Genomic DNA, 57671 nt, shown 5'->3' with positions numbered 1-57671 from the left:
CAGAACAAGGGAGTGAGAGTGGTATTAAAGATGAATGGAGAAGAGCAGAGTCTTTTTTAGAAGCTGATGGTACTTATAATTGGGATAGGCAAAAAGGACAAATATGGTTTGCCAAAGCAGCTAAAGAAAGAAAAGTATCTAAATTATTGATGTTTCTTAACAGTCCTCCTGTAAACATTACTAAAAACAAGAAAGCTTATGCCTCAAATAAACAGCCTAATTTAGATAAAGATCAGTTTGTTTTTTATGCAGATTATTTAACGACTGTTGTTGAAGGGTTAAATAAGATGGGATTAACAGTAGACTATATTAGCCCAGTAAACGAACCTCAATGGGATTGGTCAGATGGAGGTCAAGAAGGAACTCCTTTTACCAATAGTGATATTGCTGGAATTACCAAAGCACTAAATAAAAGTTTAGTGGATAAAAAATTAAAAACTAAAATAGATATTGCTGAGGCTGCTAAAATTGATTATCTGTATCAAAAAGATGACAAACCGTTTAGGTCTACACAGATTGATGCTTTTTTTAACTCAAACTCCTCAAATTATATAGGAGATTTATCAAATGTAAGTAAAACTATTTCTGGTCATAGTTATTTTACAACGTCACCCAACGATGTTGCAGTCAATAAAAGAAAAGAACTATATAAAGCTATTGATAACATATCAGGTTTAAAATATTGGATGTCGGAATATTGTATTTTAGGAGGAAATAGTGGAGAAATAGATGGAAATAAAAGAGATTTAGGAATGACATCTGCTTTGTATTTGGCAAAAGTAATTCATAATGACTTGGTATTTGCTCAAGCTTCTTCTTGGCAATGGTGGGTAGCAATATCACCTTACGACTATAAAGACGGGTTGATTTATATTGATAAGAATAAACAAGATGGAAATTTTTACGAGAGTAAAATGTTATGGACATTAGGAAATTATAGTCGTTTTATAAGACCCAACGATGTTAGAATAGCAACGGAAAGCACAGATTCTAAATTGTTGATATCCTCTTATCAAAACAAAAAGGAAAAAATAATTACAACGGTGATTGTTAATAATTGTAATGAAAAGCGAATTGTGAAATTAAATTTTAAAAATCATCATTATAAAGCAATCAGTAGTTACACTACAAATTATAAGTTGAATTTGAGATATCAAAATATAAAAACAGAAGAACTTGTGATTCCTGAAAAATCAGTAGTAACGATCCTTTCAACACAAAATTGATAGGGTCTATTAAAATATTTAGTTTGTTAGTTTAGAATGCAAAGTCCGTGTAAAGTTGTTTGGTTATGCGGGCTTTGTTGTATATAATAATATCCCCACAAGTTTGTTCTTTGTGGGGATATGTGTTTTATTTTTCAGGGTTTAAGATTCCTATAATTCTGTTGTTGTTTAAATACTTTTTTGCAGTTTTTTGTAAATCTTTTACCGATAATTTTTTGATTTTATCTTCAGCTTCTAAAATTTTATTTCTATCAGTTTGGTTGTAATCACTGTTTTGTAGTTGACCAAGCCAGTAATTATTTGTTTTTTGTGCTTCTTTTAATTCCAATAACTGCGTTTCTTTAATTTTATTTAAATCTTTTTCAGAAACACCATTGTTTTTAATTTTTTCAATCTCCTCAAAGGTTTTAGCTTTTAGTTTGTCTACATTTTCTGGACCACATGGGAAAGAAATACTAAAGTTATAGGTGGCAAACGGAAGTTTGTTCATGCTACCTCTAGCTCCAACTCCGTACACGCCACTTTCAGATTCTCTTAATTCTTCAATTAATTTAATGGTTAATAATTCTCCTAAACTTTTTAAGTAATAAGCATCTTTTGTATTGTTGTCTGTAGTTCCTTGATAAATAATTCTGACCAAACTCTTTGGTTCAGAACCTTTGGTGATAATTTTTTCCAAATTTCCAGACAGAGGTTTGCTATCAATATTTTTATAACTGTCTTTTGTGTTTTTTGATGGTAAGCTTGCTAAATAAAGTTCTGCATATTCTTTTAATTTGTCTTCGTCAAAACTTCCTACAAAGTAGAAGTGGAATCCATTGGCATTAGAAAACAACTCTTTATATTTTTGATATGCCAATTTAAAATCGGTGTTTTCCCAATCTTTATCAGTTGGAATACCGGTATATCTTTTATTGTTCTGATTAAGAAATTTTGAGAACTCTACAGAAAAATAAGTAGAAGGATTGGAAAGGATGTTTTTTAAATAAGCTTGCATCTTGTTTTTGTTAGAATTATAAGCTTTTTCATCATAATCTAACTTGGTTATACAAAGGTTGGTTAGCTGGAATAAAACTTCAAAATCTTCAGGTGTAGTAGAACCATTAAATCCTTCACTAAGATTACTAATGTATGGATTTACAGTTACCAACTTTCCAGTTAATAGTTTTGCTAAGTCGGTTTTAGAATAACCATTTAAACCAGATTCAGTTAAAGCGTTTGTACCCAAATTGGTTTTTTTGTATTCCTCATCTGTGTATAAAGAAGTTCCTCCATATTTAAAACCTGAAAATAGAATTTGGTTGTTTTTAAAGTTTGTTTTTTTATAAGTAACCAATACACCATTACTTAACGTTAAGGTTTTTGTATTAAAAATAGTATCGTTGCTAATTGAAACAATACTTCCTTTTTTAGGCATTTCTTTCATCAATCCCTCTGCAAAAGTAATATCTTTATAAGGTTCTATATTGGCCGATTTTACAAGATTTAAGGTGTTTAAAACATCGGCTTCTGTTACTTTTTGTAATCCTTCTTTTTTTGGACCTGTGAAAACAATTACTCTGTTATTGTTATGAATGTATTTTTGAACTAGTTGGTTACAGTCGTTTATATCAATTGTAGGTAAAATATTTTGAACTGCTTGTAATTCCCATTTGATACCAGGAATAGGAGTTTGCTCTAAAAAGTTTTGAATGTATTCACTAGCATATCTCTTAGATTCTGTTTTGTCTTTTTCTTGATAAGCATGTTCCATAGATTTTAACAAAGCTTCTTTAGCTCTGTCTAATTCACTAGCATTAAATCCGTAGCGTAACACTCTTTCGTTTTCTGTAGCTAAAGTTTTTAAAGCTTCTAATTGACCTGTTTCTCCAGTTAAAGCTACCGATTGATATGCTTGTTTAGATTTTGCCCAAGTATCTCCATGCGCACTATATCCATATAAAAATGGTGGATTTTCATTGGTGGTTAATTCATCTAACCTTTGATTGATCATTTTACTGAAAAGATCTTCGATAAGATGTTTTTTATAATCCTCTAATGAAGTCATCGGTTTTGCTTCTTTTAAATCTTTGTAATAAAGTCTAACAATAGATCTTGATGCTTCTTTGTCTGCTTCTATAGCTACAAAAGTTTCTTCATGGTTAGGAACCTTATATTCTTTACGTTCTTTTGGGTTTTTAACAGCAGGATATTTTTCAAAGTGAGTTTTGATTTTTTGCTCTAAAATATTTACATCTACATCACCTACCGCAACAATGGCCATTAAATCAGGTCTGTACCAATCTTTGTAGAATTGCTTTAAATCATCGTATGAAAAGTTTTCTAAAACCTCTTTGGTACCAATTGGCAAACGTTCTGCATAACGAGAATTATACATTAATTTTGGGAGATATTCTTTCATCATTCTTTTATCAGCTCCCAAACCAAGTCGGTATTCTTCTAAAACAACGCCTCTTTCTTTGTCAATTTCTTCTTCTGTTAACGATGCATTAAAAGCCCAATCTTCTATAATCTGAATTCCTTTTTCTAGTTTTTCATCATCATCTGTTGGAATGGGTAAAATATAAACCGTTTCGTCAAAACTAGTGTAAGCATTTAGATGTGCCCCAAACTTTACTCCAATACTTTGCAAGTAACTAACCAACTCATTTTTATCAAAATTTTTAGAACCGTTAAAGTTCATATGTTCCATAAAATGAGCCAATCCTAATTGTTTCTCATTTTCTAAAATAGAACCCGCTTTTACAATCAATCTAAATTCTACTTTTTGTTCTGGTTTGTCATTTTGTCTAACATAATAAGTCATACCGTTACTTAAAACGCCTGTTTTTACCATAGAATCTATAGGAATATTAGCAATGGTTTTGTTGGTGTTTTCTTGTTGGATTTTATTAACTGTGTTACAAGCAGCAATCAATACAACCGATAATAGGAAGGTAATTTTTTTCATAAGAAATTTATTTAAATAGCATTTTAATCAAACTTATGTAATTATTTAAAATATAGCAGATAAAAACATCAAAAAAAGGAATGTTAATTTGTTTTTGATAGAAATTATAAATGATTAAAATTCAATAAAAAAGTTGAAGAATTAAAGGAAAACTCTTTTAGGAATATGCTAATTTAGCCAACAAATATATATTTGAATCATCAATATGAATGTTGCTTTACCCCGTTTTAAAAACATAAAAATAGACAAGTTTATTTTGTCACTTTTTTCTGCCATTATTATTGCTTTTTTATTCCCAACTGGAGCAGGTACTTTACACTTAAAACAAGTAACAGAAATTGGAATTGGGTTTATTTTCTTTTTCTATGGATTAAAATTATCATTTACAGAAGTTGCTCAAGGATTAAAAAACTACAAACTTCATGTATTAATTCAACTGAGTACTTTTGTGCTTTTTCCTTTAATTTTATTAGGATTAAAACCTTTGTTAATTAGTTTGGTAGGAGAAACTTTTTGGATTGGATTGTTCTTCTTAGCAGCTTTGCCTTCAACCGTTTCTTCATCAGTAGTTATGGTTTCTTTGGCCAAAGGGAATGTGCCGTCAGCTATTTTTAACGCTAGTATTTCTGGTTTAATCGGAGCTTTTGTTACACCGCTTTGGATAGGAATTATTGTAAGTCAATCTGGAGGAATGTCTTTAGGAGATGTTTTTCTAAAATTGATTATTCAAATATTATTGCCTCTGGTGATAGGATTGTTGCTCAACAAAAAATTAGGGCATATTGCAAAAAAGAATAGCGCTAAAATTGCTTTGTACGATAAAACCATTATTGTTTTAATAGTATATGCTAGTTTTTGTACTTCTATATTGGCTCATATGTTTGATGGTATTAGTTGGTTAAATTTTGTATTTCTTTTTAGCACTGTTTTTGTTTTGTTTTGGTTTGTTATTGGAGTGATTTATTATATTTCTTTAAAATTAAAACTTTCTATAGCCGATAGAATTACGGCCACTTTTTGCGGTACAAAAAAATCTTTGGTGCATGCATCAGCCATGGTCAATATTATTTTTGCCAACAATGTAAGTGCAAGTTTGTATTTACTACCGGTCATGGTTTATCACATCACTCAAATTGTTATTTTGGCTATTGCGGCCAATAGAATTGGAAAGAGAACCTTAAAAGAGGTTGAGTAATCATCAATAAAAAGAAAGATATTTACCATTTGTCGATAGTAATTGTTCAATCATCTAATCTGCTTAAAAAGAATGTTATAGGTGCCGTAGTTTTGTTTTAAAAAACAGACACATGAAACCTATATTATTTTTTATCATCACTTTTATTGCAGTTAATTTTGGGGTAAAAGCTCAGAATTATAATTTTTTAGGAAGCTATACTTCCGATGGAACTCCAGAATATTTAATGGACGTTCCAGATGAAATTGATGAAGCTACTTTAACAATGGTTCACAATGCTTTGCCAGAAGGATATCCTGTACCAGATTTTAACCCTCATTATATTAGTTCAGGATACGATACCGATATTCATTTAAGCGAACGTGCTGAGGTTTTTGTGACTTATGTAACCGAAGGAGCAGGGTATAAAAATGTACTAGGATTTTATACCTATAATACTAATGATGTGAATGTTCAAAAACCAAATCCAGAAGACATCACTATTGTTTTTCCTAATGTGTCTGAATTGTATAGTGGTGGTAGTTTGTTGCCCGGTGATAAAGTAAAAATTGGCGACTTTGAAGCGGGAACAAGTATTGGCTGGGTATTGTTGGCAGATGCTTGGAAAGGACGTGTGACTAATGGACTTTGGCAACTGTATTCTAACACGGATTACAATCCAGAAAGTGATGAAATCTTGAGAAGTCATAACGTATTGTTAGAGGATCCAGAAAATGAAAGAATTATTTTAGGTTTTGAAGATATTAGAAGAGATTATGCTTCTTGTGATAATGATTTTAACGATGCTGTTTTTTATGTAACAGCAACACCCTATAGAGCCATTGTTGCCAGTAATATTAACAAAGTAAGCTCTGCCACAGATGTTACTTCTGCAAACAACGGAGGTTTAGAAAGTAATGGAACTTTAGCTGAAAAAATTGCTAAACGTAATTTTAAGCGTAGCGTAAAACAAAATTTGCCAAACACTAAAGCGAGGCAAATGAGTGTTCTCACTTACAGAACAATGAAAACTAGCGCTGTTAACAAAAGTGTTTTAGAAGAATATATTCCAGAAAACGGTATGTTCGGTACTGAAAGTTCATATGTGTCTAGCCCAACAGATTTGGTAGATATTACCAATGCCGATGAAATTTATTCTATTGATTATTATCAAGGAGAGCATAGAATAGCTGCTGCTTTGGCATCTTATAGTTCAAATGGAGTGTACGATCATACAAAAGCGATTTGTGATAGATTAAATAGTTCAACTTTAGAAGATGTAAGATTGGTAAAAGTAAGAGGTCACCAAATGATACATGCTCGTTTGTTGAGAGATAGAGGAGAAGTTGAAAATACGTTGAGTTTTTCAATCAGAGAAGCAGAGGGGAATACTTACGAATTATGTAGCTATTGGAATATTGATCAATACAAAGAGGGGAGTTATTATAACTTTCAAGTTTGGGGAGCTAACAACGGGCAAGTTTTCGCTATTGCCAATAATATCATCGATAAGTTTAAGGAAAAAGGAAGTTTGGTAAGTGATTCACAAACTGAAAAAATTCCACAGGTATTTGTAAAGTCTGGATATTATAAAAACGGAAAAATACATTTACAAATTATCAACAATGCAAACACTAAAATTTTAGAATTTAATGCTAATATTAAAAAAACAGAACAATCAGAAACAGAACAGTTAACGCAAACTTTTCAGTTAACAGGAAGTAGATTAGATTCTATTGTAGTAGATTCAGGTTATTTATTCGATGTTGGTGTTTCTGTAAAAAGCAATACTTCTAAGCAAATGGATGCTTTGTATTTGGCTGATGGTCCTTGGGGATTAGATTATTTAGTAACCAGTGCTCAGTTAAATCAATATGATGTTTTTCAAACGTCTGAACAAGAAATTTCAGAAGGAATTCATCTTGTAGAAAGAAGTATTCATGCTTCAGGGAATATTAAAAATACTTTAAATGCTTTTAGACAAGTTTTGGCAGGAGATCAAAGTTTTAAGTTAAATCAATACAATGTCATCAAATTTGAAAGTAAAAGTACACACGATGTTGAATTGATTTTAATGCAAAGTGATTTACAAGATTGGGAAGATAGATTTAGTTATATAGTTCCTGCCAGTAAAGTAGCCATGGGTTATGATATTTCTATTCATGATTTTAAAGATCAAAAAGGGAAAAGTGCGACCATTGAAGATGTAAAAAGAATTGTTTTTTCCATCAACGGAAACGGAAAAAGTTTTGAACCGTTTGAATTAAGTATAGAAAAAGTGGCTTTTACAAATACTGCTTTTGAACAAAAAAAATTAGGAACTGATTTTATTGATCATCAACAAAATCAAGTATATCCTAATCCATTTAGTAATCAAACACAAATTTTGGTAGATGCAAATATGATCACACCTACAATTAGTGTATACAATATGGCAGGAAAATTAGTAGATCAACAAACCATAAAAGTAAGCAATAGCAATCATGTAATTGTATATCAAACTTCTCTACCAAGTGGTGTGTATCTTTATACCATTCAGGAAATTGGGAAAAACAAAACCAATGGAAAGTTTGTAATCAAAAATTAAGTGCATAAAACATAAAAAAAAGGCAGCATAGAAATATTCTATACTGCCTTTTTCTATAGAAGCCTGTAATGATGTTAGTTAAGTGTCGACAGAACTTTTAACTAACTAATAACTATAGACATGAAACTTTTAAAACTAGTGTTTCTTTTACTTTTTGTAGGATTAAATTCTTGTATTCAAGAAGATATTGTAGATGATGCCGTACCAGAAGAACTAAGAATTATTAGTAGCGTGAATACTTTAAAAGTAGGAGATGTTGTAAAATTACAAGCTTCTTATTTTAATAATGTTGGGGAGAAAGAAAATAAAAACATTGTTTGGGAAACTTCAAATTCTAATGTATTGTTTATTGATGCCCTTACGACCAATATTACTGCCTTAGCCGAAGGAACGGCAACCATTACTGTTAAAACAACGGGAAGTTCTGGGGAGTTAACGGATAGTGAAATTATTATGGTGGTGAAAGATGGAGTGGTTGTGATGCCATCAGAAAACACCAAAAAAGGAACTATAGCTCCTACAGCTTCTTATGTTGCTGCGGGTGATTTTGAAATCAGTAAAACAACAAACGGAATACAAATAATACTTGATGATAATTATGTAGCAGATGAAAGTTTGCCTGGATTTGCTTTGTTTTTAACGAACAATCCAAATTCTTTAGCAAACGCATTGCAAATTGATGCATATGATGATGTTGATGGAACTCATTACAAAGGAGCATTTACCTATATCTTAGATGGAGTAGGCATTAATGATTATCAATATTTGGTACAATGGTGTAGACCTTTTTCAATTCTTGTAGGTAAAGCAACCATCACAGATAAATAAAATTTCATAAAACATTTACAATTAGTTATCATCATATGTGTTTTGTTTTTCTTTCAACAAAGTGATGCGCAATGGAACAAAGGAAAAGGAAATGGATATTATAAAATATCTGCATGGTCTTTGGTGGCAAATCAACATTATACCAATACAGGAGAAATAGACCCCAATGCTACAAGAGGTAATTTTACATTAAGTTTTTATGGAGAATATGGCATTTCTAATAAACTAGATTTTATTACTTATGTTCCTTTTTTGACAAGGATTTATCAAAATGCTCAAATTTCGGGTACTAACGGAAATGTATTACAAGCAGGAGAAGCTGTAAATGCCATTGGAGATATTGATGTTGGATTAAGATATGGTTTGATAAAAAAGAACCATTTTGCCTTATCAACCACTTTAAAACTAGGTTTGCCAACAGGAAAAAACAAAGCAGGAAGTGATGGTAGTTTTCAAACAGGTGATGGAGAATTTAATCAGTTGATTACTGTAGATGCCGGAACTTCTTATCAATTGTTCTCTAAACCTGCTTATGCCAAAACCTATATAGGAATTAACAATAGAACTCAAGGTTTTTCTGATGAGTTTCATTACGGAATAGAATCTGGGATAAAATTAGGGAATAAGTTATGGGTGTTGGCTAGGCTAAATAGTGTCAATTCATTTAAAAACGGAACCCTTTCTGCTCAAAACTCTCAAGGAAGTATTTTTGCGAACAATATAGAGTATGTAAGCGTTGGGGCAGAAGTAGCTTATTATATTACTTCAAAACTAGGAGTGTCTCTAAATTACACAAGTGCAGTTTCGGGTAGAATTATTTATGCAAAACCATCTTATAGTGGGGGACTGTTTTTAGATATTCAGTAATAAATAATAAGCTTATTCTTTTCCGATTTTTCCTAAATGAGTGTATTTAAAATCATCTTTATATTTTAATCCATAACCAAAAATTCTGTCCATAGCCGAATGTCCAAAAAGAATAATTCCTATTAGCATTATTGTTTCGTTTTGAATAAAAACACCAATGACATAAAAAATAATTCCTAACAATTTATGGTGAAAAAGATTTTAACTCCAAGCTCCTATTTTGTTGTTAACTACATAACCTAGCATAGAAAAATCTGGTAGTAACAAACAGGCAGGAAATACCCACCAAGAAATGTCTAGTTGACTAAACAAAACAATGGACAATAAAAATTGAGCAAGTTCTTCGATTTTTATGAGCTGCTTCATTTTTTTGAGCTTAAAATTATTGGTCTTTTAATTTTATTTTCTCTTGTTCTGGAGTAAAGATAGAAACAAAAAATCCTATAATAAACAGCCACAGTTGTGGTTTTAGTCTAAACATTTTTATGAAATATGTTGATCAATTAAAATGGCATTTCCATCAGGATCTATAAGTGTAATGTTGGCAGGCCCTTTCTGTTCTGGATTTGTTTCTTGGGTTAACGCTACATTGTTATCTTTTAAATGCTGTTGTATTTCCCTAATATCATTAAAGTTTTCTAGGGTATTGGCATTGCTATCCCAGCCTGGATTAAAGGTTAAAATATTTTTATCAAACATTCCTTGAAACAAACCAATAATAGTCGATTCGTTTTTCATAATTAAGTAATTTTGACCAGCATCACCTGCAAAAACTTGAAAACCTAGTTTTTCATAAAACTGTTTAGAAAGTTCAATATCTTTTACGTTTAGACTGATTGAGAATGCACCTAATTTCATTTACTTTAAAGAGTTATTGGTTTAATAAACTTATTTATAAAGTTAACTAAAAATTTAATATTCTTTTTTCTTTTTTGGTTGAATGTAATTGTTTTACTAATATATTAGGTATATGTTCTTTCGTTTTAACTAAAGAGTATCTTTTAATTCTTAATAGAAAGGGACACGAGTCCATTTTTCATTACCTCCTCTTTGGTCATTTAATTTCCAATTAATCATTAAGGTGTTTTTATCAACTAATTTAAAATTTATAAATGAATCTTGATTACTCATTGTTGGGACTAAAGAATTAGTTATAATATGTTCAATATAAGTGTTGTCAGATGTTATTTCGTATGAACCATATTGTATAATTTTTATACTTCCATTTTTTCCTGTATTAAAAGTATAGTATGTACCGTCAGTATTAATTGATTTGTAATGAGTAGTTAATAGATCTATTTTTTTACCATCCTTAATGAATGGTAATGTTTGTCTCCAAATACCAACAAGAGATTTAGATACTGGTAAATGTGTTTTTTGGGGTTGTATTTTTTTATATGAAGAACAACTTATTATAGTTAGTATTGAACATGTTGTGATAAATAAAATAAAGATTTTTTTCATAGATATGGTAGTTTAAGGATGTAATAATTAATTTTTTAAGGAATAAAAAACTCTACTTTTCGGCATTTTGGACAATGATATAAATCAAAAGATTCTCTGTTTTGAAAAATTTCAAACACACTTCCAAAAATTCCTGCACGACTTCCTTCGTGAAATTTAAATTCTCCAGAGTATTTCATGGGGATTTTACATCTTAAACAATCAATTTCTTTTTCAGTTTCTACTTTTGTTAGTTCGTGTAATTCTAATACCCTTTTATCAAAAAAGCTATAATTACAATTCCAACATAACTCAAAGTGATCATCAACTTCGGATTTACATTTTGGACAATTTTTCATTTTTAATTAAATACAATGTGTTACTATAAAATCATAAAATATTTAGTCTAATATTTCTGTTTTTTTTTGAGTTCCTCGCTTTACTAATACCATCCCTTCGTGTGTTTTAGTTATTGGTATACGAGTCCATTTTTCACATACCCATCTTTCGTTATCTAAACTCCAATCCATTATTAAAGTATCTTTATCAATTAGTTTAAACCTAGTATATTGATCTGTCCCATTTAATTCAGGATTCATATGAAGAACAATATGCTCCGTTAAAGTACTATCAGATGTTATTTCATATGAACCATAATGACCAATGCTTGTGTTTTTGGGCCATGTAATAAATGTAAAGTAACTACCATCATCATTAATCATTTTATAATTACTAGTTAATCTATCATAAGTTTTACCGTTAGAAGTAACTCCTGTTTGTCTCCAAAAACCAACCATAGATTTAGATTCTATAATATGAGTATTATCGGTTTCCGAGTTTTTTTTAGAAGAACAGCATATTAGAAAAATTAAAGAGCATGTTGTTATGAATAAAGTAAATATTTTTTTCATAGTAATTTAATTTTTTTTGAATAAATATAGTTAAATATTGATATAGAGCAATTTATATGGTGGTTAATATTTAATTACATAACAATTTTGTATGATTGTTTTATAAATATTTCCCTGTCTATTGTTATTTTTCTTTTCTTTAAACCGTTGTTCATTCCAAAGTGTTATTTTTGTCGCTATGAAATTTAAGATAGAAGCATTAGATCCGCAAAGTAAAGCGAGAGCAGGAGAACTAACAACCGATCACGGAGTTATAGAAACGCCTATATTTATGCCTGTAGGTACCATGGGTACAGTAAAAGGGGTACACCAACGTGAGTTAAAAGAAGACATCAATCCTGATATTATTTTAGGAAATACCTATCACTTGTATTTACGTCCTAAAACTGATGTGTTAGAGGCTGCAGGTGGTTTGCATAAATTTATGAATTGGGATCGTCCTATTTTAACAGATTCAGGAGGGTATCAAGTATATTCTTTGTCTGGACGTAGAAAAATTAAAGAAGAAGGCGTAAAGTTTAAGAGTCATATAGATGGTTCTTATCATTTCTTTTCACCAGAAAATGTCATGGAAATCCAACGTAAAATTGGAGCAGACATCATTATGGCTTTTGATGAATGTACACCTTATCCTTGTGATTATAATTATGCTAAACGTTCTATGCATATGACACATAGATGGTTGAATAGATGTATCAATCACCTAGAAAAAGTGCCTTACCGTTATGATTATGCTCAAACATTTTTCCCAATTGTGCAAGGGAGTACTTATACAGATTTAAGAAAACAATCGGCAGAATATATTGCCAATGCAGGTGCAGAAGGAAATGCGATTGGTGGATTGTCGGTAGGGGAGCCAGCAGAGGAAATGTATGCCATGACAGATGTGGTGTGTAGTATTTTACCAGAGGACAAACCAAGATATTTAATGGGGGTAGGAACCCCTATCAATATTTTAGAAAACATCGCTTTAGGAGTGGATATGTTTGATTGTGTAATGCCCACCCGTAATGCACGTAACGGAATGTTGTTTACGTCTGAAGGACACATCAACATCAAAAATAAAAAATGGGAAAATGATTTTTCTCCAGTAGATCCTGCGGGGATTACTTGGGTAGATACAGAGTACTCAAAAGCATATTTACGTCACTTATTTGTGTCTAACGAATTTTTAGGCAAGCAAATTGCTACCATACATAACTTAGGGTTTTATATGTGGTTGGTAAGAGAAGCCCGAAAACATATTATTGCAGGTGATTTTAGAGAATGGAAAGACAAAATGGTAAAGCAAATGGATAATAGATTATAGGCTTGAAAATATTAGACAAATACATATTATTTAGATATTTAAAATCAGTGTTTTTTACGCTGTTTATATTGATACCCATTGCGGTGGTAATTGATGTATCTGAAAAAGTAGATAAATTTTTAAGACATGATGATTTAACACTTATCCATATTCTTAAAGATTATTATCTAAACTTTATTATGTATTATGCCAATACATTTTTACCCTTAGCAACATTCATAGCTTGTATTATGTTTACCTCTAAACTGGCAAGTAATACGGAGGTTATTGCCATTAGTAGTGCTAACATTTCTTTTACCAGATTTTTAAGACCTTATTTTATTGGAGCTACTATTTTAGCATTGGTTGCTTTAGGAATGAATCATTTTGTAGTGCCTAAAGGAAATGAAATAAAGTATGCTTTTGAACAAGAATATATTTTTAGCCGAACAGAGAACAGATCGTTTGTTCAAAACTTTAATCTTCAATTAAATGATAGTGCTAAAATCTTTATCAAAAAATTTAGTTTATTAAACCGCAAAGGATATGATTTTTCTTATGCAGAGTTTGATGGGATTAAAATAAAACATAGAGTTGTAGCAGAAAACATAGCTTGGGATAAAGAAAAAGGTAATTTCTTGTTGACTAACTTTACGGAAAGGTTTATACATGATGATAAGGATTCTATTGCGAGTGGTAAGAAAAAAACAATGGTTTTAGATTTTACCCCAGATGATTTAATAGTTTCAGGATCAAAATCTATGGAGATGACTTCTGATAAATTATCAGAGTTTATTGATAAATCTGAAAGGAGAGGAGTAAAGAATTTAAATGCCTATTACGTAGAATTGTATCAACGTACAAGTTTACCCGTTTCAGCATATATCTTAACGTTAATTGCAGTTTCTTTATCTTCAAGAAAAAAACGTGGAGGGACAGGAATCAACTTAGCATTGGGAATTGGAATGATGTTTATGTACGTCTTTTTTATGAAAGTAGCGGTGGTGTTGGGGTCTGCTCCTAATTCAAATTCTTTGTTGATGGCTTGGTTGCCCAATATTATATTTTCAGCCATCGCAATATATCTATACTTAAGAGAAAAAAAACAAGGATAAAGAATTCTATTTAAAACTTAATTTAACATGTCGTTAATCAAATCAATATCAGGAATACGCGGAACCATTGGAGGAAATGTTGGCGATAATTTAACGCCTTTAGATGCTGTAAAATTTGCAGCTGCCTATGGAACTTGGATCAAAGCAAGAAATAAAGAAGCCAAAGAAATCAATGTTGTGGTGGGTAGAGATGCTCGTATTTCAGGAGCAATGATCAGTAGTTTGGTTACCAATACTTTAATTGGTTTGGGAATCAATGTAATTGATTTAGGTTTGTCTACCACGCCAACGGTAGAAGTATCCGTTCCTTTAGAAAAAGCACATGGAGGAATTATTTTAACCGCATCACACAATCCAAAACAGTGGAATGCATTAAAATTATTAAACGAAAAAGGGGAATTTTTAAACGGAGCAGATGGATTAGAAATTTTAGACTTTGCTGAAAAAGACGCTTATACATTTGCTGAGGTTGATGATTTAGGAACTTATAAGGAAGACAACTCTTATGTTGAAAAACACATCAATGAAGTATTAAATTTAGAATTAGTTGATGTTGATGCCATCAAAAAAGCAGGGTTTAAAGTGGTTTTAGATGCAGTGAATTCAACAGGAGGGATTTTTATCCCCGCTTTGTTAGAAAAGTTAGGGGTGGAGTGCGTAAAATTATATTGTGAACCTAACGGACAGTTTCCCCACAACCCAGAACCTTTAAAAGAACATTTAGGAGACATATCTAAATTGGTAGTAGAAGAAAAAGCAGATTTTGGAATTGTAGTAGATCCTGATGTAGACAGACTTGCGTTAATTAGCGAAGATGGTTCTATGTTTGGAGAAGAATATACTTTGGTTGCTTGTGCGGATTATGTACTAGGGCAATTAGGAGGAGGAAATACGGTTTCAAACTTGTCTTCCTCTAGAGCTTTGAGAGATGTTACCGTAAAACACGGAGGAACTTATACCGCAAGTGCTGTGGGAGAAGTGAATGTGGTAACTGCCATGAAAGAAACCAATACTGTTATTGGTGGAGAAGGAAATGGAGGGATTATTTACCCAGCTTCTCACTATGGTCGTGATTCATTGGTAGGAGTAGCTTTGTTTTTATCTCATTTAGCAAAATCAGGAAAATCTTGTAAAGAGTTAAGAGATTCTTACCCTGAATATTATATGAGTAAGAATAAAATTGAGTTGACTCCAACTTTAGATGTAGATGCTATTTTAGAACAAATGGCAGAGAAATACAAAAATGAGGAAGTGAATACCATAGACGGAGTAAAAGTTGATTTTGCTGATGAGTGGTTACATTTAAGAAAATCGAATACAGAACCGATTATTAGAATTTATACAGAAAGTGGTTCTCAAGAAACAGCAGATGCTTTGGCTTTAAGAGCTATTTATGAAATTAAAGTAATTGCTGGTTTGTAAATTAGATTTTGATGATGGATTTACAAGAACACTATAAAAAGTTATACGATGAATCCATCATCAAAATAATTGCCGATGATTATCAAATAGATACTTTAATAGAAAATCCAAATGATTTAAGGTTTGGAATTACCTTGGTCATCAGACCTTCTGAAGAAGTAAAGAGCAATATCCAGTTGTTTTTAAACGAATTAAAATCGGTTGAGCCTCATCAGTATTATTATCAAAATGGTGATATTCATATTACGGTAATGTCTATCATTTCTTGTTATCAAGGTTTTGAATTAAATACTATTAATGTTGAGGAGTATGTCAAAATCATCAAAAAAAGTTTAGAAGGGTTTAGTGCTACCAAAATTCAATTTAAAGGAATTACCGCTTCTCCATCTTGTATTTTGGTGCAAGGTTTTATGGAGAATGATGTCATCAATAATTTTAGAAATCGATTAAGAGAAAACTTTAAAGTATCATCCTTAGAACAAAGTATAGATAAAAGATATGCTATCCAAACAGCGCATAGCACAGTTGTAAGATTCAAAAAAAAGTTTACTTGTAAAAATGATTTTTTAAAAATAATTGAGAAGTACAGAAATGTTGATTTTGGATCTTTTGAAGTTAGCGCAATAGAATTGGTTTATAATGATTGGTACCAGAGAGAAAAAAAGGTTAAAAAATTGACTGTATTTAAAGTTTAATAAGCTTATAAAAGGACCTTTTAATATCTAATAACTCAAATCTCACATCCAAATTATAATAGTACCTTTGCAAAGAAATTAAATACTAAAATTTTGAAAAATTTTAAAGAATTAGGGGTTTCAGACGATTTTATACAATCGATGAAAGAAATGGGCGTAAAGACTCCTACGGAAATTCAGTACAGAACCATTCCTAAGTTGTTAGAAGGACAAATAGATTACATTGGGAAAGCACAAACAGGAACGGGTAAAACCATTGCTTTTGGATTGCCATTGTTGCAAAAAATAAATCCCAAAAAAGGTCAAATTCAAGCATTGGTGTTAGCACCTACACGTGAATTGGCTCAGCAAATAAAAAAGCAATTGTTTAAGTTGACCAAATATTCATCAGAAAGAATATTTTGTGAAGCGGTTTACGGAGGAGAAAAAATAGACATTCAAATGGAAAGGTTAGAAAGAACTACTCATGTGGTAGTGGCTACGCCTGGGCGTTTGTGTGATTTGTTAGACAGAGCTGCCATTGATATTAGCAATATTAAAATGTTGGTGTTAGACGAAGCTGATGAAATGTTAAGTATGGGATTTTTACCAGACTTAAATAGAATTTTAAAATATTCTACTGCCTCTAAAAATACTTGGTTGTTTTCTGCAACGTTTCCAAATGCTTTAAATAGTTTGGTAAAAACTTATATGCATACGCCTGTTCGTGTTGAGGTAGAAGCAGATCAATTAATCAATGGAGATATTTCTCATAAATTTATTACCACTACTATTGGTCAAAAATTAGATGTTTTGATCAGTTTTGTAGAGAGTAGAGGATTGGAGAAAGGAATTGTGTTTTGTAAAACAAAATTAGGAGCTCAAAAACTTAAAGAGGAATTGTCTGAAGAAGGATTTTCAGCTGTTGCTTTAGAAGGCGATATGGGACAACGAGATAGAGAAAAATCTTTACGTTCTTTTAAAAATGGTGCAAGTCAGTTGTTAATTTGTACTGATGTGGCTGCCAGAGGAATTGATGTGCCAAATGTAAATTATGTAATTCATTATCAGTTACCAGAAAATACTGAGTATTTTGTTCATAGAAGTGGTAGAACAGCTAGGGGAGGAAACAAAGGTTTGTCTTTAGCCATTGTGTTGTCTAAAGAATTAGAGCAATTACAAGCGTTACAAAAAGAGTTCAAAATTCATTTTGGAAAATATACGATAGCTTAAATAAAAAAATCCCAACTTATATAGTTGGGATTTTTTTAATTTATAATTAAGAGTTTACTCAAAGCATTTTTCTACAACTTCTTTCATTACTGAGTATGAGGTTGAAGCTCCAGGAGAAGCTCCTAATAAAGCAGCGATAGATTTGTCTTTGGCTACAATAATTTCGGTACCAAATTCTAATTTACCTCTTAATTTTTTATCTTTTTTAATAATTTGCACACGTTGACCTGCAACTACTACTTTCCAATCTTCATCTTTTGCTTCAGGATAGAATTCTCTTAGCATTTCCATTCTATCTTCAAACTTTAATTTTACTTGTTTTACCAAATATCCAACCAGTGGTAAGTTGTGATAACCAGCTCCTAAAAGACTCATGATGTTGTCAAATTCTACAGATTTAGGTAAATCAAAATGAGAACCGTGTTTTAAGAATTTAGTAGTAAAACCAGCATATGGACCAAATAGTAATTCTTTTCTTCCGTTAATCATTCTAGTATCCATGTGTGGTACAGACATAGGGGGGGAACCTTTTTTAGCTTTACCATATACTTTTGCGTGGTGTTGTTCTATAATTTCAGGATTGGTACAACGTAACCACAATCCACTAATAGGGAAACCACCATAACCTCTAGCTTCTCTAATTCCAGATTTTTCTAATAATGATAAGGCACCACCACCAGCACCAATAAATACATAGTTTGAAACAATTTTCCAGTGTTTACCTACATTTTGACCTTTAACACTTAACAACCAACGTTTGTTTTCTGTTTTTTGTAAGTTTAGAACGTTACTATCATTTACCAAATTAACATTAGGTTGTTTTCCTAGGTAACGGAAAATTTGTTCTGCAATTTCACCAAAGTTAACATCGTAACCTTCTTTCATATAGGTTGCAGCAACAGTAGATCTTTTGCTACGCTTTTCCATCATTAATGGAATCCATTCTTTAATTTGCTCTCTATCTTTAGAAAAAATCATGTCTTTAAAAGGTTCTGTTTCTTTTAAAACATTCCACCTTTTTTCTAAAAAATCAACATCTTTTTTTCCTTGAACAAAACTAATATGAGGAACAGGAGAAAGACATTTTTTTAAGTTTTGAATGTATCCTTTTTCAGCACAATCCTTCCAGAATTCTAAGGTGTTGTAAAATTGTTTAGCGGTTTTTAAGGCTTTAGAAGGATCTATTTCCCCATTTTTTTCAGGCGTGTAATTTAGTTCACAATTTCCTGCATGTCCAGTTCCTGCATTGTTCCAGGCTTCAGAACTTTCTTCAGCCATTTTAGGGAGTTTTTCAATTACAGTAATTGTTTTACCAGGAAACTTTTCGTAAAGTAATATAGCCAATGTGGCACTCATAATTCCTCCACCAATCAATACAAAATCAGAATGTTTTATGGTTGTAGTTTTAGCCATTATGGAAATTTATTAGTTGATTTTTTTTTGTTCATGCAAAGGTAATGGATTACAATAAAATATAAACTCTTAATAGGGCTTAAGATATCTGTATTTTAGCAAGAATATAAAAATTTAACAACTGCGTATTTTTATTAAAAAAATCCCTACTCAATTAGTTAAGATTTTTTTTGACCATTTCTTTTTTCAATCTTTATTTTAGTTTGTAAAAGCAGATACAACTAGTATATCATTTTAGGAGTAAAAAATAATTCTTTTAGTGTTAAATCATTATTTCTGTTTAGTCTTCCTAATATTTTAAAGAACACAATAGCGGTAATATAGGCATCTCCAGAAGCTGTGTGTCTGTCTTTCTTTTTTACCTTTAATTCATCACAAACATCATCCAAACTAAAAACTTTGGTAAAAGCTTCTGCATATAATTGATGTTTGGTTTTTTTAAAAAGAATACCAGTATCTAAAACTTTATTTTTCAATTTAGGAAGTCCCATTCTTTTTAGCGCATAATTTACACATGCTACATCAAAACTAATATGGTGTCCCACCAATATCGCTCCCTCAATATAAATAAGAAAATCTTTAATAGCTTGTTCTTCGCTTATTTTTTTTTGTTTTCCTTTTTTAAGTAGACCATGTATGGCAACACTTTCTCTGTTAAAAACATCTTGTTCCAAGTAAACTTCAAAATTATCTTTTACCTCAATGGTGTTTCCCCTAATGATCACGGCTCCCATAGATAAAATTCTATCCTCTTTAGGATTTAGGCCCGATGTTTCACAATCAAAAACAACAAATTTAGATTCTTCAATACTTTTGGTTGGAATGTTTTTTAAAGATTCAACATACGTTTTCCAATAGTCTGGTAGGTGTCTTTTTTTTAAGAAATATGCTATGTTTTTTTTGATGTAATTCCACATAGATTTATTTTATAAAGTAGGTTGGAAACGAATGGTGATGACTTCTTGAATACTTTTAATAGGCTTAAAACAACGTCTTAATTTTACTTTGTCTGACTTGGTTAAATTCTCTAGTTTGATAAATTTTCCATCGTCTTCACCTAGTGTTGTCAATCCGTTTTTGGTTTTATATTTTAACAAAGCTTTAAAAGCATAAGCACAAGCTTCATATATTTCAGCATTCTGAGGTTCTAATTCTCTTAGCTTATAATATCTTTCAGCAGTATTATTAATCCCTTGTAAATTGTGTTGCAAGGTTAAAATTCTGGCAGCATCAATCAATGGCATTAAAGCTCTTTGTTTAATATTAAAATGATCTTTATGAGCTCCATCTTGATCGACTAAAAATTGTCTAAAAAAACCAAGTGGACTTGGACTTTTTAAAGCATCCTTGGCCATAAACATAAAAAATCTATTGTTGTTTTCAGTGCTTTCATGTACAATGGCTGTCATGTCGTTTACCAATTCTTTATCACCATAAACAAAATTGAAATCAAAAAAGATGGCACTCAGTAAGATGTTTTTTTCAGTAGGATTAAAAATCCAATCTTTAAACTGGCTTTCCCATTCTTTTTTAGATAAGCACCATTTTGGATTACTCGCCATCATTTCTGCTGGACAATATTCATAACCAATTGAGTGTAGATTTTTATTGATTATAGTAGCAAGTTCTAAGAAAAAAGATCTGATGCTCTCTAATTTATCATCAGGCACATCTTCAAAAATAATTCCGTTATCTTGATCTGTTGGCACCAATTGTTCCTTTCTACCTTGACTACCTAAGGCAAATAAAGCAAATCGTACTGGAGGTGTTTTGTTTAGCTCTTTAATAGATATCTCAACTGCTTTCTGATTAATAGTTTCATTTAGTTCCGCTACAACAGTAAGAGTGTGGGTAAATGAAATATGTTGATTAATAAACCTTGTTAAAAGATCATTCAGTTGCTGTCTTAAATCTCTTAGTCTAGGAATGGTTCTGGCTCTACTAATTTGTTTTAATAAAATAGCAGGATTGTTACTTAAAGAGGCTACAATATCCTGCTGAGTTAACATTCCTAACAATTTACTGTCGGGCGTACCATCTTTGGTTACACATACGTTTCCTATTTTATTTTTAAGCATAATAATTTGTGCTTCAGCAATAGAAATATCTGGCGAAGCAGTAATTACGGGAGAAGACATAATTTTTTTTACATTCTGATCTATGGTAAATTTTCCAGTAGCAACTTTATGCAATAAATCTTTGTTGGTGATAACTCCTGCAGGTTTGTCTTTTTTCAACACAAAAATAGAGCTGATTTTATTTTCACTCATAATGGTGGCAGCCTCTTGGATGGTAGATTTATGATTGCAACAAACCGCTGTGGTCATTAAATTGCTGATTTTAGAACTAAAGTAATCTGTGTTGGTGGTTCTTTTATAATCGGCAAAAATTCGTTCGTTGTCTTCTTGAGAAAATCTTGTAGCAGAGTTACTAGCAAATCGAGTAATTAGATACTTACTAACCTCAGAATTGTTTTCAAATTGTTTATTAAAATTCTGAATAGGAATGGCATAAACAATAGATTCTTCATAAGCCTTTGCGTTTAAGGTATAGTTTTCGTTTACAATTAAAGGTCTTAATCCTAATACATCTCCTTCATCACACATTTCAACCTCAATGGTTTTTTCACCTTCTTGTCTGTAAATCCTTATCGCTCCTTGGTTTACGATAAAAAAATGCTCTTTGGGTGGTTTTCCTTGTGTATATAAAGTTTCATCTTTATCTAAGTAAATCACCCTAGTGTCTTCTGCAAGTTTATATAATTCGTTATAAGGTAAGTTGTCAAAAGGAGGGTACATTTTAATAAAATCAGTAATCCTTTCTGCAATGGTATTTTTCATTTTAAATTTCTTTCAGTTTTTTGATGATGTAATCATAGTACTCATGGCTATGGGGTACATAGATTTTATCATCTATATAATTTTTTTCTAGCTCTTGAATGTCAATTAGCTTTAGGTCAGATACTTCTTCTTTTTGAGGAGTGAGTTCTTTAATAGGACATTTTAATTTGGCAAGGTAGATATGATGAATTTCATAATCAATCATTCCGTTAGGATGTTGATGTTTTTCTTCAAAAATTCCGATAGAGATTAAATCATTCTGTTCAATTGTTAAATCAATCTCTTCTTTAACTTCTCTAACCGCTGCTGATTTTGGATCTTCTCCAGAAGCAATATGTCCTGCAACCGAAACATCCCATAAATTAGGAAAGGTATCCTTATCTTCTTTCCTTTTCTGAATCAGTATTTTTTGATTTTCTGCATAGAACCAAATATGCACACTGGCATGTAAAATTCCATTTTGATGAGCAAAGCTTTTTAAGCAAGCATTTCCGGTAGGTTCTCCTTGTAAATTTACAATATCAATTAGTTCATCCATGGCTAAAAAAGAAACAATATATACGTAAAGATACTATCTTTTTATTTGTAATTTTACACCCTTATTTAGATAAATATTTGAATGAAATATCCTGAAAATGAATTGGCTCAAATGGTCATTGCTTCCTGTGTCGCCAATCATGTAAACGAGGTCGTAATATCGCCGGGCTCTCGTAACGCCCCATTAACCATTGGTTTTAGTCAAGTTTCAACTATGAATACTTATAGTGTTGTAGATGAGCGTTGTGCTGCCTTTGTAGCCTTGGGTATGGCTCAAAAAACACAAAAAGCTACGGCAATTACCTGTACTTCTGGTTCTGCTTTGTTAAACTATTATCCGGCAGTGGCAGAAGCTTATTATGGAGATATTCCTTTGATTGTTATCTCTGCTGATAGACCCAAACACATGATTGATGTGGGAGATGGACAAACCATTCGTCAAGAAGGAGTTTTTAAAAATCATATTTTGTTTGAAGCCAATTTAACAGTCATTCAAAATGATATGGATAGGGCTTATAATAAACTCTTATTGTTTAAGGCAATTAAAATAGCCAATGAACAAAAAGGTCCCGTACATATTAATGTGCCTTTTGATGAACCTTTGTATAATTTAGTTGATAACCTATTAAGTTACCCTGTGGTTGAGAAACCAGAACCACAATTGGTAAACGAAAAAGTTCTGGAGCTAAAAGAATTAGAGTCTATTGTAGAAATTTGGAATAAGGCAACTAAAAAAATAGTTTTGATTGGGGTTCATCAGCCAAGTGAATTGTTACAAATACAAATAGATTATTTGTTAAAAGATCCATCGGTTTTAGTACTTACAGAAACCACATCAAACATCAATAACAAAAATGTAATCAATAGTATTGATCAATTTTTAGCAGGACTTACTGAAGATGATAAAAACTTTTATCAACCAGATATTTTGTTAAGTATAGGTGGTTTGGTGGTGTCTAAAAGAATTAAGCAATATTTTAGAACTTTTAAACCAAAGCATCATTTTGTAGTGCATCCAACGGTTGGTTATGATACATTTAATTGTTTAACTCAACATTTTAAACTTTCTACAGAATTATTTTTTAGTCAGTTTTTTTGGTTGACAAAATCTGTTCAAAGTAATTTTCAATCTACTGGTTTAGCGGTCAAAAAATTAAGAAAAAAAGCACATCAAAAATATATAGATACGGTTAAATATTCTGATTTTAAAGTGTTTGATTTGGTAAACAAGTCTTTACCTTTGCAATCAGTATTACAACTAAGTAATAGTGCTACGGTACGTTATGCTCAGTTGTTTGATATTGATGATAGCATTTCTGTTTTTTGTAATAGGGGAACTAGTGGAATTGATGGAAGTACTTCAACGGCTATTGGTTATGCAATGAAATCAGAAAAACAAGTCACCTTGGTCACGGGAGATTTAGGTTTTTTGTATGATAGTAATGCGTTGTGGAATAATTACATTCCAGCTAATTTTAGAATTGTAATTGTCAATAATAATGGAGGAGGTATTTTTAAAATTTTACCAGGCCCCAAACAAACACCAGCATTGTCATATTTTGAAACGCCACATCATTTAACAGCCGAGCATTTGGCAAAAATGTATGGTTTTGAATATTTAGCAACCACTAATGTTGAAAATACAGAAAAAGGGTTGGCTACTTTTTATGAAGAAAGTAAGCAACCAAAAATATTAGAAGTTTTTACCCCTAGCCATAGCAATGATGAGGTGTTAAAAACTTATTTTGAAAAGTTTAAAGCATAAAATTATGGAAGAGTTTGAAGTAGGACAAGAGGTAGGAATAGTGGTAGGAAGTTTTTCTAAGATAGGAATTACTGTTTTGGTTGATGAAGTTTGTGAAGGAATGTTATATAGCAATGAAGTGTACCAACGTTTAGAAGAAGGACAAAGGTTAAAAGGATATGTTAAAAAAGTAAGAGACGATGGTAAGTTGGATATTTCCTTACAGCCAATTGGTTTTAGAAACAGCATTACCAAGTTTCAAGTACAGATTTTAAATGCATTAAGAGCTCATAATGGGTTTTTACCTATTACAGATAAATCTGAACCAGATACCATTAAGTACGAATTGGGAATGAGTAAAAAAGCTTTTAAGAATGCTGTAGGTGGTTTGTATAAAAACAAAGTGGTGGTTTTAGAAGAAAACGGAATTCGTTTGCTTGAGCATACCAACTAGAATAAAACAAAAAAAATCAGCCAATTGGCTGATTTTTTTGTTTTATAAAGGAGCTTTTATAACCCGTTAGCATTTTTCCATTTAGTATAATCACTTTGTAGGTTTTTACCCCAGTTACCATACCATGAGTATCCATTTCTTCTTTCATAAGATATTTCTGCAATGGTTTTTCTTGGGCCACCTCCTTCACTGTCTTTTACTCTACTACAGAAAAAAGGTTGATTAGGTTCAAATTCATTAAATAGAGTTTCATATTGGTTTCCTGTATAGTCATCTAAAGTATAAAATCTTCCCCACATTACATTTCCAGGAGATTCTTTTAATACTTTATCTCCATTCTCTTCTACTAAAGCATATCCTACAATTTTCACTTGATCAAACCAAGCTACTGCTTTTTCAATGGCATCAATAACTTCTGGAGATGGGTTTTCTAGAGACATTAAAAGTTTAATTAGTCCAATTGATTCAGAACCGCTGTTAGATTCTAATTCATAATCTCTAGCCATTGCAGGTTTTAAAGTAACTTCATCATGTTGTGCACACCAAGCAGTTTTGGTTCCATTAACAATTACTTGTGTATCTAAAATCACTTGGATTCCTTTATCAAAAGCAGTTTTGGCTTTGGCTGCATATTCTGCTTTCACAACATCAAAATTATTTTGTTTGTTAAAGATGTCTCTCATAATATTCATCACATTTCCCATAGCATTATCGTTATAGGTAATACGACGACTGTAGTTATTTCTTATTGGGTAATATTGAGGCCATCCACCATTGTCATATTGTGCTTCAAATAAGTAATCAATTCCTCTTTCTGCAGCCTCTAAATAATTAATGTTATCGGTAGCAACATAAGCACTTAATAACGCTCTGATTTCTCCAATAGTGTGGTTGTTGTCAATAGTGGTATCCGTATTGTTTTTTTCGTTTAAAGCCTTTGTTTTTTCAGCTTCGGTTTGTTCTCTATCATAACCTTTAAAATCATTGTAAGGTTCTTTTGGCCATCCACCATTACTACGTTGCCAAAGTAACATGTTTTCTGCTCTTAAGTTGGTTAAAAATATACCAGAAATAGTAACACTCAACTCCCCTTTTATTCCGCTACCATCTGTAGCAGATGCAATTACTTTAACAGTACCATTCTTTTTAGGTATAAGAATTCCTTGGTTAGTAATAGTAGCAATAGAAGTATCAGAAACAGACCAAGAAATAATTTTATTACTGGCGTTGGCAGGTAATACTTCTGCCATATAGGTTTTGTTTTCACCATCACTAATATTGTCATTTCCGGTAATGTTAATTGTTTCTACAACAATTTGTGGTCCTGCTACTCCAGAAATTTTAATTGTTTTTTCTGCTACAATCTCTGATCCATCATCACTTGTTGCCGAAATAGTAACAGTTCCATTTTTTAAAGGGTTTACTATACCCGTTTCAGAAATAAGAGCAATACTACTGTCAGAAATAGACCAAGTTACAGCTCTATTAGTAGCATTACTAGGTAACACAACTACGTTTAGTTTTGTGATACTTCCATCAGTAATATCAGCAGCATTTATGATGATTTTAGTTACCAAAATATCTTTTTCTTCTTCAACAGAATCTGTACTACATGCGCTAAAAACGAATAAGCCCAGTAACAATAGTAATAATCCTTTTAATTTATTCATTGTATATAATTTTGTTTTGTAATCGATTACGAAAGTATTAAAATAAAATAATTATTGTTATTAAATTTTAGTCAAATGCTTTTAAATTTTAAATATAATTCTTTTTTTAATTGTTTTTGTTAAGGGGTGGTTTGATGAATGCTATTATTTTTAATAAAAATCAATTTTAAAAAACAAGATTTATTTTAATTGGAAAGGGTATAAAATTTGATATAAAATCTGTCGTATTATAAATTATAATTTAGATGAGGACAATCATTTTACTAATTTCAGTAGTTGTTTTAATATCTTGTAATTCTTCTCAAAAAAAGCAAGAAGAACAAGTAAAAAAAGAACCTGTTAAAGTCGAAAACAAGTTAGATTTAGAAGTTTATGATTTTAATGGTTTTGAGAAGTTTTTAAACAAAAAAGATGGAAAAATCTATGTGATTAATTTTTGGGCTACTTGGTGTGCTCCCTGTGTTAAAGAATTACCATATTTTGAAAAATTAAAAGAATTATATAAGGATAAAGGAGTTGAGATTCTTTTGGTCAGTTTAGATTTTCCTAATCAATATGATTCTAAATTAAAACCATTTATTATAGATAAAAAAATAACATCAAAAGTAATTGCTTTAGATGATGTTGATATGAATACATGGATTCCAAAAGTAAATGAAAATTGGTCTGGTGCATTACCAGCCACCATTATTTATAAAAATGATGAAAGTAAATTTTTTGAACAATCTTTTACATATGAAATATTAGAAAATGAAGTCAAACAATTTTTAAAATAAACCCTATGAAAACAATTAAAATTTTATCGTTATTAACACTTGTGGTAGTCATAAGTGCATTTACAATTAACAAATCAAATTTAACAACTGGTTATAGTGTAGGAGATGTTGCCGAAGATTTTTCTTTAATGAATGTTGATGGTAACATGGTTTCGTTGTCTGATTATAAAGATGCCAAAGGTTTTATTGTCACTTTTACCTGCAATACTTGTCCGTATGCAGTAGGTTACGAGGACAGAATTATAGCGTTGAACAATAAATATGCTTCTAAAGGATATCCTGTAATTGCAATTATGCCTAACAATACAGATGTAAAGCCAGGAGATGATTTAGCAGCGATGAAACAAAGAGCATTGGACAAAGGTTTTACCTTTCCTTATTTAATTGATAAGGAGCAAAAAGTATATCCTAAATATGGTGCAACAAAAACACCACATATATTTGTTATTCAAAAAACAAAAAAAGGAAATGTCGTAAAATATATTGGTGCCATTGATGACAATTACAAAGATGCCAATGCTGTAAAAGTAAAGTATACAGAAAATGCTGTAGATGCTTTATTAGCAGGAAAAGAAGTTCCTGTAAAAGAAACTAGGGCTATTGGCTGTAGTATTAAGAAGTAAAAAAATATAACATCCCTGAGCATATGCTTGGGGATTTTTATTGATTATTGTATCTGTCATAAATTTGAGAGATATTTATAGAAGTTTCATCTCCTTTATGAATTAATAAACGATAACGTAAGGTAATTGGCTTCTTTTGTGATAGTGGAATTGCTGTTGCTCCAGGCGATGGAAAAACAGCATTTTGCATGCTTTTTTTGGTGCGTAATATCCAAGGATTTGGATACCCAGGATTGTTTGGGTGACATAAAATAGCAATTCCATTCGATGTATTTTTATCGTCAAAACTTTCAGAAATATCAATCCACCCTTTAGAGTTTACAGGTAAATTTTTAGGGATTACTGTTCCTTGTGGCCCCGTAAATTTGGTGTTTTTAGAAAGTTTAATTCTAGGGGAAAAACCACCATAGCCCTTGGCATCTTCTGATCCACCAATGTGGATATTGGGTTCTAAAGCAATGATGGAAATTTCTATATCAATTTGTCGGTAATTATGTTCTTTAGGATAAACAGTAATTATAGTATTTTCTTTTACTACAGGTTTTTCTTTTCCGTGTTTATCTAGATAAAGATTGGATTTCCAAAGCACCGTAGTTTTAATACTTTTTGCCTTTCTTTTGTCTTTAAGTTTTTTAACATCAGTAATCTCTTGATGAAAATTTTCTAATTCCCAACCATCACCTAAACGTTTTTCTCCAACATATAATTGATGCCAAGCCCAAAATATTCCTCGGTGATGTAAGTGATCTTTTGGAAAATCTTCGGTAAGAACTTTCCCCTCTAAAGAATAGAGTGGATGGATGTAATTGTTTCTAGTATATTTTCCGTTAATTGATTTTTCAGCAATTTGATACACTAATATCGAATCATTTTCTTCGATAAAATAAGCTGCATTTTTTTCAATCTTAAGCTGAATTTTTTGTGCAAATGTATTATTCGTAACTAGCGATAAACAGATTAAAAAATATAAAAAACGCATGTCGTAAAATTCTTAATAATATTGGGTTTGGTAAATATAACCAAAACGATTAAGGATTTGACTTATGCTTAATATTCAAAAGTAGGATTTCCATCCACACAAACAACGGCTGATGGTTGTTGAGGAACAGAGCAGTCAGAACCAATTTCCCATTTTTGATTGTAAGCTTTTTCTGCTTTGGTGTATTGATCAACTAAATTCAGAAACTTACTTACCTCAATGTTTTTGGAATAAGCAATATATTCTTTAGGACCACCACAGGCTTTATTTCCCAACGCAATAAAATCCCACTGGCTACTCTCTTCACAGGATTCGTTTTTTGCCATAGCAGTTATTTTTGTTTTTAATTCCTGTAATTCAGCTAAATCATCTTCTTGATTAGATGCATTTTTTCCGCATGAAAAAATACTTAAGACTAGAAGAAAAACAATCAATTTTAAATTTTTCATAAGTAGTTTGTATATCATTAAGATTAGATTTTTATGCTTTGGTTGCGTAAATATTTTCTAAGTCATAAAAAAAGCCTTTCTAAAATCATAGAAAGGCTTTTTTTAATTATTTCAGAAGAAGTTTCGAAATTAGTTTTGTTTTTTCTGCCATTCCCAAGCAGATTTTAAAGCTGTTTCTAAGCTAAGCTCAGTTTTCCAGTTTAATTCTTTGTTGGCAATAGTAGTATCTGCATAAGCAGCAGTAATATCACCCGCTCTTCTATCTACAATTTTATAATTTAATTTTACTCCGTTAGCATTTTCAAAAGCATTAATCACTTCTAAAACAGAACTTCCTTTTCCTGTACCTACATTAAAAAATTCGTAAGCTTCTTTGTTGTTTTTTTCTATCAAACGGTTTAGCGCAGCAATATGTGCTTTTGCTAAATCTACTACGTGTATATAATCTCTAACAGCAGTTCCATCAGGAGTATCGTAATCATCTCCAAAAACAGATAATTCAGCTCTCATTCCAGCAGCAGTTTGTGTAATAAAAGGAATCAAGTTTTGAGGAACTCCTAAAGGTAATTCTCCAATTTTTACAGATTCATGTGCCCCAACAGGGTTAAAATATCTTAAAGCAATGGCGTTAATTCCATGAGCTTTGGAAGCATCTTGAATAATTTCTTCTCCAATTTGCTTGGTATTTCCATATACAGATTCAGCTTTTTTAACAGGAGCTTTTTCTGTAATAGGCAATTCATCAGCCTGACCATAAACGGTACAAGAAGAAGAAAAAATAAAGTTATCTAACTTTCTGTCTCTCATTTCTTGTAAAATATATACCAAAGCCCCTAAGTTGTTTTCATAATAATCTAAAGGTTTGTGCATACTTTCTCCAACAGCTTTAAAAGCAGCAAAGTGAATAATTCCATCAACTTTATATTTGTCAAAAAAAGCTTTTACATCTGCTTTAATACGTAAGTCAATTTGTTCAAATGCTGGTTTAATTCCTGTAATGTCTGTAATTTGATCTAAAACTTTAATAGTTGTGTTAGATAAATCATCAATTACAACAACGTCAAATCCTGCGTTTTGTAATTCTACTACCGTATGAGATCCAATAAATCCTAAACCTCCCGTAACTAATATTTGCTTAGCCATGTTAATAAGTATTATTTATAAAGTTAAGTACGTTTTTGACAATAAACTCTAGTTGTTCTGTATCTAGAGCAGTATGCATTGGTAAAGATATTACTTGTTGTACCAATGTGTTGGTGTTGTGGTAATTTTCTTCTATAACGTTTTCTTGCTTGTAAGCTTTTTGATTGTGTAGTGGAACAGGGTAATAAATGGCATTAGGAATATTTTGTTCTTTTAAATATTCGTGCAATTCATCTCTTTTTCCATTGGTAATTCTAAGGGTGTATTGATGAAATACATGATTAGAAAATGTAGAGGTAATAGGGGTGATGATATGTGGACAATTGGCAAAAGCATGGTTGTAAAACGCTGCTGCTTGTTGTCTTGCTTTGTTGTAATTATCTAAATGTGGTAATTTGATGTTTAAAATATTGGCCTGAATACTATCCAGTCTAGAATTAACACCAACTACTTCATAATAGTATTTTTGATACATTCCGTGATTGGTAATTCCTTTTAAAGTGTGAGCTAATGCATCATCATTGGTAAAAATAGCTCCGCCATCTCCATAGCATCCTAAGTTTTTTGATGGGAAAAAAGAAGTGGTTCCTATGGTTCCTATGGTTCCTGCTTTTTTTGTAGTTCCATCAGTAAAAATATAATCAGCTCCTAAAGCCTGTGCCGTGTCTTCAATCACATATAAATTGTGTTTTTTAGCTAACTTTAAAATCGCCTCCATGTTGGCACATTGTCCAAACAAATGTACTGGAACAATAGCTTTTGTTTTTGGAGTGATGGCTTTTTCTAAAGCAGTAATGCTGATGTTAAAAGTATCTAATTCAACATCTATTAAAACGGGAGTTAATCCTAATAATTTAATCACTTCTACGGTAGCTGCAAAAGTAAAATCAACAGTAATGACTTCATCACCGGGCTGTAAATTCAGAGCCATGAGAGATATTTGCAAAGCATCGGTTCCATTACCACAAGGAATAACATGTTTTACATTTAAATAATCTGCTAAATTTTGTTTGAAAGTCTGAACTTGAGGTCCATTTATAAAAGAAGTTTGATCTATTACTTGTTGAATAGAATTGTCAATTTGTTCTTTTATGTCTTGGTATTGACTATTTAAGTCAACCATTTGAAGTTTCTTCATCTAGGATAGATTACATTACAAATTAACGAAATTATCGCAAGGTTTCCTAAGTCAAGTGTAAAAGGATTCTTTATCTTTAGGCTACTTTTTAAAAAATAGAATATGAAGATTTTCAAGAAAGTTATCATTGTGGTTTTTTTCCTACTAGTCGGTTTGTCTGTTGGGGTTTATGGATATTTACAATATTTAAAACCTAGCTATAAAGGAACAGCACATATTGATGGAATTCAGAGTACAGAAGTCTATTTTGATAGTATTGGTGTCCCTCATATTTTTGCCAATTCAGAAAAAGATGCCATGACCGTTTTGGGTTATGTACATGCACAAGAACGAATGTGGCAAATGGAATTGTTAAGAAGAATTGCTGCGGGAAGATTATCTGAGATTTTTGGAAAAGATTTGGTAGATGTTGATGTGTTTTTCTCTAATCTCGGAGTTGATGAAACAGTAGAAAAGCAAGTGTTAGCTTTAGATAAAAATCCAAAAGTAAAGGAACTTGTAAATGCTTATTTAAAAGGAATCAATACTTATATGGATGAAGGAGTAACGCCTATTGAATTTTCTTTATTGGGAATTAAAAAAGAACATTACACTCCTAAAGATATTTATTACGTAACGGCATATATGGCTTTTAGTTTTGCCCATGCTTTTAAAACAGATCCGGTTTTAACTCACATAAAAAATAATTTAGGAACAGAATATTTAAAAGATTTGGCTATCGAGGCTGATGAAAACACCGTATATCAAGAAAATTATGATGTAAGAAAAAATAGTATTTCTAGCATCAATAACATTTTAGAAAAATTACCTTTTCCTCAGTTTATAGGAAGCAATGGGTGGGTTTTGGCTCCAGAAAAAACAACCACCGGGAAAGTATTGTTTGAGAATGATCCACATATCGGTTTTGCACAACCACAGGTTTGGTATCAAGCACACATTAAAACACCGACTTATGAAAATTATGGTTTTTACTTAGGCTTGTTTCCTTTTCCGTTGTTAGCACATAATAGAGATTATGCTTTTGGTTTAACCATGTTTGAAAATGATGACATGGATTTTTATCAAATACAACAACATCCTATGTATAAAGACAGATACTTTATGGGAATGGGGTATTATAACTATGATTATCAGAAAAAAACAATTAAAATTAAAGATGAGAAACCAAAAGTTATTACCATTAAAAAAACAGTATTAGGAAACGTTTTTAATGAAAGTGCTAAAAATTTAGATTCATTACCAACGGTAGTACAATGGGTGTACAATGAAAAACCAAATCAAGTATTACAAACAGCTTATGGAATGAACCATGCTAAAAATATTGATGCGTTTGAAAAATCCATCGCTACCTTATCCGCTCCAGGATTGAACTTTGTGTATGGTGATAAAAAAGACAACATAGGATTGTGGTCTGCAGGTCAGCTATACAAACACACATCTCCTAATGTAAATACTAAGTTTGTATTAAACGGAACAGATATTTTTCAATTAGGAAAAGAGTGGTTGCCGTTTAGTAAAAATCCCAAAGCGATTAATCCACCAAAGGGATATTTGTTTACTTCTAATGTACAACCAGAAGCTGTGGATGGAGATTTATATCCAGGATATTATTTGTCGCAAGACAGAGCAGTGGCTATTAAAAAAGGAATTGAGGCAAAAGAAAAATTATCAGTAAGCGATATGAAAAGTATTGCCAATAGTCATACCAATACAACAGCTATAGAAAATATAAAAGCTTTGGTTTATGGAATTGATATTGATGAATTAAATGATTTTGAATTACAGGTGTTAGATAGGTTGGTTAAATGGAAAGGAAATCATGGCTTGGATAATATTGAACCTACCATTTATTATAAATTGACTTTTAGACTTTGGAAAAATACTTTTGAAGATGAATTGGGAGTAGATGATTTTAAAGATTTTGTCAATTCAAATTTATCCAGACGTACTCAAAATAAATACTTAAAAAATCCGAATTCTGTTTGGTGGGACAATGTTACTACTTTGAGAAAAGAAACTTTTAAAGACATTGTAACTACCTCCTTTAAAACATCTGTAGCTGAGTTAAAAACTGGGTTAGGGGATGATATGAACGAATGGAAATGGTCTAAAGTTCACACAGTAACTTATGAACATGCTTTGGCTAAAATGGATTTGCTTAAAAAGATTTTTAACGTTGGTCCATTCCCAATGGTTGGAGGAAATGAAACTATTAATAATTTAATGTTTGATTATACAGAAGAAAATGAATTTAAGGTAAATGCAGGACCTTCTGCTCGTAGAATCATAGATTTTTCTGATATAGAAAATTCTTATGCAGTTACGCCAACAGGTCAGTCAGGATATTTTTTAAGTCCTTTTTATAGCAATCAAACCAACTATTTTAATTCAGGAAAATATTATAAAATGTTGATGAATGAAGAGGAAATTAAAACATCAAGTTTAAAACTAATTTTTAATTAAGTTATTATTAATGAAAGTTATCAATTTTACAGAAATTCAGATCAAACAATACATAGAAGAAATTAGACCGCCTAAAGAGATAAGAAAAGAAGTTGATGTGTCTTATTCCTATGGAAACAATGTTGTTGAAATTTTTGAAATACGTCCTAAATGGGATGATAATAAAGTTATTGAAAATTTTCCAGTAGCTAGAGCTAAGTATGTAAAAAGTAAAAATATTTGGAGAGTTTATTGGATGGATTCTAATGAAAAATGGATTCAATACAAACCAAATTTTGAAGAGCAACACTTTTCAAAAGTTATTGAGGTTATTAAGAAAGATGAGCATGGATGCTTTTGGGGGTAAAAAAAGCTAAGTGCATTTTACATAGAACATTCACCATTGGCAAATTCAGTTTCAACAGTAATATGGTCAAATGGATATTTTTGAAGTACTTTTTTTATCTCTTTTTTAACATTTAACATTTCATTAAAAGAAGTGTTTTCTTTTAGAACTATATGGGTGGTAAATACATGGTGTTCTCCATCTAAAGACCAAATATGTGTGTGGTGGGTACTGTTGATGTTAGCAATACCTAATATTTCTTTTTCAATGGTATCAAGATCAACATCAAAAGGTTGGGCTTGTAAAAACAGATACAAAGTTTCTTTTAATCGTTTGATAACATTCCAAAGAATATAGATGGTAATTAAAATAGAAAGTGCAGGATCTAAATAAGGAATGCCTTTAAAATTTAAGACAATGGCTACAATTAATACAGCTAGCCAACCCAAGACATCTTCCATTAAATGCCAAGACAAAACTCTTTCGTTTAGTGTTTTTCCATTGCTTATTTTCCATGCCGCATAACCATTTACTAACACGCCAAAAATGGCAAAAATTAACATTCCTTGCGCATCAGAATGTTGGGGAGTAATCAATCTGTCAACAGCAGCATAAATCACAAAAATAGATCCTGTAAGTAGTACAAGGCTATTCACCAAAGCCCCCAGTAAAGACAAACGTTTGTAGCCAAAAGTAAAAGTCTTGGTAGGTTTCTTGTTAGATTTTTCTTGCATGTACCATGAAAACCCAAGAGACAAACTATCTCCCAAATCGTGAACAGCATCAGAAATAATAGCCACACTGTTTACATAAAAACCTCCAATGATTTCTAAAATGGTAAAACTTAGGTTTAAAAAGAAAACCGTTCTTATGTTTTTACTTGCATCATGATGGTGGTGGTGATTGTGTGACATTTAATTATATTTTAGGTTAGTGAAAAGGCTAGTTTGATTCCGCTAACAAACATGCCAACTCCAATAATAGCTATAATTAACCCCATGATTTTACCAATGACAGTAATGATGTTGTTTCCTGTTTTTTCAACTATAAAATCTGCTAATTTAAACCCCCAATAAGTGATGTAACACATAAAGGCAAAAATAGTAATCACGATAAATACATGTATGTAATCTGTGTTTGAAACGTAATTCATAGCCGTTACAATGGTTCCAGGTCCGGCCAATACAGGAATGGCTAGTGGAGAAATGGCAATATTCTCATCCAAATCAACATCTTTCATATGTTTTGCACTTGGTTTTTTAGATTGCACCATTTCATATCCAATATGAAAAACCAATATTCCTCCCGTAATTTTAAAAGCAGGAATGGTAATTCCAAACATTTCAAAAATAAACTTTCCCAAAAGTGAAAAAGCCAGCACTATCAGAAAAGCTGTTAATGTGGCCTTTTTATTAATTCTTTTTTTTGTTTCTCGACTTGCATTTCCTACTAGTGATATAAAAATTGGAATGTTTGCAAAAGGGTTCATAATGGCAAAAAAACCAATAAAAACAGTTAAAGCGTATTTAAGTAGTTCTATCATTTCTTTTCAATGTAGTTGTCTGGAATATCAAAAGAAACGTCTTTACTTTTCATGAATTTAATGTTACTAATGGTTGCTTCTCCTAATTGATTAGAAATCCCCGTTATTTTATTCCATTCCCAATAAGTCCAATGTGTGGCAATTGGAATATCGTTAATTTCTTCATATTCATCATATTTAATGGCATGAGGATCACTTTCTGCTGTCTTTACATTTTTTCCAAAAGTTACAATATATGCCGCAGTATTAATTAAATGATCATCTTGATCAGTGTATACAAAATACCAATCATCTGGAGCATCACCTGTTCCTGCTTTAAAAGTTAGTTTTTGAGTATTAAATAAGTCTCCATTCAATTCACTTTCTCCAAATTCTGACCATTGGGTTCCAGGATCTGATAATTTATAAGGAAACAAAAAGAAATAAGCCCAAGTGTAAGCATCAAACCTTACAGCTCTTACTCTTTTAAAGTTTGGCGAATAATAGACACATTCGTTATGAGTGTATATTTTACTTCCATCTTTGTTTTCTATCAATCCTTTTGTGGAATTGGTTAATAAAGTGATGGTTGCATTTAATCTTTCTTTTCCTCTAAAGGTTAATAATATATCAAATTGAACAGCTTCGTTAGATAAAAAGGCTGTTTTATGATGTGCTTCTTCTATAGCTTTGATAGGATCTTTTTTTGGTTTTGATTTACAACCTATAAAAGTAAAAGCACTAATAAGAATGATAAATGATTGTATAAATTTCATATTGATACTTTAATTAATCAAATAAGTCAGATGATAAATATCTATCACCTCTGTCACATATGATAGCAACAATTACACCGCTTTCTAATTCTTCGGCAAGTTTAACAGCCGTTGCTACGGAACCACCAGAACTCATTCCGGCAAAAACACCTTCTTCTTTAGCCAAACGTTTGGTCATGGTTCTAGCATCTGCTTCTGACACTTCCATAACAAGATCTACTTTAGATTTATCAAAAATTTTAGGTAGATATTCTTCTGGCCACTTTCTAATTCCTGGGATTTGAGAACCATCACTTGGATGTGCTCCTACAATTTGGACGTTTGGGTTCTGTTCCTTTAAATAAGTAGAAGTACCCATAATGGTTCCTGTAGTTCCCATGGCAGATACAAAATGGGTAACTTCCCCATTAGTATCTCTCCAAATTTCAGGTCCGGTAGTACGATAGTGTGCTTTCCAGTTGTCATCATTGGCAAACTGATTTAGCATGATATAACCTCCTTGAGCTACTTTTTCATCGGCATAATCTCTAGAGCCAATAATTCCTGTACTCGCAGGAGTCAAAGTAACTTTAGCTCCATAGGCACGCATGGTTTGTACACGCTCAGCAGTAGAATTCTCGGGTAACACCAATTCAATATCGATATTTAATAATTGAGCAATCATGGCCAAAGCAATTCCAGTATTTCCACTAGTTGCTTCAATTAGTTTGTCACCATCTTTTATTTCTCCTCTGTCTAAAGCTCCTTTAATCATACTATAAGCAGCACGATCTTTAACACTTCCTCCTGGATTGTCTCCTTCTAATTTCAAAAGCAATTTTACATTTGGATTTTTTACCAAACGAGTAGTTTCTACCAATGGTGTATTACCAATGCAGTCTAATAATTTACGATACATAGTATTTATCTTGTTTTGATATTGGCTTCAATGGTATTGTACACGACTGAATTATCAGGAACAGATTTGGTTACCCAAACGTTTCCACCAATAATAGAATTTTCTCCTACCACGGTTTCCCCTCCTAATATGGTTGCATTTGCGTAAATGCATACATTAGATTTTACGGTAGGATGTCTTTTTTTGTCTTGTTTGTCTTTGCTTACACTTAAGGCTCCTAAAGTAACCCCTTGATAAATTTTTACATGAGGTTCAATAATACAAGTTTCCCCAATCACAATTCCGGTTGCGTGATCTATGAATACGGGAGCGTGAATAGTGGCTCCCGGATGAATATCAGTTCCGGTTTGTCTATGAGCAAATTCACTCATCAAACGAGCAAATAAGTATAAGTTTTGATTGTATATTTCGTGACTTAATCTGTGGATCGCCAATGCATAAAACCCAGGATAAGCAAAATAAATTTCCTCAATTCTTCTGGCAGCCGGATCAGACTCCATAAAGTACATCGCATCTTTATTTAAATCTTTTAAGATTGTCGGTAGTTTTTGAGCAAAAGTATTCCAAGTTTTATCGCAAACCTCTTGAGGACACATGCATGATATTTTAGCGGCTGCTTTAAATAAATTCTCTAATTCTTCAAAACTATGAGCCAAATCAATACTGTCATCAAATAATACACTAAATATTTTTTGAGTAAAATCTTCAACACTAGTTTTAACACTGTAGTTTAAATCAGTGTTTTGTTTAATGTTTTGTAATTCTTTAATTATTTCTTTCATGTTTTACTTGTCTAAGCATAAAAGTAAACATTACAAATCTTTAATTAAAAAAATGTTGAGCTATCTTTTTCGTAATTGTTTTTGCTAACTTAATTTTTGACTCAACAGTCCAACCAGCAATATGTGGAGAGAGTAAAACATTTTCAGCATTGATTAAATATTCAAAAGCTTTTGGAAGCTTATTGTTTTCAAAAAGATTCTCAAATGATAATTTTTCATACTCTAAAACATCTAAACAAGCTCCCAGTATTTTACCAGATTTTAATGCATCAACCAAATCATTGGTCACAATAGCAGTTCCTCTTGCTGTGTTAATAATGTAAAAAGGTTTCTTAAAATTGTTGATGAAATTAGCATCAATCATTTTAAAGGATTGTTCGTTGTGAGGGGTATGAATACTTAATACATCCGTTTTTTCTTGTAACTCTTTTAAGGAAACTTGTTGGCAATTTTCATCCCCTACATTTTCTTTAATATCATAACAAATGACTTCACAATCAAAACCTTTTAGTTTTTTAGCAAAAGCTTTTCCCATGTTTCCGTAACCAATCAATCCAACGGTTTTTCCTTCTAGTTCCAAACCTCTGTTGGCTTCACGCAACCATTGTCCTTGTCTAATTTGTGAATCAGCTCTTTTTAAGTTGTTGAATAAGCTTAAAATCATTCCCAAAGCATGTTCTCCAACAGCATTCATATTTCCTTCTGGAGCAGCAATTAATACAATGCCTTTGCTTTCGGCATAATTACAATCAATACTTTCTAAACCCGCACCCACACGAGCAATGAATTTTAAACGGGTAGCAGCATCAATAAAAGTTTTATCTATTTTAAAACGACTGCGAATCACAATCCCATCATAGTTGGCAATTTTAGCTTCTATTTCAGTTTTTGATGAGGTATAATCTTCGTGATTTTCACATCCTAACAAAGCTAAATCTTCCATTAACACAGGATGATTTGAATCTATGTGAAGTATTTTCATGATTTTTAGCCATGGGCTTTTAGCTTTTGGCCATTAGCTAACAGCTAACAGCTAAAGTCTAATAGCTAATTAATATTGTTCTTTTTCGTTTGGAAAATCTTTGGCTTTTACATCGGCATTGTATTGTGTAAAAGCATTACTCATTTCATCGTATAAATTTGCATATCTACGTAAAAAACGAGGGTGGAATTCGTGTGTCATTCCTAACATATCGTGTACCACTAAAACTTGTCCATCAACATCAGGTCCTGCACCAATTCCAATCACAGGAATGGTTAAACTTTCGGCTACTTTTTTAGCCAATTTTGCAGGTATTTTTTCTAGCACCAAAGCAAAACATCCTTTGGCTTCTAACAACTTTGCATCGGCTAATAACTTTTCAGCTTCTGCTTCTTCTTTGGCACGAACGGTATAGGTTCCAAATTGATAAATAGATTGTGGTGTCAATCCTAAGTGTCCCATCACAGGAATTCCTGCTTGTATAATTCTAGACAAGGCGTTTTCAATTTCAATTCCTCCTTCAACTTTTACTGCATGTGCCCCAGATTCTTTCATAATTCTGATGGCAGAACGCAAAGCTTCTTTAGAGTCAGATTGGTAACTACCAAAAGGAATATCTACTACAACCAAACTTCTGTTAGAAGCTCTTACAACAGAACTTGCATGGTAAATCATTTGATCTAAAGTAATAGGTAAGGTCGTTTCATGACCAGCCATTACATTAGAGGCAGAATCTCCCACCAATAAAACATCCACTCCTGCATTGTCAATAATTTTAGCCATGGTATAATCATAAGCCGTAAGCATAGAGATTTTTTCTCCATTACTTTTCATTTCAATTAAGGAATTTGTTGTAATTCTTTTGTATTGTTTTTTAATAGCAGACATATCTTTTTAAAATAAAAACGGATTGTAAAATTACTCTTTTTTAAGGAATTCGGGCAATTAATTAAGAAGAAGTAAAACAAGTAAGTTGGTCATAAAAAGATATGGAGTTTTACATTTAAATATTTATATCTTTATCCTAGAGAAAACCTTTTAAGGATTATGTCAGAAACCAATATACATACTTTAAATCCAGACAATTGGATTGATGCTTATGCAGATTACCTCTTTAATTACACAATTGCTAGGGTGAATGATGCGGACAAAGCGAAAGATTTAGTGCAAGAAACTTTTTTTGCGGGTTTAAAGTCGATGAAAAATTTTGAAGGAAAAGCAAGTGAAAGAACTTGGTTGATTTCAATTTTAAAAAGAAAGATTATAGACCATTATAGAAAAATAAATTCTAATAAAGGGAAGGCTGAGGTTCGTATGAACTTTTATAGTGATGGAGAAAGAGAAGGAGATTGGATAGAAGAAAGAGTGCCACAAGATTGGTCTGGAGATGCAGATGCTGAAATAGAAACCGAAGAGTTAGGAGAAGCTTTACAGTCTTGTATTGCTAAATTACCAGAAAAGTATAGAATCGTATTTGAAATGAAAACCATTCAAGGTTTTGATACAGAGGATATTTGTAATGAGCTGGATATCACTCCGTCTAATCTTTGGGTAATCATCCATAGGGCTAGAACTCAACTGAGAGAATGTATGGAAGAAAATTGGTTTAAAAAGTAATTAAGGTGATGGGAAAAATAAAAATTACATGTGAAGAAGCTACTACCATCTGTTCAAAAGCGCAGTACGGGGAAGCTACTTTGTTGGAAAAAATAAAGTTAAATTTTCATTTTACGTACTGTAAAGTATGTAAAGTATTTAGCAAACAAAATTCTAAACTATCAACCATGTGTTGCATGGTAAAAAAACAAAGAGAATTGTCTAAATGTTGTTTGTCTGAAAAAGACAAAGCAAAGTTGAAACAACAAATAAAAGAATTAGAAAACAAACTATAGAGAATGCATTTTTTACCAGATGAGATTGATGAATACGCCGTAAATCATTCTCAACCAGAACCAGAACTTTTAGAAGCTTTAAATACCGAAACTTGGCAAACAGTTTTAAATCCTCGTATGCTAAGCGGGAATTTTCAAGGCAGACTTTTAGCCATGATTTCTAAACTCATTAATCCTAAAAATATTTTAGAAATAGGTACTTATACCGGATATTCTGCCCTTTGTATGTGCGAAGGAATGCAAACTGATGGACGTTTACATACCATAGATAGAAACGAAGAGTTGTATGATTTACAACGCAAATATTTTGATTTGTCTAACTACGGAACACAAATTCAACAACATGTTGGAAATGCGATGGATATTATTCCAACCATCGATGAAAAATTCGATTTGGTTTTTATTGATGCAGACAAAGCCAACTATTCAAATTACTTTGATTTGATTATTGAGAAGATGAATCCAGGAGGCGTAATTTTATCAGACAATGTATTGTGGAGTGGAAAAGTGGTACAAGAAATAGACCCTAAAGATATTGATACCAATGCTTTGGTAATCTATAATAAAAAAGTAAATGAAGATCCTAGAGTAGAAACTGTTTTGTTACCTATTAGAGATGGACTAACTATTACAAGAGTTAAATAATTGATATCGTTTTTTGTTGATTTATTTTTATCAACAAACTTTGAACTTAAAACCCTAAACTTTAAATCTTCATGCGTTGGATATCAAAACCAAAACCCAATCAAGAAACTGTTCATAATTTGTCAAATTCCCTAGGAATTGATAAAGTTTTAGCCACCTTATTGGTGCAACGTGGCGTTGATACTTTTGAAAAAGCCAAGAATTTTTTTAGACCCAATTTAGAGCACTTACACAATCCTTTTTTGATGAAAGGAATGGAAGCTGCTGTGCAAAGAATTTTTGAGGCTATTGAAAATAACGAAACCATTATGGTTTTTGGGGATTATGATGTAGATGGAACTACGGCTGTTGCTTTGATGTCTTCTTACTTATTGACTTTGCATCCTAATGTGGTGACTTATATTCCTGATAGATATACAGAAGGGTATGGAATTTCTACTCAAGGAATTGATTTTGCAGAGGATAATAACATCACTTTAATTATTGCTCTAGACTGTGGAATAAAAGCCATTGACAAAGTGGCTTATGCCAAAGAAAAAAATATAGATTTTATTATTTGCGATCATCATAGACCAGGGGAAACTGTGCCAGATGCTGTTGCGGTGTTAGATCCAAAACAAACAGATTGTAATTATCCTTATGATGAATTGTCTGGTTGTGGCGTAGGTTTTAAAGTCATTCAAGCCATTGCTCAAATTCAAGAACAGCCTTTTGAGGAGTTGATCCCTTATTTAGATTTGTTGGCCGTGAGTATTGCGGCAGATATTGTTCCTATGGATGGGGAAAATAGAATTTTAGCCTATCATGGTTTAAAAGTCATTAATACAAATCCAAGACCGGGAATTAAAGCTATTTTAGAACAAATTCAGAAAACAGAATTAACGATTACAGATGTTGTTTTTATTATTGCTCCAAGAATTAATGCAGCGGGTAGAATGAAACAAGGAATTCATGCGGTAGAATTACTAACGGAGCATGATATGTTTTTGGCAAAAAAGTTTGCTAGAGAAATAGATCAATACAATGCAGATAGAAAAGAATTAGATAAAAAAATAACCGATGAAGCTATCCAACAAATTAGAGAAAATAATGAAGAGCAAAACAGCACGAGTGTTGTTTTTTGCGAAACTTGGCATAAAGGTGTTATTGGTATTGTGGCTTCAAGGCTCATAGAAAATTATTACAAACCAACTTTGGTATTTACCAAGAGTGGAGAAAAGTTAGCCGCTTCGGCACGTTCTGTAAAAGGATTTGATGTATATGATGCATTAGAAGCTTGTTCAGAGCATATAGAACAATTTGGTGGACACAAATACGCAGCGGGGTTGACTTTGTTACCAGAAAATTATACTGCTTTTAAAAATGCTTTTGAATTAGTGGTAAAACAAACATTGGCAGAAGAACAAAAAACACCAGAAATTACCATTGATGCTGAGGTTGATTTGGTAGATTTAAATCCGAAATTCTATAGAATTTTATCACAATTTGCTCCTTTTGGGCCAGCCAATATGAAACCTGTTTTTAAAGCCACAGGCTTAAGAGATAATGGTTACGGTAAAAGAATTGGTAAAGTAGAAAATGAAGGTGATTTACCAGAACATTTGAGATTAAACATTATTTATGGTGCAGATGATAAAACTTATAATGCTATTGGATTTGGTATGGGAGAAAAGTTAGATGAAATTAAAAATGCTGAAACTTTTGAAGCTGCTTTTACTTTAGAAGAAAATAATTGGAATGGCTATACTTCTTTACAGTTGATGTTGAAAGATGTAAGAACTAAGAAGTAATTGTTGAAAAGTTTAACTGTTGAGTTGTGGAGTTGAATATTGAGTTTTACTCACTACTCACAATTTACCAATTCACCCCAACCCCAAAGGTAAATCTTAACCCTTCTGTACTGTTAAATAAGTTAAAATTGATTTTTGCTAACGGAGCACTAAACCATAAAGTAGTTCCGTAAGAAGTATGCCATCTGTCAGATGTTTCACTAGGCAACCAAACTCTACCATAATCATAGCCTAAGCTTAGTCCATAAGTAATAGGGAGAATTGGGGTTTTAATATTATTAATGGTGTATCTAATATTTGAGTTTTGAGTAAAGGCACTTTTTCCTGCAAAACGTTCATTTCTAAAACCTCTTAGTCCGTTGTTTCCTCCAATAAAAGCAGATTGATATAGCTGAAAATTACCACCAAAATTAAATTGAGAACGAATTTTACTCGCAAATACCCATTTGTGATTTAAAGAAATTGGTAGCACCATTCCTAGATTGGTTTTAAGGTAAGCTAAAGAAGATTCTTTAGAAATATTATAATCCCAACCAGTATCTAAATTAAAATCAAAACCTAATGTTGTTAATGTTTTGCTGTCATAATTTTCGTAGTTAAAACTGGTTTTTATTCCTGCAAAATTTTGTTCATCAAACTCAATAGGCAAGGTGTTGATGTATCTTCCGTCTGTTTCTTCAAGTTCATAAATGGTCATCGGAATACTAATATTAAAATTAGCTCCCATTAAATTGTTCCAAGTAATTCCGGGTTCTATACTTTTTATTTCTGATTTTACTCGGTTGTAATCCAAGCCTAAAGTATTGTCATTATTTATGGTGTTGTTCCCAAATCCAAAAAAGTTGTTGCTAAAATTAGAACTGGTTAATCTTGTCTTTACAAATACATTCCAATGATTGTAATAAGTGGCAAATTCACTTTTGTGAGCAAAATCAAAACCAACGGTAGCACTAAAATATTTAAGACTTGCATGGTGTTGATTGGTAAAAGGTTGCCTGTTAAAACCATAGTGAGTAAAAGCAATGCTAGGACCAAAATTAATTCCATCATCGGGGTTATAAGCCACAAGTGGTAACACAGTTAAAGTATTGTCTTTTACTTTTCTGTACTCATAAATATTCTTGTCGTATTGGTTGGTTAAGTGTTTTTTAAAACGACCTTTAAAAGTGTTTTTCTTGGTTTTAAAATCGTGAACTCTAATGTTTTTAGCATTGATAATTTCATAGGTGTCGTGATTTTGTCCACCAATTAAACGTATTTTTGGGCTTTTTTTGCTGATGTTTTTTACTTCATAATAATCGTCATCATCTAAACCATATACCCAAATTTCTTTGGTGTTTTTGTTGTTAAATTCTTTGGCAAAATGTAAATCTTCTTTTTTACCGTCTTTAATATTAAAAATACAAACCTTGGTTGTTTTTTTGTCAGCTGTAATTTCAAACCAATCATCTTTGTCACTTCCTTTAACAATGGCAAATTTTTCTAAACTTTTACGGTATTCTTTGGCAATTTCTACCACATGATTTCTTCGGTATTTTAGAACTTCTTTGATGTTATCAATATTTTTATTTTTAACAGCATCAGGTAGTTGATCAAAAGCTTTGTTGATGATTTCATCAGTTAAGTTTTGTTTGATGTAATTGGCTTGTTCTTCCCAAATATTGTAATTGCTTTCTTGTAAAAGTGAAACATCGATTGGATAAGGTTCATCGTTAAACTTAAATAAGTTTCGGATGTCTTTATCATACGTTTGCATCAGTTTAATCGGATCAACAAGCGTGGTTAAAGTAGTTAATAAAGGACCATCATAGTTAGAAAAGGCTTGATCTCTATCTCTAGGAATAGGTCTAAATGTTTTGTGTTTTCCATCTTTAAACACCGCCCATCTCCATTGATCGGCATGTCTGTCCCAATCTCCTAAAATCATATCAAACAAACGAGCCGTTACATAATTTTTTTCGTCTAATTTATTGTTTTTATTGTCTCTAAGTTCTTCAAACAAATCATCGGTACTAATAATGTCATCAGGAAAACCAAAGGAAGCAACTTTTTTTTGTCCCTCTTCAGGTCTTTCCTCAATCATGTACAAAGCATCTCCAAACTCATCATCATAAGGAATTAAGGTATTTTGTTTGGGAACATAAAATAATTTAGGATTGGTGTGATAAACATTTATAGGATCAGACAAATCACCAATAATAAAAGGCGTGTAAGGATGTGCAGAAGTATAAAAATCGAATAAAATATTTTCGGTATAAGTGTCTTTTAGTTGATTGGTAACATAATCATTTTTAAAAGCAACAGTTTGTAAAAAACGAACGGCACTCTTTTTTAAGGCACGCATTACATATTGTTTTCCGTCGGGATTTACCAAACGCAATGATTTAGATTGATGTCCGCCACCTTTTTTGACCACAGTTAATCCACCATATAAAGTGTCTAACAAAACAGTTTTTGCTTTTACAGGAATGCTGTATTCGTTTCTGTAATGATGTCCCCAAATAGCTCTGTAAATTTTGTTTTTGTCAGTTAATTGTTTTGGATAAATAGTTGCATTTACAAAAGGAGGGATGTTTATGTTGTTATATAATGTTTCTTTTTTTTCTGGTTCTGCTTTAAAAACAGTGGTTTCAAAAATGGTTTCTGTATTGTTTTTAAATGCTACGCTAACTTCTTTATGTGGATAGATGCTTAGTTTTGCATATCCGTTTTTTCCATAAGTAAATCCTTTATCTTTTCCTAAATAAGTGGGAGAGGTTTTAGAACCTGCACCACTAATAATTTGTGGAATACCATCTTTATACAGATACTGCAAATTATGATCGTGTCCTGAAACAAAAATAAGATGAGAATGTTCTTTGGCGAGCGTAGTAACTCTTTCTATTAGTTGATGATACCTAAAAGCATTTAAATCTTGAGAATTTAAACCACTTGTTTTTCTAATGGATTGAAAAATAGATCCTAACCCAGGCAAAGGAATGTTTACAGGGAGTGGAAAAATATGCTGTTTAAAAGAATTTTCACCAGCATGAGTTCCTTTGCTAATCATTGGATGATGAATGGCAACGAGTGTTATTTTTTGCTGACTTTTATTGATTAGTCCTTCTAATTCTACAAAAAATTTTTCACGGGTTTTAATTTCATCACATTTGTCGTTCATTTTAGGATGTGTATCCCAATCTGTAATAAACCATTGAGAATCTATAACAATAATATCTACCTCTTTGTTTAAATGAACCACTTCTAACGGACAACCATTTTCTGGTAAAAAAGTGTTTTTACCTAAGGCATCTTCTACTAATTTTTCTTGTTTTTTTAAACCATCAAGTCCATAATACCAATCGTGATTTCCTGGAATAAACAACGTTTTTCCTTTGTGCTTTTTTAGAATATCTAACTGAGCATTTAATTTAGAAATCCCTTCTTTTTGTTTTTTTCCTTTTTTGGTAGAAATGCCTTTTGGGTACACATTATCGCCTAAAAAAATAACAGTACTATTTTCATCTTCTTTTAAAAGCTCTTTTTTTAAACTTTCTAAGGTTTCATTTCCTTTGGCAAGGTCACCAGCATCTCCAATTAAGTAAATGTTACTTATTTCGTTGATGTTTTTTTTGTTTACATTCCAGTTGATAAATTGTTCCGAAATTTGTTTTTTGTAGGTAGCACAACTCATTACTAGTAATGTAGAAATGAATAGAAGTGAATTTTTAAGGGAAATTAAATTCATTTTTATTTGATGTAATGATAAACTAAAAGTAAACTTATTTTAATAAATTTACTTTAAATCGTAATATAAAGATATGAAATCTTCTATTGTTGAATCTGCAGAATTATATGTTGTTAGTTATTTAAAACATAATTTACCTTCAGGTACTATTTATCATAGCATAACGCATACACAAGATGTGGTTGATGCTGCTAAAACTTTGGCTAAAGAAGAAAATATTTCTGAAGAGGATAAAGAATGTTTGTTACTGGCAGCTTGGTTTCATGACATTGGATATACAAAAGGAGGAGAGGGACACGAAGAAAGAAGTGTAAAAGAAGTAATAAGTTTTTTAAAAGATCATCATTACGATGAAGATAAAATTGAGGTTGTGGTTGATTGTATTAGAGCTACAAAAATGCCGCAAAATCCTAAAAATAAGTTAGAAGAAATTATTTGTGATGCAGATTTGTTTCACGTAGCAACTTCATCGTTTGAATCGGATAGTAAATTGTTAAGGGCAGAGTGGGAGTTGTTAGAAGGAAAAACGTTGACAGATGTAGAGTGGTTTCAATGCAATTCAGAATTTTTAAGACATCATAAATTTTATACCGATTTTGCTTTTAGACATTGGAGTGCTTTAAAATCATCAAACTTGGCATCTAACGAAAAAAAATTAAAAAATGCCATTCAAAAAGAAGATGATGCATTGCTTAAAAGAGAAAAAAACAAATCTAAAAAGACGAAGAGTGCTTTTGATAAAAAGGCAGATAAGACTGTTGAAACCATGTACAGAGTTACTTTACGTAACCATATAAAATTAAGTGCTATTGCAGATTCTAAAGCCAATATTTTGTTAAGTGTAAATGCTATTATTTTGTCTTTAGCCTTATCTAGTTTGTTTCCTAAATTAGACAAAGCAGATAATCATTACTTAATCACACCGACCATTATTTTTCTTTTAACAGCTGTTATTTCCATTATATTCGCCATTTTATCAACAAGACCAAAAGTAACCTCTGGGACTTTTTCTCAGCAGGATGTAGATAATAAAAAAGTGAATTTATTGTTTTTTGGAAACTTTCATAAAATGCCATTACAAACTTTTGATGACAGTATGTTTGCGTTGATTGATGACCGAGAATATTTGTACAAATCGTTAAACAAAGATTTATATTTTCTAGGAGTAGTATTGGCAAGAAAATACAAATTATTAAGAATTACCTATACCATTTTTATGACAGGGATTATTCTTTCTGTAATTTCTTTTGGAGTTTCTTTTTATAATTTAGGAATCTAAAAAATTATTCAGTAATTAGCTTAGTTGCTTTTAGTAGATTTTCAAAAGACAATAAATTGTTGTTTTCCTTTTGATAGTTAATCCCTACTCTAATCGCTTTTAGACCAGAAACCCCTTGTAAATCTTCAATATCCAAATGTTCTATTTCTTCCGTAAAATAGTTTTGTTGGGTTAAGTATTCAATGTATTTTAAATACTCTTCTAAGTCGTATTCGTGTGTATAAACAATGGCTAATTTACCTGTTTGGGTCAATCGTTCTTTGGTTCCTTTGATGTATGATTTATCAATCCTTTTCTTAATAATTTCATATCGCATATTATAAGCTCCATCTACATCAAATTTTTTCTCATCCATTCTAAATTTAATATCTAAATGTTGAGAATTGACTAGAATTAAAGAGGTGACTTGTAAGCTAATATCTTGATGTTTAAGATCAATTTGTTTTGCAATTTTTTCAAGTTCACATTGCTGAATCAATTGCCAAAGTTTGATGTTTTTAATGTATATAGGATGAAATTCTTTTGTATTACTAATACTTTCACCTATATAAATATTGTAGTCTAAACCATCGGTTTTAAAGCGTTCGTAATAATGTGGATAAAATGCTTGTGCTTCTTTTTGAGCATGGTCTAAATGTTTAGCCAAACTACTATTCAAATTAGAAATAAAATCCTCGTAGGCTTTACGTTTTTTATATACAATCTTTAAAACTGGATCAATTTTGTTTTCGTAGTCAATAATATCATTTTTGATGAACGTGTGATGTTCTTTTAAATGATTTAAAACAGGGTAAATATCCTCTTTAAAAAAATCTGTGATTTGTAACTCATCAGTAGTTTTGATACCATTTTTAATTGATTTTAAAGTTTTATGTAAACGGTAAATAATTTCATCATAAATCAATAGTTTTTCTTTTTGATGAATTTTTTCAAATAAGAAAATAGTATCTTTTAATTGAGAACTTAAATCATCTTGAATGGCTTTGTTTCTTGATGCTGAAGAATCTTTTACATCACATTGTCCATATAATGGATATACATTTTTAAAGGTGATGTTTTTCAGTTTGGTATGGTTGTTTTGGCTATTGTTTAGTAAGTATTCATCTGCAGCATTGTAAAACTTCCATTTTACACTAGGGTGAATGGTGGTGTAATTTTCTTGAATAACAGACTCTAATAAATTTTGACGTTCATCAATAGCTTTTTGTAAACTAATGTTTAATACTGGTAAAATGTCTTTTAGCTTATTAGCATTTACAGAATTTAAAGCATAGCTTTTTGGCGATGCTAATTCTAATACAGCAATATAATCATTGTCTAGTACTATGGGAACGAGTACAAGACTTTTGATGTTTTTAGAGTTTATGGATTTGTAAAATTCATCTTCATTTGAATTCTTTTTATATTCATCAACATCCGCAATACTGGTAATTAAATAGTCGTTAAAAACACGATTTTTAATATTTTGACAAAAGTAATCTTTAACATCACAATGATATTCTTTAGAAATAAGACTATGATTAATTTTAGTTTTTATAAAGTTTACATTCCTACTTCCTTCTTCTTTATTATAAATAGAAATCCCCATTTTTAGATCTGGAATATCAAGTAATTTCTGTAAATTTTTTTCAAGATTCCCAAGTGTGTTGATGTCTCTTTTAATGACAGTGTTTTTGATGTTAGAAATGGTTTCGTCTTGGGTAACATCAAAAAGATTAATAATTCCAAAACCTTTAAAAATATATGAATTGGGAGGGAATTTTTCTTTCCAAATATCTATATTATCAAAATTTCTTAATAAAAGTTTGATGTCATCTTTGGTTAATTCTGGAGTGTTGTCTGTTTTTATAATTTTTGCAAAATCTGCATTGTATAAAGCTCTATAAGTTTTGATGGTGTTGTTTTTTACATCGGGAATATCATAAAAAAAAGGCCTTTTAAAATCTATTTTTTCGTTGTAGTAAGAACTTAATATGTACACGCAAGTAAGGATGTACATGTTTTTGGTATCAAAGTTTCTTATTTCGTATTTAAAATCATCACCAGCATTCTCTATAATGGCTCTAAATCTTTTAGAGAGCATAAAAGCAGTCATATCAAAAGGAATAGAGGCTGCTTTTATTTCGTTGGTTTGTAAAAGGTCTGGAAATAAAATAGAGAGTAACTTCTGTATTTGATGTTCGTAAGTTTTTAATAAAGAGAAATCAGTAAATCCTTCTTTAAGTTCTGGATATTGATTCGCTTCCTGAAGCAATTTCATGGCAGAATCGTGGAAAATACTTCCCGTATTTTTTGCCTGATTTTCCAGATACTCAAAAATGCTATCAAAACTAATATGAATTTTGATAGGTAATTCTTTATTGATTATTGGACTTTTTAAAATATACATATACCTTTATTTATGTATTTCAGAATGAATTTACAAAATATAGGTCGTAAAATGTAATCATTAATAACAGTCTATTTTTGTCTAAAATAAATAGTAATTGGTACTCCTTTAAAATCGTAAATTTCTCTCATTTTATTTTCTAAGAAACGCTTATATGGCTCTCTAATATATTGAGGTAAATTAGCAAAGAACGCAAACTGAGGTGTTGGCGTTGGTAATTGCATACAGTATTTAACTTTAATGTATTTTCCTTTTACAGCAGGAGGTGGGTAGTTTTGAATCACCTCTAACATCGTTTCGTTTAGTTTGCTTGTTTGTATTTTATTACTTCTGCTTTTGTGAACTTCAACAGCAGTCTCTAAAGCTTTTAACAAACGTTGTTTTGTAATGGTTGAGGTGAAAATAATAGGAACATCTGTAAAAGGAGCAATTTCTTTACGAATCATTTCCTCACACTTTTTCATGGTATTTGTTTCTTTGTCTAGCAAATCCCATTTGTTAACCAAAATCACAATTCCTTTACGGTTTTTTTGAGCCAACCAAAAAATATTTTGATCTTGACCTTCAAAACCACGAGTAGCATCTACCATTAAAATAGCAACATCACAATACTCAATAGCTCTAACCGCTCTCATTACAGAGTAAAATTCAATATCTTCTTTAACCTTTGATTTTTTTCTAATTCCAGCAGTATCTACTAGTTTAAAATCAAAACCAAATTTATTATAAACAGTATCAATAGTGTCTCTTGTAGTTCCAGCAATATCAGTTACAATATTTCTGTCTTTTCCAATTAAGGCATTTATAAAAGATGATTTTCCTGCATTTGGTCTTCCCACAACCGCAAATCTTGGTAATTCATCACTAGGGTTAATGTCTGTGTCATCTTCATCTTTTTCAGGCATTTCTTTTACCAAAGCATCTAATAATTCTCCAGTACCACCTCCATTAATTGATGAAATGGTGTAAAAATCACCTAAACCTAGATTGTAGAATTCATAGGCATCAGATTCTCTCATAGCGTTATCAACTTTGTTGATAGCTACAAAAACAGGTTTTTTAGTTTTTCTTAAAAGAATAGCAACAGTCTCATCTAAAGGAGTAATTCCTGCAGTAACATCAACTACAAAAACAATAATATCACATTCTTCAAGTGCTAAAATAACTTGCTTTCTAATTTCTTCTTCAAAAATATCGTCAGATCCTTCTACATATCCTCCAGTATCAATTAAAGAAAATTCTTTTCCATTCCAATCACTTTTACCATAATGTCTGTCTCTTGTAACACCACTAACGTCATCAACAATAGCTTCTCTACGCTGAATCAATCTATTAAATAACGTAGATTTTCCTACATTTGGTCTTCCTACTATGGCTACAATACTATTCATGAAATGTAAATTTTGTGCAAAGATACGTAAAATGAATGGTTATAAAATCAAAGCAAATAATGAAAGCGATAAAATTAAATTTTACCGATAGGATTTATTGAAATTTCTTTTTAACCCTACTAAGAGACTCAGGTTTAACGCCCAAATAACTTGCAATGTGATAAAGCGGAATTCTTTTTAAAATTTCTGGTTTGTTTTTTAAAAGATCTAGATACAAATCTTCTATGGTTAACGTTTTTTTAATTTCTTCTTTTTCTAAAAGGTTGGCATAATTTTTTAAATAAAAGTTAAAAGTGGCTCTTGTAAATACAGGGCAATTTTCTAAAATAACATCAAAGGCTTCCTTTGTTATTTCAATCATTTCTGTTTTTTCAAGGGCTTGTATGCTCGTTTTAGAAGGTAGGTTGTTCATTATTTGATGGTATTCTCCTATCCACCAATCTTCAAATGCAAAAAAACGATTGTATTCTGTTTTTTGTTTGTCAGTAATAAATACTCTCACAGCTCCTTTAAGGATGTATGCCGCAGAAGTGTTAGTATCTCCAGTTTTGTAGAAAAATTCTTTTTTCTTTAAAGATCTACATTGAAGAAATTCAGAAATGATATCAAATTCATTTTCGGGAATAATAACGCCTCTCTTTTTGTAGTACTCTTTTATTTTATAAAGCATTACTCAAATGATTTAGGGTGGGTTTATAATTGTAATATCTAACATAGTACAGATAACTATATAAATTTTAGCAGGTATTTATATATCAATACAATAATAAATCCGTTTTACAACTTTGTTAATTTTTCTTTAATAGGTTAGCAAAATTACATTAAAAATTAATAATAAAATAAATAATAGTTGTTTTGAGTATTAAAAAAATAACTAACAGAAAATAAGTTGTTTATGAGTTTTTTTTTGTTAAACTCATTTGTTTTCTTATCCTGCTTAATGATTCTGGTTTGATGTTTAGGTAAGAGGCAATGTGAAAAAGTGGTATTCTTTTGTCTATCCTAGGATGAAGTTTTATTAGATGTTCGTAGTTTTCTTGTGCAGTTAAACTTCTTTTTTGTTTCTCTTTTTTGGCTAGGGAATATTTTTCTGCAGCCGATATTTCTTCTAAGACTTTAGAAGCAACAGGACATTTTTCCATTAAAACCAAACAATCTTCTTTGGTAAAAGTAAGTAACTCAGTTTTTTCTAAGGCTTGTACACTGCAAAGAGCAGGTTTGTTTTGTATTAGTTCATATAAATCAACCATCCACCAATTTTCGTAGGCAAATCGTCTTATATAATCAACCCCTTTAGCATCAGTATAAAATTCTCGTAAAACTCCAGAAATAACAAACGCTCCGTGTTTTGGTATCTTGTCTTCAAAATTTAAATATTCACCTTTAAGAAGTGTCATAGGTTTTACCAAACTCATTAATATATCAGCCTCATTAGTAGGTATTAGTTGAGTTCTCGATAAAAAATCTACAATTCTGTTAGGCATTTTAAGTTCAGTTTTAATAAAAAAAAGAATAGTTACCTTCTAAGAAGGTAACTATTCAAATATACAGATTTTTAAGCTTGTATAAAAATATATTATACTGGCTTAAGACCTAGTTTGTCCATTCCCTTTGATGACCCATTTGTATGAAGTAATCTCGTCTAAGCCCATAGGACCTCTTGCATGTAGTTTTTGAGTACTAATACCTATTTCGGCCCCTAAACCAAATTGAGCTCCATCAGTAAAGGCTGTAGATGCGTTTGCGTATACAGCAGCAGCATCTACCACATTTAAGTATTTTGCTATGGTTTCAGCATTTTCAGAAATAATAGATTCACTATGTTTAGAGCTATATTTAGCAATATGATTTAAGGCTTCATCTATATTAGCTACTGTTTTAATAGACATGGTGTTAGCTAAGAATTCAGTACCAAAGTGAGTCTCTTCAGCTTTGTTTAATAAATCTTTTGGGTAGTCTGTTAAATGTTTGTAAGATTTTTCATCAGCATATACAAGGGTTCCTTTACTAGCTAACTCTGTAGACAATTTATTTAAATTGCTTAATTGAGATTCATGAATTAGCAAACAGTCTAAAGCATTACAAACACTAACTCTTCTTGTTTTAGAATTGGCTATAATAGCTGTTCCTTTTTTTACATCTCCATCTTTATCAAAATAAATATGTACAATACCAGCTCCAGTTTCAATCACAGGAACTTTTGCGTTTTCACGTACATAGTTAATTAAACCTTGACTACCTCTTGGAATAATAACATCTACATACTTTACTGCATTTAACATTTCAGTAGTAGCACTTCTATCAGCTGGTAAAAGAGTTACAACATCTGTATTGATATTATGACTTTTTAAGACTTCTTTAATAATGTTTACAATGGCAATGTTAGAAAATTCAGCATCACTACCACCTTTTAAAATACATGCATTTTGAGTTTTAAAACAAATAGCAAATACATCAAAAGATACATTTGGTCTAGCTTCATAAATTACTCCAATGACACCAATAGGCACTTTTATTCTAGAAATATCTAAACCGTTATCTAAAACTTTATTTTCAATGATTTTACCGATAGGGCTTTCTAAACGAGCAACATTTTTAATATCTCCTGCAATTCCTGTAATCCTATCTGCATCTAATAATAAACGATCATATTTTGGATCGTTCTTATCCATACGATCTAAATCTTTTTGATTTGCTTTTAAAATAACATCCGTGTTAGCAATTGCCTTGTCTGCAATTTCTACCAATATGTTGTTAATTTCTTCTGATGATATTTCAATTAATGCTCTACTTGCGTTTCTAGCATTTTGAAATGTTTGTTCTAATTTAAATTCCATTCTTACTTTATTGTTAAGTAATTATAGTGCACTAACGCAGGTTGGTTGTGTTTTTTTTGAAACACATGGGCTTTCTCTGCACCATAAGATGCCTTTCCATAACCTACTTCATTACCGTCGCTATTAATAATGGTAATGATGTCACCTTTTTTAAAATCACCTTCAATTTTTTCAATTCCAACAGGCAATAAGCTATTGGCTTGATTGCTTAAAAGGGCTTCGTGAGCTCCTTTGTTAATGGTTACTTTTCCTTTAGAAAAAGTACCAGAATTGGTGATCCATTTTTTTACTGCCGATTTGTTTTTATCGTGACGAGCTTTAAAAAACGTTCCAGTTTCTCTATTTAAGAGCTGGGCAGTAATATTGGGGACAGTACCATTTCCTATAGATACATTTACACCCAAAGCAGCAATTTTAATAGCGGTATTGGCTTTGGTTAACATTCCCCCACGTCCAAATTCTGATTTTTCTTCGCTAATAGCACTTTCTAAGTCGATTTCTTCATTGTCAAAATCTCTAATTAGTTTAGCATTAGGTTTTGTAGGATGGTCTGTAAAAATTCCATCAACATTACTCAAAATCAGTAATTCATCCGCCTGTACCATACTTGCTACCAAACCAGACAATTCATCATTATCTGTAAACATTAATTCTGTAACAGAAACCACATCATTTTCGTTAATAATAGGAGTAATGTTACATTTTAACAATGCTTCAATACAATTGGTCATATTTAAATAATGTTCTCTGGTACTAAAAGATTCTTTGGTAATTAATACCTGAGAGCATACCAACTGATGGTTGTTAAAAAAGCTATTGTATAGATTCATCAAAGCAATTTGTCCCACAGAGGCCAATACTTGTCTTTTACTCACTGCATCCAAAGAATTTGGTAAAATCACTTGAGGTCTACCTGCAGCAACAGCTCCAGAGGATACTAAAATTACTTGATGTCCTTGCTTTTTTAAAGCAGCAACTTGCTCCACAATATGTTCAATACGTTCTTTATTAGGAGCACCTGATGAAAGCGTAAGAACATTGGAACCTATTTTAATTAAAATCTTCTTAGATATAACATTCATGGTGATTATTGCTTCTAATAATGAAAAAACAAATATGGTATTGCAAAAGTCGTTATTTTTTAAAGAATGTACAAGCGCTATCCATGTGCATTGGTGCTCATTTAATAAATAAATTGTTTGAATAAAAATGATAAAAACAAAAAACCTTCAACAAATGTTGAAGGTTTTTTGAAGATTATGCAAAATAACTTATCCCTTTATTTTATCTAATAATTTTTTAAATTCTTTTTGAGAAATTTTAAAAATAGTTCCGTGTCTTGTTCCTTTTGGAAAAGTAATTTGATCAGAAATATCTTCCCAATCTTTTAAGTTTTTAGAAGTAATTGCCCCGTATTTATGATCGGTGTATTTATCAAAATAAACAATCCAACTTCCATTTATGTTGATCGCTGTTGGTCCTTCTGCCCAATATTTCCCTGTAATAGGTTCACTTGCTTCAGAGTAAGGTCCTGTTAATTTGTCGCTAAAAGCAACTTTAATATTTTTTTGTACTGGCTTTTTGGTTTCATCTTTTAAAAACATTACAAATTGATCTCCTTGCTTTTGAATGCTAGCATCAATCACATTAAACCCAGGATCATATAATAATTTAGTTTTGCTAAATTCTTTAAAATCTTTGGTAGTCGTGTAATATATTCTATGATTATATCCTGCATCTTCAGTAGTTTGTGTTTCTGGAAAAGTACCTATAATGGTAGATGCCCAATAAATCATATATTCTTTGGTAGTATCATCATAAGTAATTTCTGGAGCCCAAGTGTTTCGTGTGTCTTTTTCATGCTCCATTACCGGAATAAATTGTTGTTCTGACCAATGAGTTAAATCTTTAGAGTTGGCATATCCAATTCCTTTGTCTGTCCAGCTAACTGTCCATACCATGTGGTATAAACCATCACCTCCTTTAATAATACAAGGATCTCTCATCAACTTGTCTTTTCCAACTTCAGGCGTTAAAAAAGAAGTATCATTTTTTAAGGTTTTAAAAGTATATCCATCGTTGCTATAAGCAAAATGTAAACCATCTTCCCCATTTCCTTTAAAATAAGAAAACATATAGACAGGTTTTTCTGGTGTAAAATGGTTTACCTTTAACCAAGTTGTTAGTGATTTAGACCAATCAAGACTGGTTCCTACCCTTCCTAATCCAAATCCGTGACCTCCATTTTCATAAATATGCATTTCTGCACGAACTTTGTTCTCTTTTAATTTTAAATAATAGTTGATGCTATTTTCTACAGGTACTGCATGGTCATCTGTAGCGTGAATTAAAAAAGTAGGAGGTGTGTTGGCATCAATTTGTTTTTCGTTTGAGTATTTTTGAATCAAGTCAGCAGTGGCTTCTTTCCCTATTAAATTAACCTTAGATCCGTTGTGTGTAATACCATCTTCCATTGAAATCACAGGATA

General features: G+C 31.3%; 50 protein-coding genes and 1 pseudogene (2 of these 51 cut by a window edge). 21 read left to right on the top strand and 30 right to left on the bottom strand.

Going from position 1 to position 57671, the window contains the following annotated elements; all coding sequences use genetic code 11:
* A protein-coding gene (locus QVZ41_RS00480; RefSeq protein ID WP_302882596.1) for a glycoside hydrolase crosses the window boundary here: on the top strand, positions 1–1226 show its 3' portion. 325 nt of this gene lie to the left of the window's left edge; 1226 of the gene's 1551 nt are visible here — the last part of the coding sequence; its start codon lies beyond the left edge, outside the window; its stop codon occupies positions 1224–1226.
* A gap of 127 nt (positions 1227–1353) precedes the next feature.
* On the opposite strand, the gene QVZ41_RS00475 is transcribed toward QVZ41_RS00480, so the two are convergent.
* Positions 1354–4176 (bottom strand): M16 family metallopeptidase, encoded by a 2823-nt coding sequence (locus QVZ41_RS00475; protein WP_302882595.1) that lies wholly within the window; start codon positions 4174–4176, stop codon positions 1354–1356.
* Positions 4177–4432: 256 nt separating this feature from the next.
* Between QVZ41_RS00475 and QVZ41_RS00470 the strand changes: the two genes are divergently transcribed.
* From QVZ41_RS00470 to QVZ41_RS00455, 4 genes are all read left to right on the top strand, one after another.
* Complete coding sequence (locus QVZ41_RS00470) at positions 4433–5371, top strand: bile acid:sodium symporter family protein (RefSeq protein ID WP_302882594.1); 939 nt, start codon at positions 4433–4435, stop codon at positions 5369–5371.
* 112 nt (positions 5372–5483) lie between these two features.
* Positions 5484–7937 (top strand): DUF4114 domain-containing protein, encoded by a 2454-nt coding sequence (locus QVZ41_RS00465; protein ID WP_302882593.1) that lies wholly within the window; start codon positions 5484–5486, stop codon positions 7935–7937.
* Positions 7938–8057: 120 nt separating this feature from the next.
* Positions 8058–8765 carry an Ig-like domain-containing protein gene (locus tag QVZ41_RS00460; RefSeq protein ID WP_302882592.1) on the top strand — a complete coding sequence of 236 codons (708 nt, stop codon included), beginning with the start codon at positions 8058–8060 and terminating at the stop codon, positions 8763–8765.
* A gap of 42 nt (positions 8766–8807) precedes the next feature.
* Positions 8808–9632, top strand: coding sequence for a hypothetical protein (locus tag QVZ41_RS00455; RefSeq protein WP_302882591.1), 825 nt, complete (start codon positions 8808–8810; stop codon positions 9630–9632).
* A gap of 12 nt (positions 9633–9644) precedes the next feature.
* Here QVZ41_RS00455 and QVZ41_RS00450 read toward each other — a convergent pair.
* The 5 genes and pseudogenes from QVZ41_RS00450 to QVZ41_RS00430 all read right to left on the bottom strand — a co-directional run bounded on the left by QVZ41_RS00450 (position 9645) and on the right by QVZ41_RS00430 (position 11986).
* Positions 9645–9998: pseudogene (locus tag QVZ41_RS00450) on the bottom strand (DUF4260 domain-containing protein).
* A gap of 117 nt (positions 9999–10115) precedes the next feature.
* The gene (locus QVZ41_RS00445) at positions 10116–10490 is read right to left on the bottom strand and encodes a VOC family protein (RefSeq protein WP_302882590.1); all 375 of its coding nucleotides are present in this window, start codon (positions 10488–10490) and stop codon (positions 10116–10118) included.
* A 150-nt stretch (positions 10491–10640) separates the two neighbouring features.
* On the bottom strand, positions 10641–11096 hold the full coding sequence (locus QVZ41_RS00440) for a DUF4488 domain-containing protein (RefSeq protein ID WP_302882589.1): 456 nt from the start codon (positions 11094–11096) through the stop codon (positions 10641–10643).
* A gap of 35 nt (positions 11097–11131) precedes the next feature.
* Positions 11132–11434: a hypothetical protein gene (locus tag QVZ41_RS00435; RefSeq protein WP_302882588.1), complete on the bottom strand. Its 303-nt coding sequence runs from the start codon at positions 11432–11434 to the stop codon at positions 11132–11134.
* Positions 11435–11476: 42 nt separating this feature from the next.
* Positions 11477–11986, bottom strand: coding sequence for a DUF4488 domain-containing protein (locus tag QVZ41_RS00430; RefSeq protein WP_302882587.1), 510 nt, complete (start codon positions 11984–11986; stop codon positions 11477–11479).
* A gap of 178 nt (positions 11987–12164) precedes the next feature.
* On the opposite strand from QVZ41_RS00430, the gene tgt reads away from it, so the two are divergent.
* From tgt to QVZ41_RS00405, 5 genes are all read left to right on the top strand, one after another.
* Positions 12165–13295 (top strand): tRNA guanosine(34) transglycosylase Tgt, encoded by a 1131-nt coding sequence (tgt, locus tag QVZ41_RS00425; RefSeq protein WP_302882586.1) that lies wholly within the window; start codon positions 12165–12167, stop codon positions 13293–13295.
* 2 nt (positions 13296–13297) lie between these two features.
* Positions 13298–14389: an LptF/LptG family permease gene (locus QVZ41_RS00420; RefSeq protein WP_302882585.1), complete on the top strand. Its 1092-nt coding sequence runs from the start codon at positions 13298–13300 to the stop codon at positions 14387–14389.
* Positions 14390–14416: 27 nt separating this feature from the next.
* A complete protein-coding gene (gene glmM / locus QVZ41_RS00415) occupies positions 14417–15811 on the top strand; it encodes a phosphoglucosamine mutase (protein WP_302882584.1) in 1395 nt (464 codons plus the stop codon).
* A 14-nt stretch (positions 15812–15825) separates the two neighbouring features.
* Positions 15826–16506 (top strand): 2'-5' RNA ligase family protein, encoded by a 681-nt coding sequence (locus QVZ41_RS00410; RefSeq protein ID WP_302882583.1) that lies wholly within the window; start codon positions 15826–15828, stop codon positions 16504–16506.
* A 93-nt stretch (positions 16507–16599) separates the two neighbouring features.
* Positions 16600–17718, top strand: a complete 1119-nt coding sequence (locus tag QVZ41_RS00405; RefSeq protein WP_302882582.1) for a DEAD/DEAH box helicase — start codon at positions 16600–16602, stop codon at positions 17716–17718.
* Between the two features lie 54 nt (positions 17719–17772).
* Here QVZ41_RS00405 and mqo read toward each other — a convergent pair whose 3' ends face one another.
* The 4 genes from mqo to QVZ41_RS00385 all read right to left on the bottom strand — a co-directional run bounded on the left by mqo (position 17773) and on the right by QVZ41_RS00385 (position 22509).
* On the bottom strand, positions 17773–19131 hold the full coding sequence (gene mqo, locus QVZ41_RS00400; protein ID WP_302882581.1) for a malate dehydrogenase (quinone): 1359 nt from the start codon (positions 19129–19131) through the stop codon (positions 17773–17775).
* Between the two features lie 221 nt (positions 19132–19352).
* Positions 19353–20048, bottom strand: a complete 696-nt coding sequence (locus tag QVZ41_RS00395) for a 3'-5' exonuclease (protein WP_302882580.1) — start codon at positions 20046–20048, stop codon at positions 19353–19355.
* Positions 20049–20057: 9 nt separating this feature from the next.
* On the bottom strand, positions 20058–21971 hold the full coding sequence (locus QVZ41_RS00390; protein WP_302882579.1) for a DUF294 nucleotidyltransferase-like domain-containing protein: 1914 nt from the start codon (positions 21969–21971) through the stop codon (positions 20058–20060).
* Between the two features lies 1 nt (position 21972).
* Positions 21973–22509, bottom strand: coding sequence for an NUDIX hydrolase (locus tag QVZ41_RS00385; RefSeq protein WP_302882578.1), 537 nt, complete (start codon positions 22507–22509; stop codon positions 21973–21975).
* An 81-nt stretch (positions 22510–22590) separates the two neighbouring features.
* Here QVZ41_RS00385 and menD point away from each other — a divergent pair, with 81 nt between their 5' ends.
* Both menD and QVZ41_RS00375 read left to right on the top strand, forming a co-directional pair.
* Entirely contained in the window at positions 22591–24273 is a 1683-nt protein-coding gene (gene menD / locus QVZ41_RS00380; protein WP_302882577.1) for a 2-succinyl-5-enolpyruvyl-6-hydroxy-3-cyclohexene-1-carboxylic-acid synthase, read from the top strand.
* A gap of 4 nt (positions 24274–24277) precedes the next feature.
* Positions 24278–24706, top strand: coding sequence for a S1 RNA-binding domain-containing protein (locus QVZ41_RS00375; protein WP_302882576.1), 429 nt, complete (start codon positions 24278–24280; stop codon positions 24704–24706).
* Between the two features lie 56 nt (positions 24707–24762).
* Here the strand turns inward: QVZ41_RS00375 and pelA are convergent, their stop codons facing one another.
* The gene (gene pelA / locus QVZ41_RS00370) at positions 24763–26376 is read right to left on the bottom strand and encodes a pectate lyase (RefSeq protein ID WP_302882575.1); all 1614 of its coding nucleotides are present in this window, start codon (positions 26374–26376) and stop codon (positions 24763–24765) included.
* A gap of 245 nt (positions 26377–26621) precedes the next feature.
* Here pelA and QVZ41_RS00365 point away from each other — a divergent pair, with 245 nt between their 5' ends.
* Together QVZ41_RS00365 and QVZ41_RS00360 are read left to right on the top strand one after the other, a co-directional pair.
* Positions 26622–27152 carry a TlpA disulfide reductase family protein gene (locus QVZ41_RS00365; RefSeq protein ID WP_302882574.1) on the top strand — a complete coding sequence of 177 codons (531 nt, stop codon included), beginning with the start codon at positions 26622–26624 and terminating at the stop codon, positions 27150–27152.
* A gap of 5 nt (positions 27153–27157) precedes the next feature.
* On the top strand, positions 27158–27775 hold the full coding sequence (locus QVZ41_RS00360) for a thioredoxin family protein (RefSeq protein ID WP_302882573.1): 618 nt from the start codon (positions 27158–27160) through the stop codon (positions 27773–27775).
* A 37-nt stretch (positions 27776–27812) separates the two neighbouring features.
* On the opposite strand, the gene QVZ41_RS00355 is transcribed toward QVZ41_RS00360, so the two are convergent.
* The 4 genes from QVZ41_RS00355 to QVZ41_RS00340 form a co-directional block, all read right to left on the bottom strand.
* Positions 27813–28754: a DUF6807 family protein gene (locus QVZ41_RS00355; protein WP_302882572.1), complete on the bottom strand. Its 942-nt coding sequence runs from the start codon at positions 28752–28754 to the stop codon at positions 27813–27815.
* A gap of 68 nt (positions 28755–28822) precedes the next feature.
* Complete coding sequence (locus QVZ41_RS00350) at positions 28823–29203, bottom strand: hypothetical protein (protein WP_302882571.1); 381 nt, start codon at positions 29201–29203, stop codon at positions 28823–28825.
* 129 nt (positions 29204–29332) lie between these two features.
* On the bottom strand, positions 29333–30346 hold the full coding sequence (galE, locus tag QVZ41_RS00345) for a UDP-glucose 4-epimerase GalE (protein WP_302882570.1): 1014 nt from the start codon (positions 30344–30346) through the stop codon (positions 29333–29335).
* Position 30347: 1 nt separating this feature from the next.
* The gene (locus tag QVZ41_RS00340) at positions 30348–31484 is read right to left on the bottom strand and encodes a DegT/DnrJ/EryC1/StrS family aminotransferase (RefSeq protein ID WP_302882569.1); all 1137 of its coding nucleotides are present in this window, start codon (positions 31482–31484) and stop codon (positions 30348–30350) included.
* Positions 31485–31586: 102 nt separating this feature from the next.
* On the opposite strand from QVZ41_RS00340, the gene QVZ41_RS00335 reads away from it, so the two are divergent.
* Positions 31587–33947, top strand: a complete 2361-nt coding sequence (locus tag QVZ41_RS00335) for a penicillin acylase family protein (RefSeq protein WP_302882568.1) — start codon at positions 31587–31589, stop codon at positions 33945–33947.
* A 10-nt stretch (positions 33948–33957) separates the two neighbouring features.
* Complete coding sequence (locus QVZ41_RS00330) at positions 33958–34293, top strand: DUF3024 domain-containing protein (RefSeq protein ID WP_302882567.1); 336 nt, start codon at positions 33958–33960, stop codon at positions 34291–34293.
* Between the two features lie 17 nt (positions 34294–34310).
* On the opposite strand, the gene QVZ41_RS00325 is transcribed toward QVZ41_RS00330, so the two are convergent.
* The 7 genes from QVZ41_RS00325 to panB form a co-directional block, all read right to left on the bottom strand.
* A complete protein-coding gene (locus tag QVZ41_RS00325; protein ID WP_302882566.1) occupies positions 34311–35186 on the bottom strand; it encodes a cation diffusion facilitator family transporter in 876 nt (291 codons plus the stop codon).
* Between the two features lie 11 nt (positions 35187–35197).
* Complete coding sequence (locus QVZ41_RS00320; protein ID WP_302882565.1) at positions 35198–35815, bottom strand: MarC family protein; 618 nt, start codon at positions 35813–35815, stop codon at positions 35198–35200.
* Positions 35812–36570, bottom strand: coding sequence for a hypothetical protein (locus QVZ41_RS00315; protein ID WP_302882564.1), 759 nt, complete (start codon positions 36568–36570; stop codon positions 35812–35814). The genes QVZ41_RS00320 and QVZ41_RS00315 overlap by 4 nt, the downstream gene beginning before the upstream one ends.
* Before the next feature lie 13 nt (positions 36571–36583).
* The gene (gene cysM / locus QVZ41_RS00310) at positions 36584–37468 is read right to left on the bottom strand and encodes a cysteine synthase CysM (protein WP_302882563.1); all 885 of its coding nucleotides are present in this window, start codon (positions 37466–37468) and stop codon (positions 36584–36586) included.
* Between the two features lie 5 nt (positions 37469–37473).
* The gene (gene epsC, locus QVZ41_RS00305; RefSeq protein WP_302882562.1) at positions 37474–38250 is read right to left on the bottom strand and encodes a serine O-acetyltransferase EpsC; all 777 of its coding nucleotides are present in this window, start codon (positions 38248–38250) and stop codon (positions 37474–37476) included.
* A gap of 40 nt (positions 38251–38290) precedes the next feature.
* Positions 38291–39232 carry a 2-hydroxyacid dehydrogenase gene (locus QVZ41_RS00300; RefSeq protein WP_302882561.1) on the bottom strand — a complete coding sequence of 314 codons (942 nt, stop codon included), beginning with the start codon at positions 39230–39232 and terminating at the stop codon, positions 38291–38293.
* 69 nt (positions 39233–39301) lie between these two features.
* Positions 39302–40120, bottom strand: coding sequence for a 3-methyl-2-oxobutanoate hydroxymethyltransferase (panB, locus tag QVZ41_RS00295; protein WP_073117719.1), 819 nt, complete (start codon positions 40118–40120; stop codon positions 39302–39304).
* 159 nt (positions 40121–40279) lie between these two features.
* Between panB and QVZ41_RS00290 the strand changes: the two genes are divergently transcribed.
* The 4 genes from QVZ41_RS00290 (at position 40280) to recJ (ending at position 43559) form a co-directional block, all read left to right on the top strand.
* Positions 40280–40849: a sigma-70 family RNA polymerase sigma factor gene (locus tag QVZ41_RS00290; protein ID WP_302882560.1), complete on the top strand. Its 570-nt coding sequence runs from the start codon at positions 40280–40282 to the stop codon at positions 40847–40849.
* A gap of 8 nt (positions 40850–40857) precedes the next feature.
* Positions 40858–41124 carry a hypothetical protein gene (locus QVZ41_RS00285; protein WP_302882559.1) on the top strand — a complete coding sequence of 89 codons (267 nt, stop codon included), beginning with the start codon at positions 40858–40860 and terminating at the stop codon, positions 41122–41124.
* A 3-nt stretch (positions 41125–41127) separates the two neighbouring features.
* Positions 41128–41769, top strand: a complete 642-nt coding sequence (locus tag QVZ41_RS00280; RefSeq protein ID WP_302882558.1) for an O-methyltransferase — start codon at positions 41128–41130, stop codon at positions 41767–41769.
* 71 nt (positions 41770–41840) lie between these two features.
* Positions 41841–43559, top strand: coding sequence for a single-stranded-DNA-specific exonuclease RecJ (recJ, locus tag QVZ41_RS00275; RefSeq protein WP_302882557.1), 1719 nt, complete (start codon positions 41841–41843; stop codon positions 43557–43559).
* A gap of 64 nt (positions 43560–43623) precedes the next feature.
* Here recJ and QVZ41_RS00270 read toward each other — a convergent pair whose 3' ends face one another.
* Positions 43624–47286: a ShlB/FhaC/HecB family hemolysin secretion/activation protein gene (locus QVZ41_RS00270; RefSeq protein WP_302882556.1), complete on the bottom strand. Its 3663-nt coding sequence runs from the start codon at positions 47284–47286 to the stop codon at positions 43624–43626.
* Between the two features lie 73 nt (positions 47287–47359).
* On the opposite strand from QVZ41_RS00270, the gene QVZ41_RS00265 reads away from it, so the two are divergent.
* Complete coding sequence (locus QVZ41_RS00265) at positions 47360–48565, top strand: Pycsar system effector family protein (protein WP_302882555.1); 1206 nt, start codon at positions 47360–47362, stop codon at positions 48563–48565.
* Between the two features lie 4 nt (positions 48566–48569).
* Here QVZ41_RS00265 and QVZ41_RS00260 read toward each other — a convergent pair whose 3' ends face one another.
* From QVZ41_RS00260 to QVZ41_RS00230, 7 genes are all read right to left on the bottom strand, one after another.
* A complete protein-coding gene (locus QVZ41_RS00260; RefSeq protein WP_302882554.1) occupies positions 48570–50954 on the bottom strand; it encodes a GAF domain-containing protein in 2385 nt (794 codons plus the stop codon).
* A 71-nt stretch (positions 50955–51025) separates the two neighbouring features.
* The gene (gene der / locus QVZ41_RS00255; protein WP_302882553.1) at positions 51026–52345 is read right to left on the bottom strand and encodes a ribosome biogenesis GTPase Der; all 1320 of its coding nucleotides are present in this window, start codon (positions 52343–52345) and stop codon (positions 51026–51028) included.
* Between the two features lie 94 nt (positions 52346–52439).
* Complete coding sequence (locus QVZ41_RS00250; protein ID WP_302882552.1) at positions 52440–53015, bottom strand: Crp/Fnr family transcriptional regulator; 576 nt, start codon at positions 53013–53015, stop codon at positions 52440–52442.
* Positions 53016–53238: 223 nt separating this feature from the next.
* Positions 53239–53829, bottom strand: a complete 591-nt coding sequence (locus QVZ41_RS00245; RefSeq protein WP_302882551.1) for a Crp/Fnr family transcriptional regulator — start codon at positions 53827–53829, stop codon at positions 53239–53241.
* 102 nt (positions 53830–53931) lie between these two features.
* Positions 53932–55182, bottom strand: coding sequence for a glutamate-5-semialdehyde dehydrogenase (locus QVZ41_RS00240; RefSeq protein WP_302882550.1), 1251 nt, complete (start codon positions 55180–55182; stop codon positions 53932–53934).
* Between the two features lie 2 nt (positions 55183–55184).
* Positions 55185–56264: a glutamate 5-kinase gene (gene proB, locus QVZ41_RS00235; RefSeq protein ID WP_302882549.1), complete on the bottom strand. Its 1080-nt coding sequence runs from the start codon at positions 56262–56264 to the stop codon at positions 55185–55187.
* Between the two features lie 189 nt (positions 56265–56453).
* On the bottom strand, positions 56454–57671 hold the 3' portion of the coding sequence (locus tag QVZ41_RS00230; RefSeq protein WP_302882548.1) for a prolyl oligopeptidase family serine peptidase. It continues 603 nt past the right edge of the window; the window shows 1218 of its 1821 coding nt (coding positions 604–1821); the start codon falls outside the window, past its right edge; its stop codon occupies positions 56454–56456.

The organism is Wenyingzhuangia gilva, assembly GCF_030519655.1.
Taxonomy (GTDB): domain Bacteria; phylum Bacteroidota; class Bacteroidia; order Flavobacteriales; family Flavobacteriaceae; genus Wenyingzhuangia; species Wenyingzhuangia gilva.
Note: the sequence above shows the minus strand (reverse complement) of the source record. Positions and strands in the feature narration are given on the sequence as shown.

Excerpts from the sequence above, each read along its gene's own strand:
- QVZ41_RS00435 (WP_302882588.1), bottom strand. The coding sequence starts at position 11,434 with ATGAAAAATTGTCCAAAATGTAAATCCGAAGTTGATGATCACTTTGAG.
- QVZ41_RS00440 (WP_302882589.1), bottom strand. The coding sequence starts at position 11,096 with ATGAAAAAAATCTTTATTTTATTTATCACAACATGTTCAATACTAACT.
- QVZ41_RS00280 (WP_302882558.1), top strand. The coding sequence starts at position 41,128 with ATGCATTTTTTACCAGATGAGATTGATGAATACGCCGTAAATCATTCT.
- QVZ41_RS00240 (WP_302882550.1), bottom strand. The coding sequence starts at position 55,182 with ATGGAATTTAAATTAGAACAAACATTTCAAAATGCTAGAAACGCAAGT.
- QVZ41_RS00265 (WP_302882555.1), top strand. The coding sequence starts at position 47,360 with ATGAAATCTTCTATTGTTGAATCTGCAGAATTATATGTTGTTAGTTAT.
- panB (WP_073117719.1), bottom strand. The coding sequence starts at position 40,120 with ATGTCTGCTATTAAAAAACAATACAAAAGAATTACAACAAATTCCTTA.
- QVZ41_RS00320 (WP_302882565.1), bottom strand. The coding sequence starts at position 35,815 with ATGATAGAACTACTTAAATACGCTTTAACTGTTTTTATTGGTTTTTTT.
- QVZ41_RS00375 (WP_302882576.1), top strand. The coding sequence starts at position 24,278 with ATGGAAGAGTTTGAAGTAGGACAAGAGGTAGGAATAGTGGTAGGAAGT.
- QVZ41_RS00360 (WP_302882573.1), top strand. The coding sequence starts at position 27,158 with ATGAAAACAATTAAAATTTTATCGTTATTAACACTTGTGGTAGTCATA.
- QVZ41_RS00410 (WP_302882583.1), top strand. The coding sequence starts at position 15,826 with ATGGATTTACAAGAACACTATAAAAAGTTATACGATGAATCCATCATC.
- glmM (WP_302882584.1), top strand. The coding sequence starts at position 14,417 with ATGTCGTTAATCAAATCAATATCAGGAATACGCGGAACCATTGGAGGA.
- QVZ41_RS00395 (WP_302882580.1), bottom strand. The coding sequence starts at position 20,048 with ATGTGGAATTACATCAAAAAAAACATAGCATATTTCTTAAAAAAAAGA.
- QVZ41_RS00365 (WP_302882574.1), top strand. The coding sequence starts at position 26,622 with ATGAGGACAATCATTTTACTAATTTCAGTAGTTGTTTTAATATCTTGT.
- QVZ41_RS00315 (WP_302882564.1), bottom strand. The coding sequence starts at position 36,570 with ATGAAATTTATACAATCATTTATCATTCTTATTAGTGCTTTTACTTTT.
- QVZ41_RS00475 (WP_302882595.1), bottom strand. The coding sequence starts at position 4,176 with ATGAAAAAAATTACCTTCCTATTATCGGTTGTATTGATTGCTGCTTGT.
- QVZ41_RS00250 (WP_302882552.1), bottom strand. The coding sequence starts at position 53,015 with ATGCTTTATAAAATAAAAGAGTACTACAAAAAGAGAGGCGTTATTATT.
- epsC (WP_302882562.1), bottom strand. The coding sequence starts at position 38,250 with ATGAAAGAAATAATTAAAGAATTACAAAACATTAAACAAAACACTGAT.
- pelA (WP_302882575.1), bottom strand. The coding sequence starts at position 26,376 with ATGAATAAATTAAAAGGATTATTACTATTGTTACTGGGCTTATTCGTT.
- QVZ41_RS00355 (WP_302882572.1), bottom strand. The coding sequence starts at position 28,754 with ATGCGTTTTTTATATTTTTTAATCTGTTTATCGCTAGTTACGAATAAT.
- QVZ41_RS00270 (WP_302882556.1), bottom strand. The coding sequence starts at position 47,286 with ATGAATTTAATTTCCCTTAAAAATTCACTTCTATTCATTTCTACATTA.
- QVZ41_RS00385 (WP_302882578.1), bottom strand. The coding sequence starts at position 22,509 with ATGGATGAACTAATTGATATTGTAAATTTACAAGGAGAACCTACCGGA.
- QVZ41_RS00350 (WP_302882571.1), bottom strand. The coding sequence starts at position 29,203 with ATGAAAAATTTAAAATTGATTGTTTTTCTTCTAGTCTTAAGTATTTTT.
- QVZ41_RS00285 (WP_302882559.1), top strand. The coding sequence starts at position 40,858 with ATGGGAAAAATAAAAATTACATGTGAAGAAGCTACTACCATCTGTTCA.
- proB (WP_302882549.1), bottom strand. The coding sequence starts at position 56,264 with ATGAATGTTATATCTAAGAAGATTTTAATTAAAATAGGTTCCAATGTT.
- recJ (WP_302882557.1), top strand. The coding sequence starts at position 41,841 with ATGCGTTGGATATCAAAACCAAAACCCAATCAAGAAACTGTTCATAAT.
- QVZ41_RS00445 (WP_302882590.1), bottom strand. The coding sequence starts at position 10,490 with ATGAAATTAGGTGCATTCTCAATCAGTCTAAACGTAAAAGATATTGAA.
- mqo (WP_302882581.1), bottom strand. The coding sequence starts at position 19,131 with ATGGCTAAAACTACAACCATAAAACATTCTGATTTTGTATTGATTGGT.
- QVZ41_RS00245 (WP_302882551.1), bottom strand. The coding sequence starts at position 53,829 with ATGCCTAACAGAATTGTAGATTTTTTATCGAGAACTCAACTAATACCT.
- der (WP_302882553.1), bottom strand. The coding sequence starts at position 52,345 with ATGAATAGTATTGTAGCCATAGTAGGAAGACCAAATGTAGGAAAATCT.
- QVZ41_RS00465 (WP_302882593.1), top strand. The coding sequence starts at position 5,484 with ATGAAACCTATATTATTTTTTATCATCACTTTTATTGCAGTTAATTTT.
- cysM (WP_302882563.1), bottom strand. The coding sequence starts at position 37,468 with ATGTATCGTAAATTATTAGACTGCATTGGTAATACACCATTGGTAGAA.
- QVZ41_RS00390 (WP_302882579.1), bottom strand. The coding sequence starts at position 21,971 with ATGAAAAATACCATTGCAGAAAGGATTACTGATTTTATTAAAATGTAC.
- QVZ41_RS00330 (WP_302882567.1), top strand. The coding sequence starts at position 33,958 with ATGAAAGTTATCAATTTTACAGAAATTCAGATCAAACAATACATAGAA.
- QVZ41_RS00325 (WP_302882566.1), bottom strand. The coding sequence starts at position 35,186 with ATGTCACACAATCACCACCACCATCATGATGCAAGTAAAAACATAAGA.
- QVZ41_RS00260 (WP_302882554.1), bottom strand. The coding sequence starts at position 50,954 with ATGTATATTTTAAAAAGTCCAATAATCAATAAAGAATTACCTATCAAA.
- QVZ41_RS00300 (WP_302882561.1), bottom strand. The coding sequence starts at position 39,232 with ATGAAAATACTTCACATAGATTCAAATCATCCTGTGTTAATGGAAGAT.
- QVZ41_RS00460 (WP_302882592.1), top strand. The coding sequence starts at position 8,058 with ATGAAACTTTTAAAACTAGTGTTTCTTTTACTTTTTGTAGGATTAAAT.
- QVZ41_RS00430 (WP_302882587.1), bottom strand. The coding sequence starts at position 11,986 with ATGAAAAAAATATTTACTTTATTCATAACAACATGCTCTTTAATTTTT.
- QVZ41_RS00340 (WP_302882569.1), bottom strand. The coding sequence starts at position 31,484 with ATGAAGAAACTTCAAATGGTTGACTTAAATAGTCAATACCAAGACATA.
- QVZ41_RS00290 (WP_302882560.1), top strand. The coding sequence starts at position 40,280 with ATGTCAGAAACCAATATACATACTTTAAATCCAGACAATTGGATTGAT.
- menD (WP_302882577.1), top strand. The coding sequence starts at position 22,591 with ATGAAATATCCTGAAAATGAATTGGCTCAAATGGTCATTGCTTCCTGT.
- tgt (WP_302882586.1), top strand. The coding sequence starts at position 12,165 with ATGAAATTTAAGATAGAAGCATTAGATCCGCAAAGTAAAGCGAGAGCA.
- galE (WP_302882570.1), bottom strand. The coding sequence starts at position 30,346 with ATGGCTAAGCAAATATTAGTTACGGGAGGTTTAGGATTTATTGGATCT.
- QVZ41_RS00335 (WP_302882568.1), top strand. The coding sequence starts at position 31,587 with ATGAAGATTTTCAAGAAAGTTATCATTGTGGTTTTTTTCCTACTAGTC.